General features: G+C 71.9%; 54 protein-coding genes and 1 riboswitch (1 of these 55 cut by a window edge). Of the genes, 40 read left to right on the forward strand and 14 right to left on the reverse strand.

What is annotated here, in order from left to right; translation table 11 throughout:
- Positions 1-589: 589 nt before the first annotated feature.
- The 6 genes from rpe (at position 590) to ABZ915_RS20835 (ending at position 6,501) form a co-directional block, all read left to right on the forward strand.
- Positions 590-1,276, forward strand: a complete 687-nt coding sequence (gene rpe / locus ABZ915_RS20810) for a ribulose-phosphate 3-epimerase (protein ID WP_361804845.1) — start codon at positions 590-592, stop codon at positions 1,274-1,276.
- Positions 1,277-1,365: 89 nt separating this feature from the next.
- The gene (locus ABZ915_RS20815; RefSeq protein WP_361804848.1) at positions 1,366-2,409 is read left to right on the forward strand and encodes a sugar-binding domain-containing protein; all 1,044 of its coding nucleotides are present in this window, start codon (positions 1,366-1,368) and stop codon (positions 2,407-2,409) included.
- Positions 2,410-2,442: 33 nt separating this feature from the next.
- Positions 2,443-2,757, forward strand: a complete 315-nt coding sequence (locus ABZ915_RS20820; protein ID WP_361804851.1) for a barstar family protein — start codon at positions 2,443-2,445, stop codon at positions 2,755-2,757.
- A 132-nt stretch (positions 2,758-2,889) separates the two neighbouring features.
- Positions 2,890-4,332, forward strand: a complete 1,443-nt coding sequence (locus tag ABZ915_RS20825) for a GuaB1 family IMP dehydrogenase-related protein (RefSeq protein ID WP_361804854.1) — start codon at positions 2,890-2,892, stop codon at positions 4,330-4,332.
- A 230-nt stretch (positions 4,333-4,562) separates the two neighbouring features.
- Positions 4,563-6,038: an amino acid permease gene (locus ABZ915_RS20830; RefSeq protein ID WP_361804857.1), complete on the forward strand. Its 1,476-nt coding sequence runs from the start codon at positions 4,563-4,565 to the stop codon at positions 6,036-6,038.
- A gap of 10 nt (positions 6,039-6,048) precedes the next feature.
- Entirely contained in the window at positions 6,049-6,501 is a 453-nt protein-coding gene (locus ABZ915_RS20835; RefSeq protein ID WP_132853566.1) for an Lrp/AsnC family transcriptional regulator, read from the forward strand.
- 425 nt (positions 6,502-6,926) lie between these two features.
- Here the strand turns inward: ABZ915_RS20835 and ABZ915_RS20840 are convergent, their stop codons facing one another.
- Positions 6,927-7,142: a hypothetical protein gene (locus ABZ915_RS20840; protein ID WP_361804860.1), complete on the reverse strand. Its 216-nt coding sequence runs from the start codon at positions 7,140-7,142 to the stop codon at positions 6,927-6,929.
- 11 nt (positions 7,143-7,153) lie between these two features.
- Entirely contained in the window at positions 7,154-7,894 is a 741-nt protein-coding gene (locus tag ABZ915_RS20845) for a GntR family transcriptional regulator (protein ID WP_361804863.1), read from the reverse strand.
- Positions 7,895-8,105: 211 nt separating this feature from the next.
- Here ABZ915_RS20845 and ABZ915_RS20850 point away from each other — a divergent pair, with 211 nt between their 5' ends.
- The 10 genes from ABZ915_RS20850 to ABZ915_RS20895 all read left to right on the forward strand — a co-directional run bounded on the left by ABZ915_RS20850 (position 8,106) and on the right by ABZ915_RS20895 (position 19,424).
- Positions 8,106-9,257, forward strand: a complete 1,152-nt coding sequence (locus ABZ915_RS20850) for an extracellular solute-binding protein (protein WP_361804866.1) — start codon at positions 8,106-8,108, stop codon at positions 9,255-9,257.
- Entirely contained in the window at positions 9,254-10,153 is a 900-nt protein-coding gene (locus tag ABZ915_RS20855; RefSeq protein WP_361804869.1) for an ABC transporter permease subunit, read from the forward strand. Before ABZ915_RS20850 ends, ABZ915_RS20855 begins: the two co-directional genes overlap by 4 nt.
- Positions 10,138-10,956: an ABC transporter permease subunit gene (locus ABZ915_RS20860; RefSeq protein ID WP_361804872.1), complete on the forward strand. Its 819-nt coding sequence runs from the start codon at positions 10,138-10,140 to the stop codon at positions 10,954-10,956. Before ABZ915_RS20855 ends, ABZ915_RS20860 begins: the two co-directional genes overlap by 16 nt.
- A gap of 4 nt (positions 10,957-10,960) precedes the next feature.
- Complete coding sequence (locus tag ABZ915_RS20865) at positions 10,961-12,037, forward strand: ABC transporter ATP-binding protein (protein ID WP_361804875.1); 1,077 nt, start codon at positions 10,961-10,963, stop codon at positions 12,035-12,037.
- Between the two features lie 39 nt (positions 12,038-12,076).
- A complete protein-coding gene (locus tag ABZ915_RS20870) occupies positions 12,077-13,540 on the forward strand; it encodes an HAD-IA family hydrolase (protein ID WP_361804878.1) in 1,464 nt (487 codons plus the stop codon).
- Positions 13,541-13,633: 93 nt separating this feature from the next.
- Positions 13,634-15,868, forward strand: a complete 2,235-nt coding sequence (locus ABZ915_RS20875) for a nitrate- and nitrite sensing domain-containing protein (RefSeq protein WP_361804881.1) — start codon at positions 13,634-13,636, stop codon at positions 15,866-15,868.
- Positions 15,849-16,310, forward strand: a complete 462-nt coding sequence (locus ABZ915_RS20880; protein ID WP_361804884.1) for a roadblock/LC7 domain-containing protein — start codon at positions 15,849-15,851, stop codon at positions 16,308-16,310. Before ABZ915_RS20875 ends, ABZ915_RS20880 begins: the two co-directional genes overlap by 20 nt.
- 6 nt (positions 16,311-16,316) lie before the next feature.
- Positions 16,317-16,697: a DUF742 domain-containing protein gene (locus tag ABZ915_RS20885; RefSeq protein ID WP_361804887.1), complete on the forward strand. Its 381-nt coding sequence runs from the start codon at positions 16,317-16,319 to the stop codon at positions 16,695-16,697.
- Positions 16,698-16,861: 164 nt separating this feature from the next.
- A complete protein-coding gene (locus tag ABZ915_RS20890; RefSeq protein WP_361804890.1) occupies positions 16,862-17,650 on the forward strand; it encodes a carbon-nitrogen hydrolase family protein in 789 nt (262 codons plus the stop codon).
- Positions 17,651-17,711: 61 nt separating this feature from the next.
- Entirely contained in the window at positions 17,712-19,424 is a 1,713-nt protein-coding gene (locus ABZ915_RS20895; protein WP_361804893.1) for an NAD(P)/FAD-dependent oxidoreductase, read from the forward strand.
- Between the two features lie 7 nt (positions 19,425-19,431).
- On the opposite strand, the gene ABZ915_RS20900 is transcribed toward ABZ915_RS20895, so the two are convergent.
- From ABZ915_RS20900 to ABZ915_RS20910, 3 genes are all read right to left on the reverse strand, one after another.
- Entirely contained in the window at positions 19,432-20,361 is a 930-nt protein-coding gene (locus tag ABZ915_RS20900; protein WP_361804896.1) for an LLM class F420-dependent oxidoreductase, read from the reverse strand.
- Between the two features lie 26 nt (positions 20,362-20,387).
- Positions 20,388-21,074 (reverse strand): DUF5995 family protein, encoded by a 687-nt coding sequence (locus ABZ915_RS20905; RefSeq protein WP_361804899.1) that lies wholly within the window; start codon positions 21,072-21,074, stop codon positions 20,388-20,390.
- A 142-nt stretch (positions 21,075-21,216) separates the two neighbouring features.
- Positions 21,217-22,617, reverse strand: coding sequence for a solute carrier family 23 protein (locus ABZ915_RS20910; RefSeq protein WP_361804902.1), 1,401 nt, complete (start codon positions 22,615-22,617; stop codon positions 21,217-21,219).
- A gap of 123 nt (positions 22,618-22,740) precedes the next feature.
- Between ABZ915_RS20910 and ABZ915_RS20915 the strand changes: the two genes are divergently transcribed.
- Positions 22,741-24,006 (forward strand): alginate lyase family protein, encoded by a 1,266-nt coding sequence (locus ABZ915_RS20915; RefSeq protein WP_361804905.1) that lies wholly within the window; start codon positions 22,741-22,743, stop codon positions 24,004-24,006.
- A gap of 75 nt (positions 24,007-24,081) precedes the next feature.
- Positions 24,082-24,540 (forward strand): acyl-CoA thioesterase, encoded by a 459-nt coding sequence (locus ABZ915_RS20920; protein ID WP_361804908.1) that lies wholly within the window; start codon positions 24,082-24,084, stop codon positions 24,538-24,540.
- On the opposite strand, the gene ABZ915_RS20925 is transcribed toward ABZ915_RS20920, so the two are convergent.
- Positions 24,500-25,729 (reverse strand): MFS transporter, encoded by a 1,230-nt coding sequence (locus ABZ915_RS20925; protein ID WP_361804911.1) that lies wholly within the window; start codon positions 25,727-25,729, stop codon positions 24,500-24,502. The genes ABZ915_RS20920 and ABZ915_RS20925 overlap by 41 nt on opposite strands.
- Positions 25,730-25,855: 126 nt before the next feature.
- On the opposite strand from ABZ915_RS20925, the gene ABZ915_RS20930 reads away from it, so the two are divergent.
- Positions 25,856-27,064, forward strand: coding sequence for an ROK family transcriptional regulator (locus ABZ915_RS20930; RefSeq protein WP_361804914.1), 1,209 nt, complete (start codon positions 25,856-25,858; stop codon positions 27,062-27,064).
- Between the two features lie 64 nt (positions 27,065-27,128).
- Here the strand turns inward: ABZ915_RS20930 and ABZ915_RS20935 are convergent, their stop codons facing one another.
- Both ABZ915_RS20935 and ABZ915_RS20940 read right to left on the reverse strand, forming a co-directional pair.
- Complete coding sequence (locus ABZ915_RS20935) at positions 27,129-27,884, reverse strand: NAD(P)H-binding protein (protein WP_361804917.1); 756 nt, start codon at positions 27,882-27,884, stop codon at positions 27,129-27,131.
- Between the two features lie 105 nt (positions 27,885-27,989).
- Positions 27,990-28,877, reverse strand: a complete 888-nt coding sequence (locus tag ABZ915_RS20940) for an RNA polymerase sigma-70 factor (RefSeq protein ID WP_361804920.1) — start codon at positions 28,875-28,877, stop codon at positions 27,990-27,992.
- Between the two features lie 201 nt (positions 28,878-29,078).
- Positions 29,079-29,209: riboswitch (FMN riboswitch) on the forward strand.
- A 155-nt stretch (positions 29,210-29,364) separates the two neighbouring features.
- Here ABZ915_RS20940 and ABZ915_RS20945 point away from each other — a divergent pair.
- The 9 genes from ABZ915_RS20945 (at position 29,365) to ABZ915_RS20985 (ending at position 36,827) form a co-directional block, all read left to right on the forward strand.
- Positions 29,365-29,970 carry a riboflavin synthase gene (locus tag ABZ915_RS20945; protein ID WP_361804923.1) on the forward strand — a complete coding sequence of 202 codons (606 nt, stop codon included), beginning with the start codon at positions 29,365-29,367 and terminating at the stop codon, positions 29,968-29,970.
- Entirely contained in the window at positions 29,967-30,617 is a 651-nt protein-coding gene (gene pnuC, locus ABZ915_RS20950; protein ID WP_361804926.1) for a nicotinamide riboside transporter PnuC, read from the forward strand. Before ABZ915_RS20945 ends, pnuC begins: the two co-directional genes overlap by 4 nt.
- Entirely contained in the window at positions 30,614-31,993 is a 1,380-nt protein-coding gene (locus tag ABZ915_RS20955) for a bifunctional 3,4-dihydroxy-2-butanone-4-phosphate synthase/GTP cyclohydrolase II (RefSeq protein WP_361804929.1), read from the forward strand. Before pnuC ends, ABZ915_RS20955 begins: the two co-directional genes overlap by 4 nt.
- 21 nt (positions 31,994-32,014) lie before the next feature.
- Positions 32,015-32,500 carry a 6,7-dimethyl-8-ribityllumazine synthase gene (gene ribH / locus ABZ915_RS20960; protein WP_361804932.1) on the forward strand — a complete coding sequence of 162 codons (486 nt, stop codon included), beginning with the start codon at positions 32,015-32,017 and terminating at the stop codon, positions 32,498-32,500.
- Between the two features lie 34 nt (positions 32,501-32,534).
- Positions 32,535-32,807, forward strand: coding sequence for a phosphoribosyl-ATP diphosphatase (locus ABZ915_RS20965; protein WP_007491392.1), 273 nt, complete (start codon positions 32,535-32,537; stop codon positions 32,805-32,807).
- A gap of 61 nt (positions 32,808-32,868) precedes the next feature.
- Positions 32,869-33,717 carry an ATP phosphoribosyltransferase gene (gene hisG, locus ABZ915_RS20970; protein ID WP_361804935.1) on the forward strand — a complete coding sequence of 283 codons (849 nt, stop codon included), beginning with the start codon at positions 32,869-32,871 and terminating at the stop codon, positions 33,715-33,717.
- Positions 33,718-33,750: 33 nt separating this feature from the next.
- Complete coding sequence (locus ABZ915_RS20975; protein ID WP_361804938.1) at positions 33,751-34,206, forward strand: PH domain-containing protein; 456 nt, start codon at positions 33,751-33,753, stop codon at positions 34,204-34,206.
- 204 nt (positions 34,207-34,410) lie between these two features.
- Entirely contained in the window at positions 34,411-35,745 is a 1,335-nt protein-coding gene (locus tag ABZ915_RS20980) for a hemolysin family protein (protein ID WP_361804941.1), read from the forward strand.
- A complete protein-coding gene (locus ABZ915_RS20985; RefSeq protein WP_361804944.1) occupies positions 35,742-36,827 on the forward strand; it encodes a hemolysin family protein in 1,086 nt (361 codons plus the stop codon). Before ABZ915_RS20980 ends, ABZ915_RS20985 begins: the two co-directional genes overlap by 4 nt.
- 41 nt (positions 36,828-36,868) lie before the next feature.
- Here ABZ915_RS20985 and ABZ915_RS20990 read toward each other — a convergent pair whose 3' ends face one another.
- Together ABZ915_RS20990 and ABZ915_RS20995 are read right to left on the reverse strand one after the other, a co-directional pair.
- The gene (locus ABZ915_RS20990) at positions 36,869-38,734 is read right to left on the reverse strand and encodes an AAA family ATPase (protein ID WP_361804947.1); all 1,866 of its coding nucleotides are present in this window, start codon (positions 38,732-38,734) and stop codon (positions 36,869-36,871) included.
- A 431-nt stretch (positions 38,735-39,165) separates the two neighbouring features.
- On the reverse strand, positions 39,166-39,786 hold the full coding sequence (locus ABZ915_RS20995) for a hypothetical protein (RefSeq protein ID WP_361805129.1): 621 nt from the start codon (positions 39,784-39,786) through the stop codon (positions 39,166-39,168).
- 250 nt (positions 39,787-40,036) lie between these two features.
- Here ABZ915_RS20995 and ABZ915_RS21000 point away from each other — a divergent pair, with 250 nt between their 5' ends.
- The 8 genes from ABZ915_RS21000 to ABZ915_RS21035 all read left to right on the forward strand — a co-directional run bounded on the left by ABZ915_RS21000 (position 40,037) and on the right by ABZ915_RS21035 (position 49,301).
- Positions 40,037-40,993, forward strand: a complete 957-nt coding sequence (locus ABZ915_RS21000) for a hypothetical protein (RefSeq protein ID WP_361804949.1) — start codon at positions 40,037-40,039, stop codon at positions 40,991-40,993.
- A gap of 45 nt (positions 40,994-41,038) precedes the next feature.
- Positions 41,039-42,580, forward strand: a complete 1,542-nt coding sequence (locus ABZ915_RS21005) for an amino acid permease (protein WP_361804952.1) — start codon at positions 41,039-41,041, stop codon at positions 42,578-42,580.
- A 203-nt stretch (positions 42,581-42,783) separates the two neighbouring features.
- Entirely contained in the window at positions 42,784-44,160 is a 1,377-nt protein-coding gene (locus ABZ915_RS21010; RefSeq protein WP_361804955.1) for a peptidase C39 family protein, read from the forward strand.
- A 107-nt stretch (positions 44,161-44,267) separates the two neighbouring features.
- A complete protein-coding gene (locus tag ABZ915_RS21015; protein WP_361804958.1) occupies positions 44,268-44,414 on the forward strand; it encodes an SCO1431 family membrane protein in 147 nt (48 codons plus the stop codon).
- 123 nt (positions 44,415-44,537) lie between these two features.
- Complete coding sequence (locus ABZ915_RS21020) at positions 44,538-45,197, forward strand: helix-turn-helix domain-containing protein (RefSeq protein ID WP_361804961.1); 660 nt, start codon at positions 44,538-44,540, stop codon at positions 45,195-45,197.
- Between the two features lie 274 nt (positions 45,198-45,471).
- On the forward strand, positions 45,472-46,644 hold the full coding sequence (locus ABZ915_RS21025; RefSeq protein ID WP_361804964.1) for an acyl-CoA dehydrogenase family protein: 1,173 nt from the start codon (positions 45,472-45,474) through the stop codon (positions 46,642-46,644).
- A gap of 342 nt (positions 46,645-46,986) precedes the next feature.
- A complete protein-coding gene (locus ABZ915_RS21030) occupies positions 46,987-48,093 on the forward strand; it encodes a hypothetical protein (RefSeq protein ID WP_361804967.1) in 1,107 nt (368 codons plus the stop codon).
- 101 nt (positions 48,094-48,194) lie between these two features.
- The gene (locus ABZ915_RS21035; RefSeq protein WP_361804970.1) at positions 48,195-49,301 is read left to right on the forward strand and encodes a phosphotransferase family protein; all 1,107 of its coding nucleotides are present in this window, start codon (positions 48,195-48,197) and stop codon (positions 49,299-49,301) included.
- A 5-nt stretch (positions 49,302-49,306) separates the two neighbouring features.
- Here the strand turns inward: ABZ915_RS21035 and ABZ915_RS21040 are convergent, their stop codons facing one another.
- A complete protein-coding gene (locus tag ABZ915_RS21040) occupies positions 49,307-49,759 on the reverse strand; it encodes a hypothetical protein (protein WP_361804973.1) in 453 nt (150 codons plus the stop codon).
- 268 nt (positions 49,760-50,027) lie between these two features.
- On the opposite strand from ABZ915_RS21040, the gene ABZ915_RS21045 reads away from it, so the two are divergent.
- The 4 genes from ABZ915_RS21045 (at position 50,028) to fxsA (ending at position 54,109) form a co-directional block, all read left to right on the forward strand.
- A complete protein-coding gene (locus ABZ915_RS21045) occupies positions 50,028-50,468 on the forward strand; it encodes an Lrp/AsnC family transcriptional regulator (RefSeq protein WP_361804976.1) in 441 nt (146 codons plus the stop codon).
- 63 nt (positions 50,469-50,531) lie between these two features.
- The gene (locus tag ABZ915_RS21050) at positions 50,532-52,148 is read left to right on the forward strand and encodes an amidohydrolase (RefSeq protein ID WP_361804979.1); all 1,617 of its coding nucleotides are present in this window, start codon (positions 50,532-50,534) and stop codon (positions 52,146-52,148) included.
- A gap of 537 nt (positions 52,149-52,685) precedes the next feature.
- Positions 52,686-53,483, forward strand: coding sequence for a polyprenol monophosphomannose synthase (locus tag ABZ915_RS21055; RefSeq protein ID WP_361804982.1), 798 nt, complete (start codon positions 52,686-52,688; stop codon positions 53,481-53,483).
- Positions 53,484-53,551: 68 nt separating this feature from the next.
- A complete protein-coding gene (gene fxsA, locus ABZ915_RS21060) occupies positions 53,552-54,109 on the forward strand; it encodes an FxsA family membrane protein (protein WP_361804985.1) in 558 nt (185 codons plus the stop codon).
- Positions 54,110-54,237: 128 nt separating this feature from the next.
- On the opposite strand, the gene ABZ915_RS21065 is transcribed toward fxsA, so the two are convergent.
- The 3 genes from ABZ915_RS21065 to ABZ915_RS21075 all read right to left on the reverse strand — a co-directional run.
- Positions 54,238-54,612: an RNA polymerase-binding protein RbpA gene (locus ABZ915_RS21065; RefSeq protein ID WP_009187548.1), complete on the reverse strand. Its 375-nt coding sequence runs from the start codon at positions 54,610-54,612 to the stop codon at positions 54,238-54,240.
- A gap of 267 nt (positions 54,613-54,879) precedes the next feature.
- On the reverse strand, positions 54,880-56,229 hold the full coding sequence (locus ABZ915_RS21070) for an MFS transporter (protein WP_361804988.1): 1,350 nt from the start codon (positions 56,227-56,229) through the stop codon (positions 54,880-54,882).
- 78 nt (positions 56,230-56,307) lie between these two features.
- Positions 56,308-56,609, reverse strand: the final stretch of a protein-coding gene (locus ABZ915_RS21075; RefSeq protein ID WP_361804991.1) for a glycerophosphodiester phosphodiesterase. Its footprint extends 466 nt past the window's final position; only the last 302 of its 768 coding nucleotides appear in the window; its start codon lies beyond the right edge, outside the window — the gene reads right to left on this strand; it ends in the stop codon at positions 56,308-56,310.

Raw genomic sequence — 56,609 nt, forward strand, 5'->3', positions numbered from 1 at the left:
GCGGCCGTGGGACTGCCGGGCGGGCCGGTGCGGGGGTGTGCGAGCCGGTCGGCGTGCTGGGCCGCTGGATCGGCCGGTGCGGTCTTCCGCCGGCCCGGCTGCCTTTCGTCCGCCGGCCCGGCTGACGCGCTGCTTCGCCGGACCGGCAGACCTCCGCGGCCGTGGGACCGCCGGGCGGGCCGGTGCGGGGGTGTGCGGGGCCGGTCGGTGTGGTGGTCCGCTGGATCGGCCGGTGCGGGGTGTGCGAGCCGGTCGGTGTGCTGGGCCGCTGGATCGGCCGGTGCGGTCTTCCGCCGGCCCGGTTGCCCTTCGTCCGCCGGATCGGCTGACGCGCTGCTCCGTCGGGCCGGCAGGCTCGCGCGGCGGCGACGGGCGTCGCGATCCGCTCGTGCCGGACCCGGGTCGGAGCCCCCGTGCCGCGGCGACCGTCGGTGCGACCGGCCTCAAGGCCGTGACCAGGCGCTTCGAGCGCCGGCCGTGGTGGGCCGGGAGTCCTGTGGGGCGCCTGGGGGCCGGGCCGGGCGTCCGGTGCGTGTTCCAGGTCCGTACCGGCGCGAACAACCGTGCAAGAACATGGCAGGCTTGGGGCATGGCCGCGCAGATCAACCCCAGCATCCTGTCCGCCGACTTCGCCCGCCTCGCGGACGAGGCGAAGGCGGTCCAGGGAGCCGACTGGCTCCACGTCGACGTCATGGACAACCATTTCGTCCCGAACCTCACGCTCGGCGTGCCGGTCGTGGAGTCCCTGGCCCGTGCGACGGACACGCCGCTGGACTGCCATCTGATGATCGCGGACGCGGATCGCTGGGCGCCGCAGTACGTGGAAGCCGGCGCCTCGTCCGTCACCTTCCACGTAGAGGCGGCCGCCGCGCCCGTCCGGCTCGCCCGTGAGATCCGGGCCAAGGGCGCCCGCGCCGCCATGGCGCTCAAGCCCGCGACCCCCATCGAGCCGTACGAGGACCTGCTGCCCGAGCTCGACATGCTGCTGATCATGACGGTTGAGCCGGGCTTCGGCGGGCAGGCGTTCCTGGACATCATGCTTCCCAAGATCCGCCGCACCCGCGAGCTGATCGACAAGCACGGCCTCGAGCTGTGGTTGCAGGTCGACGGGGGCGTCTCGGCCACGACGATCGAGCGGTGCGCGGACGCCGGAGCGGATGTCTTCGTCGCCGGGTCGGCCGTCTACGGGGCGAAGGACCCGGCAGAAGCAGTACGTGCACTACGCACCCAGGCGGAGGCGGCCACCGCCAAGGCGTCCTGGGCCTGCGGCCACTAGACGGCCCTTGGGCCACAGCTACGTGAACGGCGCCCATCAGGGCAGATCAAGCGCGCCGAATCTGCAAGGATGAACGGCGAATCCAGAATGTGAACAGCAGTGAGGAGATCGCCGTGTCGGGTATGTCGGCGGGCCGGTCAGCCATGCGGATGGGACCCGCTGAGCTGGTGCAGGCGGCGGCCATGGCCCGCCGCTTCTACCTCGAAGGCAAGTCCAAGATCCAGATCGCGGAGGAGTTCGGCGTCAGCCGCTTCAAAGTGGCCCGGGTACTTGAGACTGCCCTCGAGAGGGACCTCGTACGCATCGAGATCCGAGTCCCGGCCGAACTGGACGCCGAGCGCTCCGACGCGCTCCGCGCCCGCTACGGCCTCAGGCACGCCGTAGTGGTCGAGTCCCCGGCCGAGGCCGAGGAGACACCCGACCCCGAGAACCTGGGGGAGGTCGCCGCCGACCTGCTCGGCGAGCTCGTCAACGAGGGGGATGTGCTGGGACTGGCCTGGGGCCGTTCCACCATCCACATGGCGGCGGCGCTCGACCGGCTGCCACCCTGCACGGTGGTGCAGCTGACGGGCGTGTACGACGCCGGGACCGCCGAGCGCGGCTCGGTCGAGGCGGTCCGCCGCGCCGCCCAGGTGTCCGGCGGCGACGCGCACCCCATCTACGCGCCGATGCTGCTGCCGGACGCGGCCACGGCGGGGGCGCTGCGCCATCAGACGGGGATCGCCCGCGCCTTCGAGTACTTCGACAAGGTCACGGTCGCCTGCGTCTCCATCGGTTCCTGGGAGCCGGGCATCTCGACGGTCCACGACATGCTCAGCGACGAGGAGCGGGCGCACTACGCCTCGCTCGGTGTCGCCGCCGAGATGTCCGCGCACCTCTTCGACTCCGATGGCCGCCGGGTCGGCCGGGACCTGGGGGAGCGGTGCATCACGGTCAAGGCCGACCAGCTCCGCCGCATCCCCGAGGTCGTGGCGATCGCGGGCGGGCAGCGCAAGGCGGCGGCGATCGACGCGGTGCTGCGCTCGGGGCTCGTCACCAGCCTGGTGACGGACACCTCCGCGGCGGACTACCTGATGACCGCGGGCCCGACGCCGAAGTCCGCCCTCAACCGGTCGGACCCCGACGGTGCCTGACGGCTGCGGTCACCACGACTGGGGGGTGCCGGAATGACGGAACGCGTGGTCACACTCGACCTCGCCGGGGTCACGGACAAGGCGGGCCTGATGGACCGCTGCGTCCGTGCCCTGGCCCTGCCCGACTGGTTCGGCCGCAACTGGGACGCGCTCGCCGACAGCCTCTCCGACCACATGGTCTGGCCCGAGGGAGCCGTCGAGCGCGGCCTGCTGATCGTCGTACGCCACTGGCAGGGGTACGCGCGGACCCGCCCCGAGGAGTGGAAGACCGCACGCGAGGTGTTCACTGAGGCGGCGGACCGGACCCCGGCGCTCTCCGTGGCGCTGACCCTTGGAGGTTCCTCCTAGAACCCCTCTGACCAGCCTGGATGTTCTGTCGGGGGATGTCACGGCGGACCTCGTGGGAGAATGAAGTACGTGCTCTTTCCCCCTGGCTGACCTGTCCGGGGGCCGCCTCTGATCGACTGGGATGTGCAGCACGTGCGTTTCCTCAATGACATCCGGCCCGCTTACGATCTGACGTACGACGACGTGTTCATGGTGCCTAGCCGCTCCGCGGTGGGCTCGCGTCAGGCCGTGGACCTCAGCGCCCCGGACGGCACGGGCACCACGATCCCGCTCGTCGTCGCCAACATGACGGCCATCGCCGGCCGTCGCATGGCCGAGACGGTGGCCCGGCGCGGCGGACTGGTGGTCGTCCCGCAGGACATCCCCATCGACGTCGTCACCGACGTCATCTCCTGGGTGAAGAGCCGCCACCTGGTCCTCGACACCCCGATCGTGCTGGCCCCGCACCAGACCGTCGCCGACGCGCTGTCCCTGCTGCCCAAGCGGGCGCACAACGCGGGTGTAGTCGTCGACGACGAGCACCGGCCCATCGGTGTCGTCACCGACCGGGACCTGACCGGCGTCGACCGCTTCACCCAGCTCGAAGTGGTCATGTCCAAGGACCTGCTGCTGCTCGACGCCGACATCGACCCCACCGAGGCCTTCAACCGGCTCGACGGGGCCAACCGCCGCTATGCCCCGGCCGTCGACAAGGACGGCAGGCTGGCCGGCATCCTCACCCGCAAGGGCGCCCTGCGCGCGACCCTGTACACCCCCGCGACCGACGCGCGGGGCAAGCTGCGCGTCGCCGCCGCCGTGGGCATCAACGGCGACGTGGCGGGCAAGGCCAAGCAGTTGCTGGACGCGGGCGTGGACACGCTCGTCATCGACACCGCGCACGGCCACCAGGAGTCGATGATCAGCGCGATCAAGCTGGTCCGCGGCCTCGACCCGCGGGTGCCGATCGTGGCCGGCAACATCGTGGCCGCCGAGGGTGTGCGTGACCTCGTCGAGGCGGGCGCCGACATCGTCAAGGTCGGCGTCGGTCCCGGCGCCATGTGCACCACCCGCATGATGACCGGTGTGGGCCGGCCGCAGTTCTCCGCCGTCCTGGAGTGCGCGGCGGAGGCGAAGAAGTACGGCAAGCACGTCTGGGCCGACGGCGGTGTCCGGCACCCGCGCGACGTGGCGATGGCCCTCGCGGCCGGTGCGTCGAACGTGATGGTCGGCTCGTGGTTCGCGGGCACCTACGAGTCGCCGGGCGACCTCCAGCACGACGCGAACGGCCGCCCGTACAAGGAGTCGTTCGGCATGGCCTCCGCGCGCGCGGTGCGCAACCGCACCTCCGAGGAGTCGGCGTACGACCGCGCCCGCAAGGCGCTGTTCGAGGAGGGCATCTCGACCTCCCGCATGTTCCTCGACCCGGCCCGCCCGGGCGTCGAGGACCTGATCGACTCGATCATCGCGGGCGTCCGCTCCTCCTGCACCTACGCCGGCGCCGCCTCCCTGGAGGAGTTCGCCGAGAAGGCCGTCGTGGGCCTCCAGAGCGCCGCGGGCTACGCCGAGGGCAAGCCGCTGCACAACAGCTGGAGCTGACCGGGCGCAATGGCCGGCAGCCGGTGCGCAACGAATGGGCACCGCGTCGCGATGAACGCAATGATCTTGCGGGGATGCGCAAGGTCGCTGCATTACGCCCGCGAAGGGTCGGCTCATAAGGTGCTCACCTGTACGTGGTGTGGCGGGGACCCCGCTCGTCGGATCCCCGCCCTCGCAGGGATGCCGCCGGTCCCCGCCGCCCTGACCGGCAGCGATGAAGGAGCCCACGCGTGCTCGACCAAGGCGCACCCCCGCACGACAGCAGAGCCACCGCCCCCGCGTCCCCGGGCCTCGCCGCGCGCCTGATGCGTCGCAAGCCCGTGGAACGCCTGGTCGCGGAGGGTGGACAGGGCGAGGGAGGCACCCTCAGGCGCTCCCTGGGACTGTGGCAGCTGACCATGATCAGCATCGGTGCCACACTCGGCACCGGCATCTTCGTCGTCCTCGGCGAGGCCGTCCCCAAGGCCGGTCCGGCCGTCACGCTGTCCTTCGTGATCGCCGGTCTCACGGCACTCTTCTCGGCCCTGTCCTATGCCGAGCTGGCCGGCACCATCCCGGTCTCCGGCTCCTCGTACTCGTACGCATACGCAACGATGGGCGAGCTGATCGCCTGGGTCTGCGGCTGGTGCCTGGTCCTGGAGTACGGCGTGTCGGTCGCCGCCGTGGCCGTCGGCTGGGGCGAGTACCTCAACGAGCTGCTCGACGGCACCATCGGCGTCACCATCCCGGACGCCCTGTCGGCCCCGCCCGGCGACGGCGGCGTCTTCAACCTGCCCGCGCTGATCGTCGTACTCCTCGCCATGGCGTTCCTGCTCGGCGGCGCCAAGGAGTCCGCACGGGCCAACACCGTCATGGTGTGCGTGAAGATCGCCGCGCTGGTGCTGTTCTGCGCCATCGGCGTCCAGGGCTTCCGCTCGGGCAACTACGAGAACTTCATGCCGCTGGGCATGACCGGCGTCAGCGCGGCCGGAGCGACGCTGTTCTTCTCGTACATCGGCTTCGACGCCGCCTCCACCGCCGGTGAGGAGGCGAAGGACGCGCAGCGCGACCTGCCGCGCGCCATCATGCTGTCGCTGGTCATCGTCACCGCGCTGTACGTCCTCGTGGCGGCCGTCGCCGTCGGCGCCAAGCCCTGGCGGCGGTTCAACGACTCCGAGGCCGCGCTCGCCCAGATCATGCGCGAGGTGACCGGACAGACCTTCTGGGGCACCCTGCTCGCCGCCTGCGCGGTCATCGCCATCGCGAGCGTCGTGCTGACCGTGCTGTACGGCCAGACCCGCATCCTCTTCGCGATGTCCCGGGACGGCCTCGTGCCCAAGGTGTTCGCCAGGGTCCACCCGAAGACCGGCGCGCCCCGCGCCAACACGGTGATCGTCTCCCTGTTCTGCGGTGTCCTGGCCGCCGCCATCCCGCTGGGCCAGCTCGCCGACGCCACCAGCATCGGGACGCTGTTCGCCTTCGCGCTGGTCAACATCGCCGTCGTGGTGCTGCGCCGGACGCGTCCGCAGATGCCCCGCACCTTCCGGGTGCCGCTGTCGCCGGTGCTGCCGGCGGTGGGTCTCGCCCTCTGCGTGTGGATGATGGGCAGCCTGTCCGCCGTCACCTGGGTGGTCTTCGGTGTCTGGATGGCGGTGGGCCTCGTGTTCTACTTCGGGTACGGCTATCGCCGGTCCCGACTCGCCACACCCGCATCATCCGAGAAGTGATCGACCCACTGTGCTGAATCAGCTCGACGAACGCATCGTGCACGCCCTCGCCGAGGACGCCCGCCGCTCCTACGCGGACATCGGGCAACTGGTCGGCCTGTCCGCGCCCGCCGTGAAGCGGCGCGTGGACCGGCTGCGCGCCACCGGAGCCATCACCGGGTTCACCGTACGGGTGGACCCGGCGGCGCTCGGCTGGGAGACCGAGGGGTTCATCGAGATCTACTGCCGGCGCAACACCTCGCCGGAGACGATCCAGCGGGGCCTCGAGCGCTACCAGGAGGTCGTGGCCGCGTCCACCGTCACCGGGGACGCGGACGCGGTCGTCCAGGTCTTCGCCTCCGACATGCGCCACTTCGAGCGGGTGCTGGAGCGGATCGCGGGCGAGCCGTTCGTGGAGCGGACCAAGTCGGTGCTGGTGCTCTCGCCGCTGCTCAGACGCTTCTCGTCGGGGTCACCGACCTGACCGGGCCGGGCGCTTCACACCGCCCGCCGCTCGATCGCCGCCGGCAGGCGCCGCATGCCGACCGCGTGGCCGCCCGTGCCGATCACCAGCCGCCGGTAGAGCGCGCCTAGGGCTGGTCGTCACATTCCCGTCGTCGCCCGAAGGGCGGCCCCGCGGCGTCTGGTGCGTTCTCTCGCCGTGCCGGGCGGAAGTCCTCGTACTGGACGTACTTGGGCTTTCGCCCGGTGCGGCGAGAGGGCGTGCCAGGCGTCGCGGGGCAGACGGGAATGTGACGACCGGCCCTAGGGGGCCGGGGAAGCGCGCCCTGGTCTCCGCGCGCAGCCGGGAGCGCCCTGGGCCTGCCGGGGTGAGGCGGAGGATCAGGGCGTACGTCGAGAAGTGGTGCCGGCCGACGAGCACCAGCCGCCGCCCGGGATCCGCGGAGGTCACCCGGAAGCCGGGGAAGACGGACCCCACGGCCGGGGGCCGGACGCCGTGCGTTCGGCGCATCCGACCAGGCGGGCGTAGCGGGCCGGGCCGGCGCGGCCGAAGGAGCGGTCCAGGGTCTCACCGATGCCGCGCCAGAGGGCCTCGGGCTCCGCGTCGACGAGTGCCGTGTGCTCGTCGGCGTACGGCAGGCCGGCGATCCGGGCGTCGTCCACCGAGTACCTCCTCAGTCGGCCGTCTTGCGCGCCAGGGCGTTGTTGCCGATCGAGTTGTGCACGCTGAAGCTCACGGCGTCCGAGCGGTAGCGGTCGTCCGACCACTCCACCGGGCGGCCCTCGCGGGTCGTGGTCACCCGGCGGACCCGCAGCAGCGGGCTGGTGCGGCGGATGCCCAGCAGCTCGGCGTCCTGCGCACCCGCCGCGACCGCGTCGATGACGTGCTCCCCGTAGGCGAAGACCAGTCCCGTGTCGTCGTACAGGCGCTGGGTGACCGAGGGGCAGTCGGGCTCGATCGCCTCGACCGCCGGGGCGATCCAGTCCGCGTACACCGTCCGTTCCAGGAGCACCGGCTCGCCGTCCAGGCCGCGCACCCGCAGTACGTGCAACACCGGCGCCCCGCCGGGCACTTGGAGGCGGACGGCGTCCTCCTTCGTCGCGGGGCGGTGCTCCTGTGCCACGACGTGTCCCGTGGCCTCCCGGCCCATCGCCCGCGCCCACTGCGCGAAGCTGCGCAGTTCCTCGAAGCTCTGGCTGCGGCGGCTGGCGAGGACCGTCCTGCGGGCCCCCTGGCGGGAGCCGATGAGTCCCTCGGTGGTGAGGGCCGCGACGGCCTGCCGGACGGTGCCGCGCGACACGCCGTAGTGCGCGGCGAGCTCGGTCTCCGAGGGGAGCCGGCTGCCGACTGTGTACTCCTCGCGGTCGATCGCCTGCCGCAGTTCATCGGCGATCTCCTCGTGTCGCGCCGTCATGCTTCCCCTCTGAGTGGGCCGGTGTGCACAGCGTGACCAGCCTAATCGAGACCTGAGCGTGATCTGAAGCAGTCTGGATTGTGCAGCCAGGAGGGGGTCAAAGTTTCCTCACGGTTTACGGACAGGACACTGGCGCCGGGCGTACTGTGACCCAACTTGTTCAGACAAGTTCTTCGCGCCACCCACCCTCGTGCGTACTCCTGGAGAGACCGTGATCGTGTCCCTGCCGAGAACTGCTGTCCTTGGCGGCTCCCTCGCCGCCGTGCTCGCCCTCAGTGCCTGCGGCGCCGCCCCCGACGACGCGTCGACCACCGCCGACGGCAAGAACGCCGCGACCACCACCTCCGCCGCCGACTTCGGCGGCATGGACGCGCTGGTCAAGGCGGCCAAGAAGGAGGGCAAGCTGCACATCATCGCGGTGCCCCGCGACTGGGCGAACTACGGCGCCCTCATCGACGGCTTCCAGAAGAAGTACGGCATCAAGATCGAGGATGAGAGCCCCGACGGCTCCAGCCAGGACGAGATCAACGCCGTGACCTCCCGCAAGGGCCAGGACCGGGCCCCCGACGTGCTCGACCTCGGCAGCTCCTTCGCGCTCAGCGCCGCCCAGCAGGGCCTGCTCGCGCCGTACAAGGTGGCCGCGTACGGCGACATCCCGGCCGCGCAGAAGGACGCGCAGGCCCGCTGGTACAACGACTACGGCGGCTACATCTCCATCGGCTGCGACGCCAAGCGCGTCAAGACCTGCCCGACCACCTTCAAGGACCTGCTCAAGCCGCAGTACAAGGGCCAGGTCGCGCTCAACGGCAACCCCACCAAGTCCGGTTCGGCCTTCGGCGGCGTGTACGCGGCCGCCCTCGCGAGCGGCGGCTCCTTCAACGACATCCAGCCCGGCCTCGACTTCTTCGCCAAGCTGAAGAAGAACGGCAACTACACCCCCGTCGAGTCGACCCCGGCCACCGTCGAGAAGGGCGAGACGCCGATCAGCATCGACTGGGACTACCTGAACGCCGGTTACGCCGACGAGTTCAAGTCCAAGGGCGTCGACTGGAAGGTCGCGGTCCCGGCCGACGGCCAGTTCTCCCAGTACTACTCCCAGGCCGTCAACAAGGACGCCCCGCACCCGGCGGCCGCCCGCCTGTGGCAGGAGTACCTCTACAGCGCCGAGGGCCAGAACCTGTGGCTCAAGGGGTACGCCCGTCCGGCCCTGATGACCGCCATGGAGAAGGCCGGCACGCTCGACAAGACGGCCGCCGCCAAGCTCCCGAAGGTGTCCGGCACGCCCTCCTTCCCCACCGAGGCCCAGCAGAGCAAGGCCAAGACGGTCATCGCCCAGGGCTGGTCGAAGGCCGTCTCCGGATGACCACCGCTCTCACCAGGCCGGCCACGGCGCCCGTCGCTTCCCCGAAGCGACGGCGCCGTGCCCCCGGCTGGCTCGCCGTCGTCCCGCTGCTGGTGTTCACCGCGATCGCCTTCGGGATCCCCGCCCTCGCCATGCTGAACGGTGCCTTCACCGTCAAGGACCAGGCCACGGGCGCCACTTCGTACACCGCCGAGAACCTGACCACCTCCCTTCAGGGCCCCTACCTCACCGCCCTGACCGGCAGCGTCGAACTGTCCGCCGTCTCCGCCGCCCTCGGGACCCTGCTCGGGCTGCCGCTCGCGCAGGCCGTCGTGTCCTCGCGCTCCCGGGCGCTGCGCGAGGCCGTGCTCACCGCCTCCGGGGTGCTCGCCAACTTCGGCGGCGTGCCGCTGGCCTTCGCCTTCGTCGCCACACTCGGCAACGCCGGTGTGCTGACCGTGCACCTGGGCCTGACGGACAAGGGCTGGGACCTCTACAGCTTCTGGGGCCTGGTGCTGGTCTACCTGTACTTCCTGATCCCGCTGATGGTCCTCACCATCAGCCCGGCGCTGGACGGCCTGCGCTCCCAGTGGCGCGAAGCGGCCCGGAACAACGGCGCCACCGCCGTGCAGTACTGGCGGCACGTGGCCCTGCCGGTGCTCGCGCCCTCGCTGCTCGGCGGCCTCGTGCTGCTCTTCGGCAGCGCCTTCGCCGCGTACGCCACCGCCGCCGCGATGGTGGGCAGCGCGGTCCCGCTGGTCACCCTTCAGATCGCCGACGCCATCTCCGGCAACGTGCTGGTCGGCCAGGAGAACGTGGCACTCGCCCTCAGCCTCGACATGGTCCTGGTCGCGGGCCTGGTCATGGCCGTGTACCTGCCCCTGCAACGACGGAGCGCCCGATGGCTCGACGCCTGACCCCCTGGCGCTGGGCCGTGCTCGGCCTGGCCGCGCTGTACTTCCTCGTACCGCTGGGCGCCTCCGTGATCTTCACGGTCGACGTGCCCGGTCAGGGCGTCACCTTCGACGCCTACACCCAGATCGTCTCCGCCGACGGCTTCGTCTCCAGCCTGCTGCTCTCGCTGGAGCTGGCCGCGGCCACCATCGTCGTCGTCCTGCTGCTGATGGTGCCCGCCGTGGTCGCGCTGCGGCTCGGCGCGCCCCGGCTGCGGCCCCTCGTCGAGGTCGTGTGCTCGCTGCCGCTGGTCGTGCCGCCCATCGCCTTCGTCGCCGGGATCGCGACCGTCCTGAAGTGGGGGCCGGACCACCTGTCCCGCACCCCGCTGTTCCAGACGTTCGTGGCGGTCCAGAACCCGGACTTCCCGATCGTGCTCGTCCTCGCGTACGTCGTGATGGCGCTGCCGTTCGTGTACCGGGCGCTGGACACCGGGCTGCGCGCCATCGACGTCGGCACCCTCGTCGAGGCCGCCCGCAGCTGCGGCGCCTCCTGGCCGCAGGCCCTGGTGCGGGCCGTGCTGCCGAATCTGCGCGGGGCGCTGCTGAACGCGTCGTTCCTCACGCTGGCGCTGGTGCTCGGCGAGTTCACCGTGGCCCGGCTGCTCGGCTTCCAGCCCTTCGCCGTGTGGATCTACAACGTCGGCGGCTCGCAGGCCCAGATGTCCGTCGCCGTGTCCGTGCTGAGCCTGCTCGTCACCTGGGCCCTGCTCCTCGCGCTCGCCGGTGCCGGCGGGCGTACCCGAACCGCTGCGTCCCGAGGATGAACCGATGACCGCCACCACCCTTGAGAAGGCCACCACGGACCAGGCCGCCACCGTCGAATTCCGGGGTCTGCGCCGGGAGTTCGGGGCGACCGTCGCCCTCGACGGACTCGACCTCGCGGTGCGGCCGGGCGAGTTCCTGGCGCTGCTCGGCCCGTCCGGCTGCGGCAAGACCACGGCGCTGCGCATGCTCGCGGGATTCGAGCACCCGGACTCCGGCGCCGTGCTGGTGGACGGCGAGGACGTCACACACGTCCCGGCCCACCGTCGCGACGCCGGGATGGTCTTCCAGTCGTACAGCCTCTTCCCCCACCTGAGCGCCCTCGACAACGTCGCCTTCGGGCTGCGCATGCGCAAGGTGCGCACGGCCGAACGGCGGTCCCGGGCCGCGGAGTTGCTGGAGCTGGTCGGACTGGGCGACAAGGGGACGCGGTTCCCGCACCAGCTCTCCGGCGGCCAGCAGCAGCGCGTCGCGCTGGCCCGCGCCCTCGCCCTGCGCCCGCGCGTGCTGCTGCTCGACGAGCCGCTGTCGGCGCTGGACGCGAAGGTGCGCCTGGCCCTGCGCGAGGAGATCCGCAGGCTCCAGCAGGAACTCGGCATCACCACCCTGTTCGTCACCCACGACCAGGAGGAAGCGCTGTCCGTCGCCGACCGGGTCGCCGTCATGCGGGCCGGCCGGCTCGAACAGTGCGCCGCTCCCGCCGAGTTGTACGGCCGTCCGGCCACCGCCTTCGTCGCCGAGTTCGTCGGCACGATGAGCCGGATCCCGGGGCGGCTCGGGCAGGGGCAGGTCGAGGTGCTCGGGCAGCGGCTGCCGGTCGACGGCGAGGCACCGGCCGGATCCGACGTCGATGTGCTGGTGCGGCCCGAGGCCGTCGAGGTGCGGGCCGACGAGGAGGGCGACGCCCGGGTGCTCGCCACGGCCTTCCTGGGCGCGGTCGTGCGGGTCACCGTACGGCTCTCCGACGGCACCGAGGCGAAGGCCGACCTGCCCGCGCACGAGGCCGCCGGGCTCGGCGCCGGAGCCGCCGTGCGGGTGTCGCTGCCGCGGCGGCCCGTGCTGGTGGCCGAACGCACTCGCTGAATCCCACCGCCACCCCCGCCTTCCATGGAAGAGAGAAACGTGACCCCCCACCCCCGGCTCCCCCTCCAGGCCGTCCTGTTCGACATGGACGGCACGCTCGTCGACACCGAGCGGCTGTGGTGGGAGGCGGTGGAACACGTCGCCGCCCGGCCCCTGACCGAGGCGGACCAGCCGGACGTGCTCGGCCGCCCGGTCGAGCACACCGCCGCCTGGCTGGCCGTGGCCACCGGTACCCCGGTGGCCGATCTGGCCGCCGTGCTGCACGAGGAGTTCACGCACCGCGTCCGCACCGGCGTGGTGCCCCGCCCCGGTGCCCTCGACCTGCTGGACGCCCTGGCCCGTGCGGGGGTGCCGACCGCCCTGGTCACCGCGTCCCCGCGGGCCGTCGCCGACACTGTGCTCGACTCCCTGGGCGCCGGCCGCTTCGCGGTCTCCGTCACCGCCGACGACACCGGCCGCACCAAGCCCGCCCCCGACCCCTACCTCGCCGCCTGCCGTGCCCTCGGCGTCGACCCGGCGGCCTGCGTGGCCGTCGAGGACACCGAGACCGGAGTCGCCTCGGCCGAGGCCGCCGGGTGCGCCGTACTGGCCGTGCCCTCGCTCGCGCCGATCGGCGCGGCCCCGGGACGGACCGTGCGGGACAGCCTCGTCGGCGTCACACCCGAGGAGCTGGGACGCATGATCGTGTCCGAACTGCGGGTCATGAGCTGGAACCTGTGGCTCGACGGCGGCCGGATCGACGACCACCGGGCCAAGCAGCTCAAGGCCGTCCTGGAGTCGGGTGCGGACGTCGTCGGGCTCCAGGAGACGGGCGGCAGGGCCGCTCAGGAGCTGGCCGAGGCCCTCGGCTGGCACCACCACCGCGCGGGGGAGAACCTCGGAGTCATCAGCCGGTACCCCGTCACCGCCCGCCTCGGCGACCCGGACGTCGGTTTCTACGGAGCCGCCGGGGTCCGGATCGAGGTCGCGCCGGGCCGCGAGGTCGACGTGTGGACCGCACACCTGTACTACACGCCGTACGGGCCCTACGAGGCGGTCTTCGACCGGCTCCCGGCGTCCGAGCTGGTCGCCCACGAGGAGGTGCGGCTCGGCCAGATGCGGGACACGCTGAGAAGGATCGCCGAGACGAGCCTGCCGGCCGTGCCCGTGGTCCTCGTCGGCGACTTCAACTGCCCCTCGCACCTGGACCGGCCCGATGTCGAGTGGCCGGTGACGAAGGCCGCCGAGGAGGCGGGGCTGAGGGACTCCTTCCGGGAGGCCCACCCCGACCCGGCCGCCGAGCCCGGTCACACCTGGTCGCCGATCCATCCGGTCCACGAGGACGGCAGCGGGCGGCCCGAGCCGCAGGACCGGATCGACTATGTGCTGCACCGCGGCCTGACCGTGCTGGATTCGCGGACCCTCGTCACCGGTGCCCCGCGGCCCTGGCCCGACGTCGCCGGGAACGACTGGCCCTCCGATCACGCGGCGGTGGTCACCACCTTCGCCGTACCCGGCCACTGACCCGGGGTTACCGCAGGTCACCCTTGCGGGCGCCAGGGAGATCCCCTAGGTTGTGCCGGACTTTCTACCGACTGGTAACACCGGCAGGTAACCATGCGCTGGCCCCTGGGCCGTCCCTCCACCGTCCGCGCCCGGATCGTGTCGCTCGCGCTCGCGCCGGTCCTCGCGTTGATGACCCTGTGGAGCTTCGCCATGGTGTCGGTCACCGGCGACCTGCGCGCCCTGATCCGGCTCCAGGGGGTGTACGAGGATTTCGGCACCCCCGTGGACACGGCCGTCGGCCAGATCCAGATCGAGCGGCGGCTGTCGGCCGCGTACCTGGGCGGGGGCGGCGACACGGCCGCCGCCGCGGATCTGCTGGCCCAGCAGCGCCGCACCGACCGCGCGGTGGACGCCATGCGCGAGGCGATCCGCGGCGGTGACCGGGACCGGCTCACCGACCGGCAGCGGCAGGTCCTCGACGCGATGGCGCACGCCACCGACGGGCTGGAGAAGCTGCGCGAGCGGGTGCTGTCCCGCTCGGTCTCCTGGGACCGGGCGGTCGCCGGGTACGACGCCCTCGTGGAACCCGGCTTCGACGTCCAGTCCACGCTCACCGCGCTCCAGGCCGGCCGGCCGGCCCGGGAGGCGCAGGTCGTCATCGAGCTGGTGCGGGTGCGGGAGTTCGTCTCGCGCGAGGACGCCCTGGTCGCCGGGGCCCGCGCGGCCGGAACCCTGACCGACCGGCAGTACGACACGCTCACGGCGACCATCGAGGACCGGCGCGTCTTCGAGCGGACGTACGTGCCGGACCTGCCGTCCGACTCCCGGGCGCTGTTCGAGGAGTTCCAGCGCGGCGATCTGTACCGGGAGCTGGTGCACGGCGAGGACGCGCTGCTGCGGGCGGACGCCGCGCACGCCGGAAAGGCGGTCGCCGCCGGCACCTGGCGCACCACCACCGACCGGGCGGTCAAGCGGTACATGCTCCTGTGCACCCGCTCGGCCGAGAACTCCGCCGCGCGCGGGCGGGCCTTCGCCTACCGGGAGCTGGCCAGGGCGGCGGTGGTCGGACTGGCCGGCCTGGCCGCAGTGGGACTGTCGCTGTGGTTCGCGGTGCGCGGGGCCCGGCGCGTCTCACGCCGGCTGGAGACACTGCGTGACGCCGCCGATCTGCTGACCACCCGGCAACTGCCCGACGTCATACGGCGGTTGAGTGCGGGCGAGGAGGTCGACGCGGTGACGGAAGCGCCGCCGCTGGCCGCCGGCGAGATACGCGGCGACGAGATCGGCCAGGTCGGCCGGTCGTTCAACACCGCGCGCCTGGCGGCCGTCGAGGCCGCCGTCGAGCAGGCCGCCCTGCGGCGCGGGCTGTCCGCGGTGCTGCTCAACATCGCGCGCCGCAGCCAGGCGCTCGTGCACCGGCAGCTGAAGCTCGTCGACACGCTGGAGCGGCGCACCGAGGACCCCGACATCCTGCGCGAGCTGTTCCGCATCGACCACCTCACCACCCGTATGCGCCGGCACGCGGAGAGCCTGATCATCCTCTCCGGAGCGGCACCCGGCCGCCGCTGGCGGCGGCCCGTGCCCGTCGCGGACGTCGTGTCGTCGGCGGTGGGCGAGATCGAGGACTACGCCCGGGTCGTGGTCCCGCCGATGCCCGGGACCGGCGTGGCGGCGGACGCCGTGGCCGACGTCGTCCATCTGCTGGCCGAGCTGCTGGAGAACGCCACGGTGTTCTCCCCGCCGCACACCCTGGTGACGATGCGCACCGGCCGGGCGCGGGGCGGCTTCGTCCTGGAGATCGACGACCGGGGCCTCGGCCTCGACCCGGACCGGCGTGACGCGGCCCACCGCACCCTCACCGACCCCGACGCCTTCGACCCGACCCGGCACGACCGGCTCGGCCTGTACGTCGTGGGACGCCTCGCGGCCCGGCACGGCATCGAGGTCACGCTGCGGGACTCGCCGTACGGCGGGACGACGGCCGTGGTCCGGTTGCCGCCGGGGGTGCTGGCCGAGGCGGAACCGGGAACGGAACCGGAGGCCGAGGCGGGGGCGGAGGCGCGGAGGCCGGCCGCGAGCCCGGACGGACCGGACCCCGGCGGCGCCACCCCGCACACTCCCACCCCGCACACTCCCGCCCTCCCCACCCGCGTCCGCCAGGCTTCCCTGGCCGCCCCCCTGCGCGAGGCCGCCCCGCCCCGGGACGCTCCCCCGCCGCGGGAGGCCGACGCCGAAGAGATGCGGGCCGTCTTCGGCGCCTTCCAGCGAGGCCTGGACCGAGGCCGCAGGGGACTGCCCGCGGCCACCGACCCCGATGAAGGGACGCATGCCGACGATGCACGGTGACCAGCACAGTGACCAGCACAACCCCGAGCCTCCCGGCCCGGTCCCCGGCGAAGCGCCCGGCACGGACCTCGGCTGGCTGCTCGACGACCTCGTGGCCCGGACCGAGCACGTACGGCAGGCCGTGCTGCTCACCGCCGACGGGCTGCCGCTGAGCTGCTCGGAGGGGATGCGCAGACGGGACATCGAACACCTGGCCGCCGTCTGCTCCGGCTTCCACGGCCTGGCCCGTTCGGCGGGGGAGCGGTTCGCTGCGGGTGAGGTGCGGCAGACCATGGTGATGCTCGACGACGCCTACCTCTTCATCACCCCGGCAGGGCACGGCAGCCGCCTCGCCGTGCTCAGCGAGGCACAGAGCGACGTCGGACAGCTCGCCCACGAGATGGCGCTGCTGGTCCGCCGCCTCGGCCGCCACCTGGACGCGGCAGCACGGCCGGCCCCCTGATCCACGGTGGCCGACGAGCACTGGTACGAGGACGAGACCGGGCCGATGGTGCGCCCCTACACCGTGACCCGGGGCCGCACCCGCCCCTCGGACCGGCATGCCATCGACCTGATGTCCCAGGTCACCGCCGTGCCCGCGGACGTCGCGCAGCCAGGCGTCGACCACGCCCGCACCGCCCTGCTCGACCTGGTGCGCCGCGGCCCGCGCCCGGTCGTCGAACTGGCCGCGGACGCCGACCTGCCCCTGACCGTCGTCCGGGTGCTCCTCGGCGACCTGGCCGAGGCGGGACTGGTGCGCATCGACGAGCCGCGCCGCCTCTCCGCGACGGGCCCGGCCGCCGACCCCGGACTGCTCCGGGAGATCGTCGAGCGGCTGCGCGAGCTGTAGCCGCCCCGGGGACCGTCGCCGCGCGCAACGAATCGCCGCCCGGCCCGTGCTGCGCGCAACGAACCGCTCACCGGCGCGCAACGGCTTCTTCTTGTCCGGCCGAGTCCGGCGACCGTACCGTCTAAGTGACCCCAGGACCCCCTCCGCCCCGGTGAGGACCACGCATGCGCACCGCCCTGCTCCAGAGCTCCGGCCGCCCCGGCTTCCCCGCCGAGAACCTCGAGGTCCTCGACGCGGCCGCGGGCCGTGCCGCCGCCGCGGGTGCCGAGCTGCTGGTCGCGCCGGAGATGTTCCTCACCGGGTACGCGATCGGCGACGCCATCGGCGGCCTCGCCGAGCCCGCCGACGGCGCGGCGGCGGACGCGATCGCGGGGCTGGCCACCCGGCACGGCCTGGCGATCACCTACGGCTACCCCGAGCGGGACGGCGACACGGTCTACAACTCCGCGCAGTTGATCTCCGCCGACGGCACCCGCCTCGCGAACTACCGCAAGACGCACCTCTTCGGCTGCTCCGAGCGCGACCACTTCACCCCGGGCGAGCAGTCGCTCGTCCAGGCCCGGCTGGGCGGCCTGACCGTCGGCATCATGATCTGCTACGACGTCGAGTTCCCGGAGAACGCGCGCGCCCACGCCCTGGCCGGCACCGACCTGCTCGTGGTGCCGACGGCGAACATGCACCCGTTCCAGTTCGTCGCCGAGGCCATGGTGCCGGTGCGTGCCTGGGAGAACCAGATGTACGTGGCGTACGTCAACCGGGTCGGCGCGGAGGGCGAGTTCGAGTTCTTCGGCCTCTCCGCCCTCGCGGGCCCCGACGGCATCGCCCGCACCCGTGCCGGCCGCGGCGAGGAGCTGGTGGTCGCCGATGTCGACCCCGCCTTCCTGGCCGCCTCCCGTGAGGCGAACCCGTATCTGAAGGACCGGCGCCCCGGTCTGTACGGGTCCCTCGTCTGAGCCGCCGAAAAGCCCTGAGCCCTCCCCCTGTTTCACCTCTCGCGCAAGGAGTCCGTACCCCATGACGTCCACGGTGCCCAACGCCGTCGAGCACACAGACGCGCAGCAGCCGCCGATCACCATGTTCGGTCCGGACTTCCCCTACGCCTATGACGACTTCCTCGCCCACCCGGCGGGCCTCGGCCAGATCCCGGCGACCGAGCACGGCGCCGAGGTGGCGGTCATCGGCGGCGGGCTGTCCGGCATCGTGGCCGCCTACGAGCTGATGAAGATGGGCCTCAAGCCGGTCGTCTACGAGGCCGACCAGCTCGGCGGCCGGCTGCGGACGGTGGGCTTCGAGGGCTGTGACCCTTCGCTGACCGCCGAGATGGGCGCGATGCGCTTCCCGCCGTCCTCCACCGCCCTCCAGCACTACATCGACCTGGTGGGCCTGGAGACCCGGCCCTTCCCCAACCCCCTCGCCGAGACGACGCCTTCGACCGTCGTCGACCTCAAGGGCGAGTCGCACTACGCCGAGACGATCGACGACCTGCCGCAGGTCTACCGCGATGTCGCCGCCGCCTGGAGCAAGTGCCTCGAAGAGGGCGCCGACTTCTCCGACATGAACCGCGCCCTGCGCGAGCGGGACGTCCCGCGCATCCGCGAGATCTGGGCGAAGCTCGTCGAGAAGCTCGACAACCAGACCTTCTACGGCTTCCTCTGCGACTCCGAGGCCTTCAAGTCCTTCCGCCACCGCGAGATCTTCGGCCAGGTGGGCTTCGGCACCGGCGGCTGGGACACCGACTTCCCCAACTCCATCCTGGAGATCCTGCGGGTCGTCTACACCGAGGCGGACGACCACCACCGCGGCATCGTCGGCGGCTCCCAGCAGCTGCCGCTGCGGCTGTGGCGGCGCGAGCCGGAGAAGATCGTCCACTGGCCGTACGGCACCTCGCTGGCGTCCCTGCACGTGGACGGCGAGCCCCGCCCGGCCGTGACCCGGCTGCACCGCACCGCGGGCAACCAGATCACCGTGACGGACGCGAACGGTGACATCCGCACGTACAGGGCGGCGGTCTTCACCGCGCAGTCCTGGATGCTGCTGTCGAAGATCGCCTGCGACGACTCGCTGTTCCCGATCGACCACTGGACCGCGATCGAGCGCACCCACTACATGGAGTCCTCGAAGCTGTTCGTGCCGGTGGACCGGCCGTTCTGGCTGGACAAGGCCGTCGACGACAGGGGAAATCCGACCGGCCGGGACGTCATGTCGATGACGCTCACCGACCGCATGACCCGCGGCACCTACCTCCTCGACGACGGCCCGGACAAGCCCGCCGTCATCTGTCTCTCCTACACCTGGTGCGACGACAGCCTGAAGTGGCTGCCGCTGTCCGCGAACGAGCGGATGGAGGTCATGCTGAAGTCGCTCGGCGAGATCTACCCGAAGGTCGACATCCGGAAGCACATCATCGGCAACCCGGTGACCGTCTCCTGGGAGAACGAGCCCTACTTCATGGGCGCGTTCAAGGCCAACCTGCCCGGCCACTACCGTTACCAGCGCCGTCTGTTCACCCACTTCATGCAGGACGAGCTGCCCGAGGACAAGCGGGGCGTCTTCCTCGCCGGCGACGACATCTCCTGGACGGCCGGCTGGGCCGAGGGCGCCATCCAGACCGCGCTGAACGCGGTGTGGGGCGTCATGCACCACCTCGGCGGTGCCACCGACCCCGGCAACCCCGGTCCCGGCGACGTCTACGACGAGATCGCCCCGGTCGAACTCCCCGAGGACTGACCGGCGTTCACACCCCGGCCGCGCGCGCCTTCGCGTAGACCTCCGCGGCGACGTCCTTGAGCTCCTGGGCGTCCCGCGGGGTGATCTGGAGGTCGATCAGGATCTCGTCCAGTCCGATCGCGGCGTGCGCGCGGAGATCCTCGACGATCTGGTCGGTGCTGCCCCGGAAGGGGCGGCGGTCGTCACCGTCGTACGGCTCGGGCGTGTACACCGCGTTGACCCTGAGGACCGTCTGGATCGGCTCCTTCCGGCCGCGCTCGGCCGCCAGATCCCGCAGTTCGTCCCACTGCGCGGCGGTACGCCGGACGCCCGTCCCCACCGGCATCCAGCCGTCGGCGCGGTCGACCAGGCGGCGTCGTGCCTTCCGGCTGCTCGCGGGCAGCAGGATCGGGATCGGCCGGGCGGGCTTGGGGCCGATCACGGCCGAGGCGATCTTCGTGATGTCGCCCTCGTAGTGGACCGGGTCCGGGCCCCAGACCGCCCGGCACACGTCGATCACCTCGTCCAGGACCCGGCCGCGCTGCTCGAAGGGCCGGACGGCACAGGCCGCGTACTCGTCCAGGGACCAGCCGGTGCCGAGGCCCGCGACGACCCTGCCGCCGCTGGCCGCGTCCAGGGAGGCGAGGGTCCTGGCCAGCTGGAAGGGCATGCGCAGCGGCGCGACCAGCACGCTGGTGCCCAGCCGGACCCGTTCGGTGGCCGCCGCCGCGAGGGTGAGGGTGACCAGTGGTTCGGCCACGCCCCGGTAGTCGTCGGGCCAGGCGAGGCCGGGGATGTCGTACAGGCCCTGGGTGGCGGGTTCCGCGAACAGCGCCCGTTCGTACACCCACAGGCTGTCGTACCCGATGCGCTCGGCGGTGCGTGCCACATCGGGCACGTCCCTGCCGAGGTCGTACTGCCGGTTCTGCGGAAGGCCGAGGCCGAGCCGGGTCGCCATGTGCCGTGTGTTCCTTCCGGCCGGTGTCAGTCCGCGAGCGGCGTGAGCAGCATGCGGCCGGCGAAGCCGACGGCCGCGTCCAGGCGGTCGGTGAACTCCTCGGCCAGGTCCTCGAACCGGCGTAGCGCCCACAGTGCCCGCGCGGTCGACCAGGTGGCCTCCCGGGCGCGCTCCAGGCTCCAGGCGCCCAGCAGATGGGTGAGCGGGTCGGCGATCTGGAGCAGGTCGGGGCCCGGCATCAGATCCTCGCGGATGCGCTCCTCCAGCGCCACGAGGAGGTCTCCGACGCGGTCGAACTCGTCCTCCAGGTCGGCCGGTTCGCAGCCGAGGGCACGGCAGGTGTCCACGACGGCCAGCGCCAGGTCGTGCCCGATGTGCGCGTTGATGCCCGCGAGGGCGAACTGAAGCGGTCGTACGCCGGGGTGGCGGCGGAGCTGGAACAGTGGCCGCCAGCAGGCCGGCGGACGGTGGTCGTCCGCCACCGCGTCGACCGCGGCCAGATACCGCTCGGCGAACCGCACGTCCAGCGCGGTCGCCGCCCGCGCGTCCGCGAACGCCCCGGCGTGCAGGCGTCGTTCGACCTCCTCGGTGACGGCCAGATAGACGCGGTTGAACACCGCGATCCCGTCGCCCGCGGGCAGGGTGCCGTCCAGAGCGCGCATACGGGAGACGACGGCCTCGACGGAGGGGGTGAGGTGTTTCGACTGCGCCATGGGGGAAGCGTCCCAGCCCCCGGCCGGCGGCGGAGCCGACGGGCCCGGTGCTTCCCCGGAACGGGGGAACCCGGGCCCGTCCGGGGGAGACGGGAGGGATCCCCCTGTCAGGCTTGCGCGCCCGGCGTCCGGCCAGGGCTCCTCAGGACTCCGGCTCGGTGCGGGCCGCCGTTTCCTCGTCGTAGGACGACGTGCCCTCGTCCAGCAGCGGCTCCTGCGGCTTGAGGTGGGCGGGGGCGAAGACGCGCAGGGCGTGGTAGCCGGTGATGGTGACCAGCGTGCCGAGGGCGATGCCGCTGAGCGAGAAGGTGTCGGTGAACTTCATGGTCACGTTGCCGACGCCGATGATGATGCCCGCGGCGGCCGGGACGAGGTTGAGCGGATTGCGCAGGTCGACCCCGGCATTGGTCCAGATCTGGGCACCGAGCAGGCCGATCATGCCGTACAGGATGACGGTGATGCCGCCGAGCACACCGCCCGGGATCGCGGCCACGACCGCGCCGAACTTCGGGCAGACACCGAAGAGCACCGCGAAGCCCGCGGCGGCCCAGTACGCGGCCGTCGAGTAGACCCGGGTCGCGGCCATCACGCCGATGTTCTCGGAGTACGTGGTGTTCGGCGGGCCGCCCACGGCGGTGGACAGCATCGACGCGACGCCGTCGGCCGAGATCGCCGTGCCCAGCTTGTCGTCCAGCCGATGGCCGGTCATCTCGCCGACCGCCTTGACGTGCCCGGCGTTCTCCGCGACCAGGGCGATGACGACCGGCAGGGCGACGAGGATCGCCGACCACTGGAAGGACGGGCCGTGGAACGACGGCAGCCCGACCCAGTCGGCCCTGCCGACCCCGGAGAGGTCGAGGCGCCAGTGGTCGGTGACCTTGCCGCTCGCGTCCACCGAGTGGATCTTGCCGAAGAGCCGGTCGCAGGCCCAGGAGAAGCCGTAGCCGAAGACCAGGCCCAGGAAGATCGCGACTCGGGACCAGAAGCCGCGCAGACCGACGACGGCCAGACCGGTGAAGAGCATCACCAGCAGGGCGGTCCACTGGTCCTGCGGCCAGTAGGTGGAGGCGGTCACCGGGGCGAGGTTGAAGCCGATCAGCATGACGACCGCGCCGGTGACGATCGGCGGCATCGTGACGTGGATGATCCGCGCCCCGAAGCGCTGCACCGCAAGCCCCGCCAGGAACAGCACCACGCCGACGACGAAGACCGCGCCGGTCACGGTCGCGCTCGTGCCCCCCTGGGCCCGGATCACCGCGGCCACGCCCACGAAGGACAGCGAGCAGCCGAGATAGCTCGGCACCCGGCCGCGCGTGGCGAGCAGGAAGATCACGGTAGCGACGCCGGACATCATGATCGCCAGGTTGGGGTCGAGGCCCATCAGCACGGGGGCGACGAAGGACGCCCCGAACATCGCGACCACGTGCTGGGCGCCGAGGCCCACCGTGCGCGGCCAGGACAGCCGCTCGTCGGGGCGTACGACCGCTCCGGGTACGGGTGTGCGCCCGTCTCCGTGCAGCTTCCAGCGGACGCCGAGGTCCATGGTGAGGCTTCGCTTTCCTAGTACGTGAAGTCGGTCCGGACCATTGTCACGGGTAGCTGGCGGTTCTACGCTCGCACGGTCCTACTCATGAACTGCGTTCATATTTCTGATCGGAGTGCCTTGATGAGTGGAAGATCCGGATCCCGTGCGGCCGTGCTGCTGGCGGCCGCGGCGACCTTCACCGCCGTGCTCGTACCCGTCGCCCACGCGGCACCCGGGACACCCCGAACGGCGGTCCTCGACGGCGCGCGCCTCCAGCAGACCCGCGCCCGCCTGGACCATGGCGATCCACGACTCGGGCGGGCGCTCAAGGCCCTGACCGCCCGCGCCGACGCCTGGCTCGGCCAGGGGCCGTGGACGGTCGTCGACAAGCCGAAGCCGGCGCCCGGCGGCGACGTCCACGACTATCTGAGCCAGGCCCCGTACTGGTGGCCCACCACGGCCCCCACCGCCGACAACCCCTGGGGCTGCCCCTACGTCCAGCGCGACGGACAGCGGAACCCGGAGGTCGACAGCGGCACGGACCGGCAGGACGTCGAGAAGGTCTTCGACTCCACGTACGACCTCTCCCTCGCCTGGTACTACACCGGCAGGCGGAGCTACGCCGAGAAGGCCGGGCAGATCCTGCGCACCTGGTTCCTCGACCCGGCCACCCGGATGAACCCGAACCTGAACCACGCCCAGTTCATCCCGTGCAAGTACGACGGCCGGGCCATCGGCATCATCGACTTCTCGCAGTCCTACACCAGCGTCCTCGACGCGCAGGCGATCCTCGCCACGGGCGCCCCCGGCTGGAGTGCGAAGGACCGGACCGCCATGGGGAAGTGGAACGTCGACTTCCGTGACTGGCTGAAGAACAGCGACTTCGGCGCGCAGGAGGGGGCCGCCGCCAACAACCACGGCACCTTCTACGACATGCAGCTCGCCGCCCTCGCGTACGCGACCGGCGACAAGGCCCTGGCGCGCCGGACCGTCCTCGACGCGCGCGCCAAGCGGATCGACCCGCAGATCGCCGCCGACGGCAGCCAGCCGCAGGAGCTCGCGCGCACCCGGAGCTGGCACTACTCGACCTTCGACCTGGTCGCCTACACCCGGCTCGCCGCCATCGGACGCCACGTCGGCGTGAATCTGTGGACCTACCGGGGACCCGAGGGGCAGGGCCTGGTCAAGGCGGTCGACTACCTCCTCCCCGCCGCCACCGGGGCCGCCGCCTGGACACACCCCGAACTGGAGTTTTACCGGTACGCGGCGAGCGACGTCGTGCACGCAGCCGCCGACGCCGGGGACAAGGCGGCCCAGAAGGCCGTGCCCGAGCTCCAGGCACCGCCCGGCGGCGACCTCTGGGCGCTGCGGCCCGCCGCCGAGCAGCTGGACTCGATAGCGGGCTGACCGCCCCGGACGGGGCTGCTGAGCGCTCGCTTAGGATGGGGTCACCCCGTCCAGCCACACTCAGGAGCCCCACCCGTGACCGCCGAAGCCCCACCCGTCCCCGCCCTGTCGTACGGCCGGCTGATCCCCGTCACCGTCCACCTCGACGACCTGGACGCGCTCGGGCTGCTGCACAACGCCCGGTACCCGCTGCTGGCCGAGCGCGCCTGGACCGAGCTGTGGCAGGCCCACGGCGTCCGCTTCGACGGGGACTGGGCGGCCGCCGGGGACGCCTGCAACGCCGTCAAGGAGCTGCGGATCACCTACGAGGCGCCGGTGACCAGCCCGGGCACCTACGCCGTCCACCTCTGGCTGGAGCGGCTCGGCACCACCGGACTGACCTACGGCTTCCGCTTCTGCTCGGCCGACGGGACGGTCACCTACGCGCACGGCACCCGTGTCCTGGTCCGGCTGGACGCGGCCACGCTGCGCCCCACCGCGTGGAGCGAGGGTTTCAGGGCTGTCGGTCGGGAACTGCTGCGACCCGCGCACTGACCTCCAGCGGGGTGCGCCGGCCGCCGCCCAGCACCCCCGCGAAGACGGTGAGGCCGCAGGCCAGCGCCGTCACCAGGCAGAACGACACCACCAGGCTGGTCGCCTGCGCCACCCCGCCGATCAGGCTGGGCGCGATCAGGCCCGATGTGTACGTGATGGTCGCCACGCCCGCGATCGCCTGGCTGGGGTTCGGGCCGCTGTGGCCGGCCGCGGCGAAGCACAGCGGGACGACGACCGCTATCCCGAGCCCCATCAGCGCGAACCCGGTCATCGCCACCGCCGGATGCCCCGCGACGACGATCAGCAGGCCGCCGAGGACGGCGAGGACGCCACCGGCGCGGACCGTGCGGACCGCCCCGAAGCGGTTCACCACCGCGTCCCCGGCGATCCGGGCCACCGCCATGGTCAGCATGAACCCGGTCGTCGAGGCCGCCGCCAGACCGGCCGAGCTGTCCAGCCGGTCGCGCAGGAAGACCGCCGACCAGTCGAGGCTCGCGCCCTCCGCGAACACCGCGCAGAAGCCCACCGCGCCGATCAGCAGTGCCGACCTGGGCGGCAGCGCGAACCTCGGCGGGGGCTCCTCGTCCTCGGCGGGCTGTACGTCCAGCACCCAGCCGCACGACAGCACGCCGAGCAGGGTGAGCGTGGCCGCCGCGAGCGCGAAGTGCAGACGGGCGTCCGAGCCGAGGTGTGCGGCGAGCGTGCCGGCGGCCGAACCGATCAGGGCGCCCGCACTCCACATGCCGTGCAGCCCGGACATGATCGACCTGCCCAGCAGGCGCTCCACCTCGACGCCGAGGGCGTTCATCGCGACGTCGGCCATGCCGGCGGTCGCGCCGTAGACGAACATCGCCAGGCACAGCGTGTACAGGTTCGGCGCGAGGGACGGCAGGACCAGGGCCAGCGTCCACAGCGCGATCAGGCCGCGCAGGGCCGTACGGCTGCCGAAGCGGTGGCTGATCCGGCCGGCCAGCGGCATCGAGCAGGAGGCACCGAACGCCGTGAAGGCGAGTGCGAACCCGAGCTGTCCCGTGCCCAGCGAGGTGTGGTCCTGGATCCATGGCACGCGGGTCGCGAAGGTGCCGGTGACGGCGCCGTGCACGGCGAAGACGGCCGCCACGGCGTACCGGGCGCGCCTGACCGTTCGCCGGTCCTCCTGCTCGGTGACAGCGCTGGTCACGTCACTCATGTTCCGGTCCCTCCCCGGTCGGGCGCACACCCCTCCATTGCACCGCCGTAAACTATCAGGGTCCCTGCCTGATAGATAGCGGCCTTCCACGCCGTCCGGTCCCGCGGATCTGGGAGGATTCCGGTCATGCCCGCATCACCGAGCACCGCACGGGCCATCAACGACCGGCTCGCCCTGCGGCTGCTTCAGCAGGAAGGCCCGCTGACGGCGGGGCAGTTGAAGCAGCTGACCGGACTGTCCCGGCCGACGGTCGCCGACCTCGTCGAACGCCTCACGGCCTCCGGCCTGATCACGGTGGTCGGGGAGTCGGGTGAACAGCGCCGGGGCCCGAACGCCCGGCTGTACGGCATCGTCGCCGACCGGGCCCACCTGGCGGCGCTCGACGTCCGCACCGAGAGCGTCTCCGTGCTGGTGTCCGACCTGCTCGGCCGGGTGCTCGCCGAGGCCTCCGTGCCGATCGGCGGGGACGCCCAGGCCGGACCCGCGGACGAGCAGGCCGTGGAGCAGGCGGTGGGGCTGGTGGAGCGGGCGGTGAAGGAGGCTGGGGCCGACCGGCTGCACACCGTCGGCATCGGCGCGCCCGGTCTGATCGACCCCGGTACGGGTGAACTGCGGGACTCGGCGGGCCTGCCCGGCTGGCACCGCAGCCTGGTCGCCGCGCTCCAGGAGCGCTTCCCGGACGCCCGCGTCAGCGTCGAGAACGAGACCAATCTCGCCGCGCTGGCCGAGCAGCGGGAGGGCGCCGCCCGGGACCGGGACACCTTCGTCCTGCTCTGGCTCGGCCACAGCCCCGGCGCGGCCGTCGTCCTCGACGGCACCCTCCGCCGGGGCGCCTCCGGCGGCACGGGCGAGATCGGCTTCCTGCCGGTCCCGGGCACGGCCGTGCTGCCCTCGGCGACCGACTGCTCGGGCGGCTTCCACTCCCTGGTCGGGGCGGCGGCCGTCGCCGAACTGGCGGGGGAGCACGGGCTGCCGGGGGCCGGCAAGGAGGTGGCGGGCGCGGCTCTCGCGGTACGGGAGGCGGCGGAGGCCGTGGGCCGGGACGGGCCTTCGGCGGCGGGCCCGTTCCTCGACGCCCTTGCCGGCCGCATCGCCCTCGGCGTCGCCTCCGTCGTGGCCGTCCTGGACCCGGGGTGCGTGGTCCTCGGCGGCGAGGTCGGCCAGGCCGGCGGCGAGGCGCTGGCCGCACGCGTGGCGGAACACATCGGCCGGATGTCCCCCATGCCCACCGAGGTACGGGCGAGCGGCCTGGGCGGCACGGCGGTGCTCCGCGGCGCCCTGCTGACGGCCCGTGAACGCGCCCAGGACGAACTGTTCGCACCGCCGGGCCGGTAGCCCGGCGGGCGCCGCCCGGCGGGCAGGGCCGAGCCCGCCCGGGCGCGGCCGCGGGAGGCCGGCCCTAGCCCGCCGAGCCGCCCCCGAACCGCCGCCCCAGGTACTCCTCGAACGTGCCCTTGCCCACCGCCCGCTGCGGTGTGAGGTGGCCGCCCTCGCGGAAGGCGTGGAAGGTCTTGCCGGGGAGCGGGAGGTGCACGGTGGGGCGTCGCCGGCCCGTCGCCCTCAGGTAGGCGCGGGCCAGCGAATGGAACGAGCGCACTTCGGGGCCACCCATGTCGGACACCCGCCCCGCCGGTGCCCCGGCCGCCAACTCGGCCAGGCGCGCGGCGACTTCCGCCACCTCGATCGGCTGGTCGGACACCCCGGAGGGGAGGAGCAGGACGGGCGACTTGGCCAGCGCCCCGAACACTTGCAGGAGCAGGTCGTGGAACTGCGTCGTCCGCAGCACGGTCCAGCCCAGACCCGACTCCTCGACCAGCCGCTCGACGGCGAGCTTCGCCTTGTAGTAGCCGAGCGGCACCCGGTCGACACCCACGATGGAGATGTAGACCAGATGGCCCACCCCCGCCCGCCGGGCCGCCGCGATCAGGTTCTCCGCCGCCCGCTCGTCACCCCCGCGCGGCGTGCTCGCGCAGTGCACGACGGTGTCGACGCCCGCCACGGCCGCGTCCAGTCCCGGGCCGCCCGCACGCAGATCGACGGCGTACGGCTGGGCGCGGCGGCTGAGTACCCGCACCTCGTGCCCGTCCGCCCGCAGCCGCTCCGTGAGGAGCCGGCCAAGGGTTCCGGTACCGCCGGTCACCAGGATCGTGGTCATGCTGTCTTCCGTCCCTCCGGACACCGGACGCCCCCGGACGGGGCGCCCCTCACCAGCTGAGACCACGCGACCCCCGTGCGATGTGACAGCCCGCGGCGGCTCTCTTCACGAGCGCGTCAGCTGACGCCCCACGAAGTCCAGCTTGTCCGGGTTCACCACGGCCCGCACCTGAGTGATCAGCCCGTCGCGGAACTCGAAGGAGACGGTGCCGATCAGCAGGCCACCCGCCCACGCGGCCAGCGCGCTGTCGCCGTTGACCTCGGCCACCGTGAAGTCCGTGCCCGCCGGGAACCGCCGGCTGATGCCGGCCAGGAAGCGGAGGACCTTCTCCCGCCCCTCGATCGGCCGCAGGGCGGCCGTGACCTTGCCGCCCCCGTCGCTCCACCAGGTCACATCGGTCGCCAGCAGCTTCTCCAGCCCGGCCAGATCGCCGTCGCGGGCCGCGGCGACGAACGAGGTGACCAGTTCGTCCCGCCGCTCGGGCGAGGGCTGGAAGCGGCCCTCCGGCACCGCCACCCGGTGCGCCGCCCGCCGGTAGAGCTGGCGGCAGTTGGCCTCGGTCAGATCCAGCACGCCGGCGATCTCCCGGTGCCCGTACCCGAACGCCTCCCGCAGCACGTACACCGCCCGCTCGGTCGGTGTCAGCCGTTCCAGCAGGACCATCAGCGCCATCGACAGATCGTCCCGCCGCTCCGCGGACTCCATCGGTCCCAGCGTGCCGTCGGAGGTGGCCACCGGCTCCGGCAGCCAGGGGCCGACGTACTGCTCGCGACGGGCCCGGGCCGAGGTGAGCCTGGTGAGGCAGAGATTGGTGACGACCTTGGCCAGCCAGGCCGCCGGATGCCCGATGTCCGCGCGGTCGGCACGGCTGTAGCGCAGATAGGCGTCCTGGACCGTGTCCTCGGCCTCCTCGGCCGAGCCGAGCATCCGGTAGGCCAGGCCGAACAGTCGCGGGCGGTGGGCTTCGAACACGTCGGTGAACGATGCGGTCATACGGTCACCCTGCCAGAGCGCGACCCGGCGGCGGGCAAGGGCCGTCGTCACCACCGCCGGGCCCGACCGCACCCTAAAAGGACTAGACCAGAGCGTCAATAGTATGGACCAATCAGGCGATCCGAGGGCCTGTGAGCCACTCCACATCGATCACCCGCATGGGTGACGGTCGGGCGTGGCACACTGGCCCTGTACCAGAAGCAGCGCACTCCGGGGTCGGTGAAAGTCCGAACCGGCGGTTACAGTCCGCGACCCGGTCGCTTCCAGCGGCCGGTTGACCAGGTGAAATTCCTGGACCGACGGTTAAAGTCCGGATGGGAGGCAGTGCGCGGCGGGCGGGCATGCACGTGTGCGCGCCGCCGTCTGGGCTCGTCCGTCACGGGCGGGTCCCGTCCGGCGTAGGCGTTCCCGGTGTGCTCGACCGTTCATTCTGTCGTCATCGACAGCCCCGGAGTCCGTGCCCGAATGAGGCAGGAGGACCCGGGAAGTGTTCACCGGAATCGTCGAAGAGCTGGGTGAGGTCACCGCCGTCGAGAACCTCGGCGACGCCTCCCGTTTCCGGCTGCGCGGCCCCGTCGTCACCGAGGGTGCGAAGCACGGCGACTCCATCGCCGTCAACGGAGTCTGTCTCACCGTCGTCGACCACGAGGGCGACGAGTTCACCGCCGACGTGATGGCCGAGACCCTCGACCGGTCCAGCCTGGGCGCCCTCTCCGCCGGCTCCCGGGTGAACCTCGAACGCCCCACCGCGGTGGGTGCCCGCCTCGGCGGCCACATCGTGCAGGGGCACGTCGACGGCACCGGGCAGGTCCTGGAGCGCAAGCCCTCCGACAACTGGGAGATCATCAAGATCTCGCTCCCCGCGGACCTTTCGCGCTACGTCGTGGAGAAGGGCTCCATCACCGTCGACGGCATCAGCCTCACCGTCGTGGACGCCGGCCCGGACTACTTCACCGTCAGCCTCATCCCCACCACACTCGCCCTGACCACGCTCGGCCTCAAGCAGCCCGGCGACCCGGTCAACCTCGAGGTCGACATCGTCGCCAAGTACGTAGAGCGGCTGCTGGCGGCGGGTCAGGGGGCCGGACGGTGAACGGGCTGAACTCCGAGGCGTTCACCCTCCTCGACCAGCACATCCTCTGGTCGGACATGATCGGCAACATCCTCGGCCTGATCACCCTGGCACTCGGCTGGCGACGCTCGCTGTGGACCTGGCCGGTCCAGTTCCTGTCCGGTCTCGTCCTCTTCGGAGCCTTCTACGGCCACCTGACCGGCAGCGCCGGCAAGCAGGCCGTGGTCATGGCGGTCGCCCTGTACGGCTGGTGGCAGTGGAACCGCAACAAGGGCCGGGCCGAGGACGGCGGCGACGGCCACATCGTCCCGCGCTTCGCCACCTGGCCCGAGCGCGCCACCATGCTCGGCGCCGCCGCCGTCGGCACGGTCGCCGTCGCCCTGCTCTTCAAGGCCTACCCGTCCCTGTCCTGGGACCCCTGGCCGGACGCCTACATCTTCGTCGGCACCATCGTCGCCATGTACGCCCAGGCGCGCGGCATGGTCGAGTTCTGGTTCGCCTGGCTCCTCGTGGACCTCGTCGGCGTCCCCCTGAACTTCGCCAACGGCTACGCCTTCTCCGGCTTCGTCTACGTCATCTACGGCGCGCTCGTCCTGTGGGGCATGCGCGACTGGTGGCTGCGCTCCCGCCAGGGCTCGCGGCCCGCTCTGGAAGGAGCACCCGCATGACCGCCCACCCGTCGCCCGCCACCACCCTGACCGAGGCGCTTCGCGCCGCCCCTTCGATCCCACCGATCCTGTACAGCACGGACGGCTTCGAGGACTTCGCGCTCGACCCCGTCGAACAGGCCATCGCCGACATCGCGGCCGGGCGTCCGGTCGTGGTCGTCGACGACGAGGACCGGGAGAACGAGGGCGACCTCGTCATCGCCGCCGAGAAGGCGACGCCCGAGATCGTCGCCTTCATGATGAGCGAGTGCCGCGGACTGATCTGCGCCCCCATGGAGGGCGAGGAGCTGGACCGGCTGAAGCTCCCCCAGATGGTCGAGGACAACACCGAGTCGATGAAGACGGCGTTCACCGTCTCCGTGGACGCCTCCGCCGCGCACGGCGTGACCACCGGCATCTCCGCCTCCGACCGGGCGACCACGCTCCAGCTGCTGGCGAGCGGCGACGCCGGACCCACCGACTTCGTCCGCCCCGGCCACGTCTTCCCGCTGCGCGCCAGGCCCGGCGGCGTCCTGGTCCGCGACGGCCACACCGAGGCCGCCGTCGACCTCGCCCGGCTCGCGGGGCTCCGCCCGGCCGGCGCCATCGTCGAGATCGCCGGCGAGGACGGCCGTATGCTCCGGCTGCCCGAGCTGATCCCGTTCGCCCGCAAGCACGGCCTGACGATCATCTCCATCGAGGACCTGATCACCTACCGCCGTGCCTCCGAGCCCACCGTCCGGCGCGAGGCCGAGACCCGGCTGCCCACCGCCCACGGCACCTTCACCGCGTACGGCTACCGCTCCGCCGTCGACGGCGTCGAGCACGTCGCCCTGGTCCACGGCGACATCGGCGACGGCGAGGACGTCCTGGTCCGGATCCACTCCGAATGCCTCACCGGCGACGTGTTCGGCTCCCTGCGCTGCGACTGCGGTCCCCAGCTGGACGCCTCGCTCGAGCGGATCCAGGCCGAGGGCCGCGGAGTCGTGGTCTACCTGCGCGGACACGAGGGCCGCGGTATCGGTCTGCTGTCCAAGCTGCGCGCGTACGAGCTCCAGGAGCAGGGGCACGACACCCTCGACGCCAACCTCGAACTCGGCCTGCCCGCCGACGCCCGCGACTACGGCGCCGGCGCGCAGATCCTGACGGACCTCGGCGTCCGCAGCCTGCGCCTGATGACCAACAACCCCGAGAAGACCGAGGCGCTGCTGCGCCACGGCCTCAAGGTCACCGGCCGCGAGCCGATGCCCGTACAGGCGGGCGAACACAACCTCCGGTACCTGCGCACCAAGCGGGACCGGATGGGACACGACCTGCCCTGGCTGGACACGCCCGCCGTGCCGGCCTCCGCGGCAGCGACAGCATCCGTGGCCGCGGCCACCTGCGGCAACCAGTAAGAGAAAGCACTTAGGAGAGACGTGAGCGGCAAGGGTGCACCGGAACTGTCCGTACGCAACGCGAGCGACCTCAGGGTCGCGGTCATCGCGGCGCAGTGGCACGACAAGGTGATGGACGGTCTGGTCGACGGCGCCCTGCGCGCCCTCGGTGAGCTGGGGATCGACGAGCCCACGCTGATCCGGGTCCCCGGCAGCTTCGAGCTCCCGGTGGCCGCGAAGGTCCTGGCCGGACGCGGCTACGACGCGGTCGTCGCCCTCGGTGTCGTCATCCGCGGCGGCACCCCCCACTTCGACTATGTGTGCCAGGGCGTCACCCAGGGCCTCACCCAGGTCTCCATCGAGACCGGCGTCCCCGTCGGCTTCGGCGTGCTGACCTGCGACACCGAGGAGCAGGCGCTGGACCGGGCCGGACTCGCGGGCTCGAACGAGGACAAGGGGCACGAGGCCGTGACCGCCGCGGTGGCGACCGCGGTCACGCTTCGCTCAGTATCTGAACCGTGGCACTAGGTCGTGCGGCACACCGCGTAGAGTGGGCGCCACCATGTCCAAGAAGACGTTCGAGGAGCTCTTCACCGAGCTCCAGCACAAGGCCGCCCACGGCGACCCCGCCACCTCCCGCACCGCAGAGCTGGTCGGCAAGGGGGTCCATGCCATCGGCAAGAAGGTCGTCGAGGAGGCCGCCGAGGTCTGGATGGCCGCCGAGTACGAGGGCAAGGAGGCGGCCGCCGAGGAGATCTCGCAGCTGCTCTACCACGTCCAGGTGATGATGGTCGCCCGCGGGATCTCCCTGGACGACGTCTACGCCCACCTCTGAGCCGTACCGCACGCCCGTCCGAACATCTGCCCGAGCAGAACGAGCAAAGGAAGCCGACCTCATGCTGCGCATCGCCGTCCCCAACAAGGGTTCACTGTCCGGCCCTGCGGCGGAGATGCTGCATGAGGCCGGCTACCAGCAGCGCCGCGAGTCCAAGGAGCTGCGGATCGTCGACCCGGAGAACGAGGTCGAGTTCTTCTACCTCCGCCCCCGCGACATCGCGATCTACGTCTCCTCCGGCCGCCTCGACATCGGCATCACCGGCCGCGACCTGCTGATCGACTCCGGCGCCAACGCCGAGGAGATCCTCCCGCTCGGCTTCGCCCGCTCCACCTTCCGCTTCGCCGCCAAGCCGGGCACCGCGAACGGCATCGAGGACCTGACGGGCAGGACGGTCGCCACCTCCTACGAGGGCATCGTCGCCAAGCACCTCGCCGACAGCGGCGTCGACGCCTCCGTCGTCCACCTCGACGGTGCCGTGGAGACCGCGATCGAGCTGGGCGTGGCCGAGGTCATCGCGGACGTCGTCGAGACGGGCACCAGCCTGCGCAACGCGGGCCTCGGGGTCTTCGGCGAGCCGATCATGAAGTCCGAGGCGATCGTCATCCGCCGGGCCGGCGCCGACACCGAAGAGCCCAAGGTGCAGCAGTTCCTGCGCCGCCTCCAGGGCGTCCTGGTGGCGCGGACGTACGTGATGATGGACTACGACTGCCGCGTCGAGCAGCTCGAGAAGGCCGTCGCGCTCACGCCGGGCCTGGAGTCCCCGACCGTCTCCCCGCTGCACAACGAGGGCTGGGTCGCCGTCCGCGCCATGGTCCCGGCCAAGGAGGCCCAGCGGATCATGGACGACCTGTACGAGATCGGTGCCCGGGCCATCCTGACCACCGCGATCCACGCCTGCCGCCTCTGAACGGCAGGAGAGGCAAGCAGGGGTAGAGCAGAGATGTCCGACCTTCCCGATCTTCCCGTCACCTTCCGGCCGGGGCACACCCGCGTGATCCTGCTCACCGCGGGACTGGCGATCTTCGTGGTGATCTCGGGGATCGCGATGCTGCTGGAGCACCTCGGTCCGGGGGAGCGGCTCAGCTTCGTCCTCACCGGCGCGCTCATCTTCGGCGCGCTGGCCCAGCTCGCCCGGGTGAAGGTCGTCGCCGACGACACCGGCGTCACCGTGGTCAACATCGCCAGTAAACGGCGCCTGGACTGGGCGGAAATCCTCCAGGTGAACCTCCGTCCGGGCGATCCCTGGGTGTTCCTCGACCTCAGCGACGGCACCAGCCTGCCCGCCCTCGGCATCCAGCCGGGCATCGCCAAGCAGCGCGCCATCGCCGACGCGCGCACCCTCCGGGCACTCGCCGAGGCCCGCTCGACGGCCCGCGCCACGGAAGATCAGGGCTGACTGGGGGAGCTCGACCCTGCCGTATCGGCCCGTGTCTTGATTAATCTGGTGACGGAGGCGTTTTTCGCTGCGCCTCCACCCCTGCGTGCCGCCTGGTGCACAGGGGTTCCTGCTACCCGAGGAGTGACTCCCTCCGGCGATGGACGGATCGTCCTGTAGTACCTGCGCCGCCCCCTCCCGACATACCGGGGAGGCGGCGGCATCATGACCACCCCCCTGCTGCTCCTCGGAGCGGCGTTCCTGCTGATTCTCGCGAACGGGTTCTTCGTCGCGGCCGAGTTCGGTCTGGTGACGGTCGAACGCCCCGACGCGGAGAAGGCCGCCGCCGACGGCGACAGACGCGCCCGTACGGTCGTGGAGTCGCTCAAGGAGCTGTCCTTCCAGCTCTCCGGCACCCAGCTCGGCATCACCATCACCTCCCTCGTCGTCGGCATGCTCGCCGAACCGGCCCTGGCGTCGCTGCTGCACGGCCCGTTCGCGGCGGTCGGCATCCCCGGGGGCGCCGTCTCCGGTGTCGCCGTGGTCGTCGGCATGCTGCTCGCCTCGGCGATCCAGATGGTGATCGGCGAACTGGTGCCCAAGAACTGGGCGGTGTCCAAGCCGTTGCAGGTCGCGCGGTTCGTGGCGGGCCCGCAGCACCGCTTCGCCCGCCTGTTCCGCCCGGTGATCGCCGCGCTCAACACGGTCGCCAACCGGCTGGTACGGGCCCTGGGCGTCGAGCCCGCCGCGGAGCTGGCCTCCGCCCGCACCCCCGGCGAACTCGTCTCCCTCGCCCGCCACTCCGCCCAGGCCGGCGCCCTGGAGCAGGACACCGCCGATCTGTTCGTGCGCACGCTGTCGCTGGGCGAGCTGACCGCGCAGCACGTCATGACCCCGCGCGTGAAGGTCAGCTCCCTGCAGTCCTCGGCCACCGCCGAGGACGTGGTCAACCTCACCCGCGCCACCGGCCTGTCCCGCTTCCCCGTCTACCGGGAGAAGATCGACGAGATCGTCGGCATGGCCCACCTCAAGGACGCGCTGGCCGTCCCCGTGCACGACCGGCTGCGCACGCCCGTCGGCAGCATCGCCCGCCCGGCGCTGCTCGTCCCCGAGACGCTGCCCGTCCAGCCCCTGCTGGCCCGGCTGCGCAGCGAACAGCCCATCGCGGTCGTCGTCGACGAGTACGGCGGCACCGCGGGCGTGGTGACGCTGGAGGACATCGTCGAGGAACTCGTCGGTGAGGTCCGCGACGAGCACGACGGCCAGCTGGTGCCGCAGCTCGCCGCCGCCCCGCCCGAGGACGGCAAACCCGCCTGGGACGTCGACGGCAGCTGTCGCGTGGACATCCTCCAGCGCATAGGCCTCGACGTGCCCGAGGGCCCGTACGAGACCGTCGCCGGCCTGGTCGCCGACCTGCTCGGCCGCATTCCGGCCCCCGGCGACAAGGCGGAACTGCCCGGCTGGCGGCTCTCCGTGCGCCGGGTCGGCCACTACCGTGCCGAGCGGGTCCGCCTGGTGCGCACGGCCCCCGCGGTGAACGTCATGGAGGCCGTCCGATGAGCGTCCTGCAACTGGTCTTCGCCGGGCTGCTCGTGCTCGCCAACGGCTTCTTCGTCGGCGCCGAGTTCGCCCTGGTCTCCGTCCGCCGCAGCCAGATCGAGCCGCTCGGCACCGCCCGGGCCCGGCAGGTGCTGTACGGCCTGGAGCGGCTGCCGCAGATGATGGCCGCCGCCCAGTTCGGCATCACCGTCTGCTCGCTGACCCTGGGCGCGGTCGCCGAACCGACGGTGGCACACCTGCTCGAGCCGGTGTTCGAGTGGATCCAGCTGCCGGAGGGGATGATCCACCCGCTCGGGTACGTCATCGCCCTCGCCGCCGTGGTCTTCTTCCACCTCGTCATCGGCGAGATGGTCCCGAAGAACCTCGCGATGGCCGCCCCGGAGAAGGTCGCGCTGTGGCTCAGCCCCGGTCTGGTCGCCTTCGCCCGTCTGTGCCGGCCCATCACGGTGGCCCTCGGCGCCTGCGCCCAGGGCATCCTGCGGCTCTTCCGGGTCGAGCCCAAGGACGAGGTCGAGGCCGTCGTCACCAGCGAGCAGCTCAACCGGCTGCTGGAGGACTCCGGCCAGGCGGGCCTTCTCGACCCCGAGGAGCGGGAGCGCCTGGAGGACGCGCTGGAACTGGGCTCGCGCCCGGTCACCGATGTGCTGCTGGGGCGCGAGTCGCTGGTGACGGTGAATCCTTCGGTCACTCCTGGACAGATCGTCGAGCTGACCGCGCGCACCGGGTACTCCCGTTTCCCGGTCGCGGCGGAGACCGGCGCCTTCATGGGCTACCTGCACGTGAAGGACGTACTCGACCTGGAGGAGTCGGACCGGGCCGTGCCGCAGCACATCTGGCACCCGATGACGACCCTGCGGGCCGAGCTGCCGCTCGACGACGCGCTCACGGTGATGCGGCGCGCGGCCACCCACCTGGCCCAGGTGGCGGACGCCTCCGGCAAGGTGCTCGGCCTGGTCACGCTGGAGGACGTGCTGGAGCTGCTGGTCGGTGAGGTACGCGACCCGGCCCACCGGGAAGCCCCGCATCCCCGGGTGAGCGAGCCACGGGCGAGCGACGAGCCGGAAGAGGCTCTGGCGAGCTGACGGTGCCCGGTGCTGGCGCGGGCGGGTGGTCCGCCGGTCGGTCACATGGCCGACGGATCCTGCGGCCCCCGCCCCGACAGCACCTCGCCGTACGCCTGCATCAAGTCGGGAAGCCGCAGGGTGGCCAGGTCGTCCCGGGTCAGCATCCCCGGATACGTGGACAACCGCAGATCCCGGTACGCGCAGCTCTTCTCGTACAGCGTGCGCAGGAACCGCCCGTTCCCCAGCTCGTCGATCCACCCCTGCTCGACGACATGCCCGGCGATCGACCGCAGCTCGTCCAGCGCCTCCTCGTCCCAGACGTCGCCGTTCTCCGTGGCGAGCACCTCGCCGATCGAGGTGAGTTCGAGGGGACGGTAGGAGGGGAAGTCGACGCGGGTGGTGAAGCGGGAGGACAGCCCCGGGTTGGCGGCCAGCAGCCGGTCCATGCCCTCCGGATAACCGGCGAGGATCACCACCAGGTGGTCGCGGTTGTCCTCGGCCCGCTTGAGCAGCACCTGGAGGGCCTCGTCGCCGTACGCGTCGCCCTTGCCGTATCCCGAGTTGGACAGCGAGTACGCCTCGTCGACGAACAGCACCCCGCCGATCGCGGAGTCGATCAGCTCGTTGGCCTTCACAGCCGTCTGGCCCAGGTACTCCCCGACCAGGTCGGCCCGCTGCGCCTCCACGAGGTGGTCGCCGCCGAGCAGGCCGAGGGCGTAGAAGACGCGGCCGAGGATGCGGGCGACGGTGGTCTTGCCGGTGCCCGAGGGGCCGGAGAAGACGAAGTGCCGTTTCGGCGGCTGGACCGGCAGCCCCTGCCCGGCCCGCAGCCGGGCCATGTTCAACTGCGCGGACAACGCCTTGACTTGGCGCTTCACGGGCTCCAGTCCCACCATGCGCTCCAGTTCGGTGAGCGCCTCCTCCAGCAACGCGGGGTCGGTGGGCCCGGCGGGCAGCGGCGAGGACGGCATGACCGTCTTGGCGCGCACCGCCGGATCGGTCACCGAGGGCATCGCACCGGCCGGCGGCAGGTCGGCGTCCGTCAGCCGCAGGTCGCGGCCCTCGGTCCCGAAGAGCGGGTCGAGCACGTCGGGGCCGTCGACGGTGTCCTGGCCGATTCCGGTGAGTGTGATCGCCGCGAGGTCGACCGCGTCCTCGTATCCGTCGCCCTCGGCGATGGCGGCGAGCCGGGCGGCGGTGTCCATGAAGGCCGGATCCACGCGGTGCACCGCCCGGTACAGGGGGAGTGCGGCGGCGCTGCGGCCGGTGCCCTCGTGCGCCCGGGCCAGCCAGTACCTGAGCTCCTTGCGCTGCGGCTGCTCGCTGCGGCAGCGCATGAGGGCCGCCGACAGCAGCGGCTCGGCCTGTCCGTACATCTCCAGGCGGACCCGGGCCATGCCGCCGAACAGGCCCGCCTCGATGCCGAGCAGGGGGTCGTCGAGCAGCGGGTCGGTGTGCCGGACCAGCTGTTCCCAGTCCTTGACCAGGTAGGCGCGGCAGGCGTGCAGGAAGCGGACCTGTGGGTCGGTGTCCACCGGCGGCAGCCCGGCGAGGGCCCGGTCCAGCTCCGGGACGTGGCGGCCGTCCAGCCAGTGCGAGGCGTGCGCGAGCAGCAGGTCGCGGGGGCTTTCGAGCACCGGCTGCACCCACCAGCCCAGCCAGTACCAGGAGTTGAGGGTCCGGCGGTGGCGGGTGCGCTGCTCCCCGAAGCGGTCCCGGTGCCGGAACATCCTGAGCAGGGCGGTCGTCGTGTCGACGCGCAGCGCGTGCAGCCCGAGCCAGCCGTCGGCCATCCCGGGATCCATCCGCACCGCGGCGCGGAACTCCTCCTCCGCCGACGGGTAGGCACCCATCGTGTAGGCGTCCACACCTCGCAGCCAGGCGAGGTCGGCCGGGGCCTCGGGGCCCCGCGTGCCGAAGTCCATCACGTCCCCCACAAACCGTGCCCCCGTAGGTTCACCGACCGGACCCTCGCCCGATGGCAGCCTTGGTCGAACCGCTGTACCGCGGACCGGAGTTGCAGGTGCGCGAAGCAGCAGTTCGATGGTCGCACCGAAGGCATCGTACCCGCGTGGCATCCCCCCGCCGAAGGGTGCGGCACGAGCCGTTCGGCGAGGTGGGAGCAGACGGGGCGCACACGCAATGGTGACCCTGGGTGAGCGAATGGCGGCGCATGGCACCCGAAAATCGGGCCGCGGGCAGAACGAAGCCCCCGATCACGGGGGAACAACCGGGGGCTTCGCGTAGGCGGGCGGCTTCGAAAGGCCGCACATTGAGAACGTAAGACCTGTACGGCCCCCCGGTCAAGCCGAGTTGAGGCACTCGAACAAGTTCTCAGACAGGGGCCTTCACAACTTCAGCACACCGCGGACGGTCCATCACCCTGGGTGACATCTTGGTCCGGTCCAGGAGACACACCAGGCCCCGGCAGCACCTCGTACCCCTCCTGTGACTGTCGTACCAGCAGATCGGCGTACGGCCGCGAGGGGTCGGCGGCGAAGTGCGCGTGTTCCGCTCGGACCCATCCGGCCCAGAAGTCCCGCTGCTCCGCCCCGTCCCGCAGCCGCCCCCTCGTCCAGGAGTCCTCGCGGGGCAGTTCCATCCACAGCAGCCGCGCGAGGTGCGGGCGCAGGGCGCGGCGGCCGGCGCCGACCCCTTCGACGAGGAGCACGGGCGCGGGCGGCAGCGCGCGGGACGGACCGAAGCGCCGGGCGCGCCAGTCGTACGGCGTGTAGCGCGCGGTCTCGCCGCGGCCGAGCGGCTCGATCACCTGGGCGAGCAGGCGCCCGGTCCAGTCGAAGAGTTCCTCGTGGGTGGCGATGTCGTCGAGGTGCAGCACGGGCGCCCCGCCCAGCGCGGTGGCCAGCCGTCCGGCGAACGTGGACTTGCCGGAACCGGCGTGCCCGTCGACGCCGACGATGCGGACCGGCCCGCAGGAGGGGGGCAGCGCGCGCAGCCGGGAGGCGAGGTCGTGAATGGCGATTCCTGAGGTGTGGTGCGGTGTGGGGGGTTTTCCGGAAACATTCTAGTAGCGGCCCATAGCGGCCGTACCGGTGGGTCCGAAAACGTCACACCTTGAACCACCGGCTGGCAGCCAGTCAAACTCGCCGATTAATACCCGAATCTGCTGACCGATATGTCGAATTCGGCGTTCCCGCTGTGCCCGCCGCTGAGTAAGGTGCCTCCTGCGCAACTGCGACGCGTCGTACGGGGACGGACAGGGGTAGATGGCCGCGGAGTTATTCGAGGGGCAGTATGTGTGGCATCCGGCGGCCGACGACCGTGTGCTGGCGAGCGTATGCGTCGACGTGCGCGCCGGACGTTATCGAAGCGCCCACGAAGCCCTGACCGAGACGGGCACGGACTTCGGTCTGCGGGCCCACCGCTCCCTCGTCCTGGCCTCCGAGGCCGCCGGCACCGACCTGGTGGAGCGCTGGCTGGCCGAGGAGCCGACGCCCGAAGCCGCGCTGATGTGGGCGCGGGTGGCCGTGCAGCGGGCACTGAGGGCCGCCGACGCCCGGGACGAGCGGGCCGAGGCGCTGGAGCGGATCGCGCTGGCCGCCTGCGACCGGGCCGCCGCCCTGGCTCCGGCCGACCCCACACCCTGGGTCGCCAAGCTGGCCATGACCCGGCTGCACCGGCTGCGCGACCCCGCGCCGCACGGCCTGCTCACCGCCCCGCCCGGCCCCTGGCGGCTGTTCGCGCACGTGCTGTCCCTCGACCCGTGGCACCGCGAGGCCCACCACCGCTTCCTGTCCTTCTTCTTCACGCGCCACGGCGGCTCGGTCAACGCCGCCTGGGACGTGGCCGCCTTCCTCAGCCAGCGGGCGCCCGCCGACTCCCCACTGCGGCTGCTGCCCCTGGTCGCCCTGGTGGAGAGCTACAACCCGACCCAACTGCTCGCCGACCGCGTGTGGGAGCAGCCCCAGTGGCGCTCCACGGCACTCGCGATCTACCACAACTGGCTGCCCACGGTGGCCGGCTACCGCCACACCCCGGTGCTCGACCTGGCCTACCTCGCACACGCGCTGGTCATGGCCCAGCGCGAGTTCGAGGCCCGGGCGGTCCTGACGGCGATGGGCCCCTATGCGTCCCGCATGCCCTGGAGCGCCTTCGGCGACCCCGCGGAGCAGCTCTCCCGTGCCCGGCGCGCCTGCGGCCTGCCGGTGCCGGGGCCCGCATGACCGCCCGACTTCTGCTCGTCTCCCTACCCAGAGAAAGGTCGATCTGTGTCAGAACGGATATCGACTCCACGGGCGAGAGCCCGCGGGGGAGAGGACCCGGCCGCGCTCGACGACGACGCGACCCTGCACGCGATGGGTTATCCGCGGAAACTCACCCGCCGTTTCCAGGCGTTCGACAATTTCGCGATCTCCTTCACCATCATCAATATCATCTCGGGAATTTTCTCGTCCTTCGGCTACGGAATGAATGCGGGTGGCCCCCGCATTCTGGTGTTCGGCTGGATCGGCGTCTCGATCATGGTGCTCTTCATCGGCGCGGCCATGGCCGAGGTGGCCTCGGCCTATCCGACGAGCGGGGCGCTGTATTTCTCCGCCGGTAAACTCGCCAAACGCCACAAGGGCGCCTGGTCCTGGTTCACGGGCTGGCTGAACTTCGTGGGCCAGATCGGCGGCACCGCCGCCACGGGCTACGCGGCGGCTACCTTCATCCAGGCCTTCGTCGCCCTTCAGTGGGACTCCTACGAGCCCACCGTCCACCAGACGGTCCTGATCACGGCCGTGATCATCGTGCTTCAGGGGCTGGCCAACACCTACACCGTCCAACTGGTCGCCGTCCTCAACCGGATTTCCGTGTGGTGGCTGCTGGTCGGACTCGTGGTGATCGTGACCACACTGATCGTGATGCCGGACCACCACCAGTCGGCGTCCTTCGTGACCCATTTCGTGAACAACACCGGCTTCACCAACGGACTTTACGGCGGGATGCTCGGGCTGCTGGTGACCAGTTGGACCTTCACCGGCTTCGACGGCAGCTTCCACATGTCCGAGGAAACCGTCCAGGCGACGGTGAACGCACCCAAGGGGATCACCCGTTCGATCGGGTATTCGGCGATCACCGGGCTGATCCTGATGCTGGCATTGGTCTACAGCATCGGTGACTACGCCAAGGTGGCGGGTTCGTCCGCGCCGCCCGTCCAGATCCTCATCGACGGTCTCGGCATGGGATGGGCCAAGGCTCTGCTGCTGATCGTGATCGGCTCGATGCTGTTCTGCGGCCTGGCCAACCTCACCAGCAACACCCGGCAGATCTTCGCCTTCTCCCGGGACGGTGCCATGCCGGGCTCCCGCTGGTGGCACTCGGTCTCGCCGCGCACCCGTACCCCGGTCAAGGCGGTGTGGCTGGCGGTGGGCTGCTCGCTCGTGCTGGTGCTGCCGGGCTGGTGGTCGCACACGGCGTTCACGGCGATCGTCAGCGTCAACGTCGTCGGGCTGTTCCTCGCCTACGCCGTGCCCATCTTCCTGCGGCTGCGGCTCGGCGACGAGTTCCAGCCCGGGCCCTGGCACCTGGGCCGCTGGGGCCGCCCGATCGGCTGGCTGGCCGTGGTCTGGATCCTGCTCAGCAGCGTGCTGTTCATGCTGCCGCAGGCCTCCCCGATCACCGTCGACTCCTTCAACTACGCGCCGATCGCACTGGCCGTCGTCCTGCTGGTGGCCACGGTGTGGTGGTTCGCCACCGCCCGCCGCCGCTTCCAGGGCCCGGTCAGCTACGGCCGCCCCGACGAGGTCGCGGCGATGGACCTCGTCTGACCCTCGCACCACGGCCCCGGCGCGCGCACCTCACAGGCGCACGCCGGGGCCGTGCCGTGCCGCGGGACCGCCAGTGGCGGAGACCAATATTCATGGGCGTGGCGCGGGCCGAAGTGCTGGCAGGGGCATGCCGCCTGCTTCATAGTTGCCGCACAGCCGTGCATCGGACCGCCCGAAACCAGACACCTGGGGGTCTTCCGCCCATGAGCACAGCCGAACAGCCATCCCGCAGAACCGTCCTGGCCGCGGCCGTCGCCGCCGCGGTGATCTCCGGAGCCGGCCCCGCGGCCGCCGCGGCCGGGGATGACGCCGAGGACTCCGGCCACACCCCGGGCGGCCACACCCCGGACCGCCCCGTCGACTACCACGCCTGGACCTCGTACTCCGACTGGCGCGGCGGTACGGCGAACGGCACCCGTGCCGTACCGGGCCCTCGCCCGGGGCTCGTGATCGGTACCCCGGCCGGCAGCACCGACTACACGGACCCGCACACCGGCACGACGGCCGCCTGGGAGTACGCCACCTGGACCTCGCCAGTGCACCGGCTCTCCGTCCCCGCCACCGAGACGATCGCCTCCTGGAACGCCCACACCCCGGCGGGCACCTGGCTCCAGGTCGAGCTCCAGGGCACGTACTCCGACGGCACCGACACCCCCTGGTACGTGATGGGCCGCTGGGCGGCCGGCGACCAGGACATCAAGCGGACCTCGGTGGACGACCAGACCGACGGCAAGAGCACGATCTGGACCGACACCTTCGCCATCGACGACGCCACCACCGGTCTGCGCCTGGTGTCCTACCGGCTGCGGCTGACCCTCTACCGCAAGCCCGGCACCGAGCTCACCCCCGTCGTCCGGCGCATCGGTGCCATGGGCTCCGACATCCCCGACCGCTTCACCGTCCCGGCCTCCACGCCCGGCCTGGCCCGGGAACTGATCGTCCCGCGCTACTCGCAGGAGATCCACACGGGCCAGTACCCCGAGTACGACAACGGCGGCGAGGCCTGGTGCAGCCCCACCTCCTCGCAGATGATCATCGAGTACTGGGGCGGCCGGCTCACCCCCGAGCAACTGTCCTGGGTGGACCCGTCCTACGCCGATCCGCAGGTGTGTCACGCGGCCCGTTCCACCTACGACTACCAGTACGCCGGCTGCGGCAACTGGCCGTTCAACGCCGCCTACGCGGCCACCTTCCGGGGCCTCCAAGGTGTGGTCACCCGGCTCGGTTCGCTCACCGACCTCGAGACGCTGATCGCGGCCGGCATCCCGGCCATAACGTCCCAGTCCTTCCTCAAGACCGAGCTGACCGGCGCGGGTTACGGCACCTCGGGCCACCTGATGACCGTGATCGGCTTCACCGCCGAGGGGGATGTGATCGCCAACGACCCGGCCTCGCCCGGCGACGCGGCGGTACGGCGCGTGTACCTGCGGCGGGAGTTCGAGAACATCTGGCTCAGGACCAAGCGGTACAACGCGAGCGGCAAGGTCGTCTCCGGCACGGGCGGCGTCTGCTACCTGTACTTCCCGGACCGTCCGACCCCCCGCCGGCGCAGGGCGCTCGCGCGGGTGGGGGTGTGCTGACCGGCTGCCTGTGACCAACGTCTCCGTCGCGAAAGCCACCATCGGTGGCAAGGTGGACAGAACGGTGGGGGGAGTCCACCCGGCACGACAGACCTCAGCGAGACGCCATGACCGCACATTCAGCCACCGCCGCCCGTCCCCGGACCCGCACGGGCGGCCCGCAGGACGACGGGCCCAAGATCCTCGAGCACGTCATGGGCTGGGTCCTGGTCGCGGTGATCGCCATGCTCGTGACCCGGCTCGGCCTGCTCTGACCTGAGGGCCCGGTGACCACCGTGGCCTGAAGGCCCGGTCGGACAAGGGTTGTTCAGCGGGCGCGAGATGTTGTTCTGACATACTGCCGATGTCCCGCAGCCCGCCCGAGACCAGGGTCCGAATTGAATATGAGGCAACAGGGTGCCGCCGTCCGTCCCCGGGCGCGCGGTACCGAGCGTTCCGCGGCTCGTCGTGCCGAACTCATCGCCATCGGGCGGAAGTTGTTCGCCGACACGTCCTACGACGCGCTGTCCATGGATGACATCGCCCGGCAGGCGCATGTCGCCAAGGGCCTGATCTACTACTACTTCCGGTCCAAGCGCGGCTACTACCTGGCGATCATCCATGACTCCGTCGCCGGCCTGGTCACCCACGCCGCGAGCGGTCTCGACATCCCGGCCGTGGACCGCGTCCACCGCACCATCGACAGCTATCTGCGCTACGCCGAGCACCACCAGGCCGCCTACCGCACCATCGTCAGCGGCGGAGTCGGCTTCGACACCGAGGTGCACGCCATCCGGGACGGCGTGCGCGAGGCGATCGTGACCACCATCGCCGAGGGGGCGTACGGCCGCAGCGAGGTCGCGCCGCTGGCCCGCATGGGCCTGCTCGCCTGGGTGTGCAGCGTCGAGGGCGCCACCCTGGACTGGATCGACCACCCCGACCTGTCCCGCGAGACCATGCGCACGCTCCTGGTGAAGACCCTGGGCGGCGCCCTGCGCGCCATCGAGGAACTGGACCCCGCCTACCCGGCCCCCGCACCGGCCCGCCGGGACGCCTGACGCCCGTGAGGGCGGACCACGGGGACTAGACCACCGCCCCCTGGTTTGAGCCAATTTTCCGGGGTCGGGAATTCTGGGGTGGCTTCTTGAAGTGAGCGGTCGTTAACTGGTGACGAGAGGTCGCTGATCGGGCATACTCACAGCGCACAGCCGCTGGTCAGCGGCTTCCGAGATCCGGGAGCGCGCGCATCGGCCGGACCAGACACACCAGGCGGCGCCGCCCCACCCAAGGCGCACGTCCGCCGATGCGCCCGACAGGGAGGAGAGCGTCGCCATGCCCGACCGCGCCCCGCAGCCGGTGGACCGGCAACTGCCCACGGACGAGGCCCGGGATCTGATCTCGCTCGTCCGCGACATCGCGCAGCGCGAGATCGCGCCCAAGGCGGCCGAGGAGGAGGACGCCGGACGCTTCCCGCGCGAGGCATTCACCCTGTTGTCGCAATCGGGCCTGCTGGGTCTGCCGTACGACTCCGAGTACGGCGGTGGCGACCAGCCGTACGAGGTCTACCTCCAGGTCCTGGAGGAGCTCGCGGCGGTCCGCCTCACCGTCGGCCTCGGCATCAGCGTGCACACCCTGGCCTCCTACGCCCTCGCCGCCCACGGCACCAAGCAGCAGCAGGTCGAGCATCTGCCCGCGATGCTCGGCGGTGGGCTGCTCGGCGCGTACTGCCTCTCCGAGCCGTCCTCGGGCTCGGACGCCGCCTCGCTGCGGACGAAGGCGGTCCGGGACGGCGACGACTGGGTGATCACCGGCACCAAGGCGTGGATCACGCACGGCGGCATCGCCGACTTCTACACGGTCATGGCCCGCACCGGCGAGGAGGGCCCGCGAGGGATCACCGCGTTCCTGGTGCCCGGTGACGCGGAGGGCCTGAGCGCCGCGGCGCCGGAGAAGAAGATGGGCATGAAGGGCTCGCCCACCGCCCAGGTCCACTTCGACGGCGTACGCGTCCTGGACGAGCGCCGCATCGGCGAGGAGGGCCAGGGCTTCGCCATCGCCCTGTCCGCGCTCGACTCCGGCCGGCTGGGCATCGCGGCCTGCGCGATCGGTCTGGCGCAGGCGGCGCTGGACGAGGCGGTCGCCTACGCCACCGACCGCCGGCAGTTCGGCCGCCCGATCGCCGACTTCCAGGGCCTGCGCTTCATGCTCGCCGACATGGCCACCCAGGTCGAGGCGGGCCGCGCCCTGTATCTGGCGGCGGCGCGGCTGCGGGACGCCGGCCGGCCGTTCGCCAAGCAGGCGGCCATGGCCAAGCTGCACTGCACCGACACCGCCATGCGCGTGACCACCGACGCCGTGCAGATCCTCGGCGGATACGGCTACACCGCGGACTTCCCGACGGAGCGCTACATGCGCGAGGCCAAGGTCCTGCAGATAGTCGAGGGCACCAACCAGATCCAGCGGATGGTCATCGCCCGTCACGTCGCGGGGCCGGAAGGCCGCTGAACTGCCCGAGGGCGACCGGCGGGGCCGCCAGCCTGACCCACTCCGGGTCGTGGCGGCCCGGCAGGGTGCGGCCCCGGTCCGCCCAGGCGCGCATCAGATCGCGGTAGATGGGCGGGTCCTGCGGCGGGGGCGGCGGGACCGATCCCGTGGGCGGGGGGACGAACACGCGGTACTGACGCCCGGTCGCCGATTGTGTGGGGGTCATACCAGGGCAACGCCCGCACCGGCGGGCAGGTCACCGCCCGGCGGAATCGGGAGTGCGTTCGCGGCCGTCCCACTCCGGGTCTGGTCTCCGGCGACCGTCTGACGTACCGTCAGCCCAGCCGCCGCCAGGGAGGTGCCGTGCCCGACGACCGTCCCGTACCGCTCGACGAGTACCCCGTGCACCAGGTGCCCCTGTCGATGAAGCACGTCGCGACGGGGGACCGCAACGCCTACGACCGCTGCATCTTCCACGTCCTCGACCACGAGGGACGCGCACTGCTGATCGCGGGCCTCGGGGTGTACCCGAACCTGGGCGTGATCGACGCCTACGCCACCCTGCGCAGGGGCGACACCCTGCACGCCGTCCGGGCCTCGGACGCGCTCGGCGAGGACCGGACGCGCCTCGCCGTCGGCCCGCTCCGGATCGAGGTCGAGGAGCCGCTGCGACGGCTGCGCCTGGTCTGCGACGACGACACGCTCTCGTACGACCTGACCTGGACCGCCGAGTTCCCGGCCCTGTGGGAGCCCCACCACCTCCAGCGGCGCGGCGACCGGCTCACCCTCGAGGGCCGCCGCTTCGTCCAGGCGGGCGGTGCGGCCGGGGTGATCCGCGCCGGGGGCGAGGAGTTCCGGGTCTCCGCCACCGAGTGGACCGGCACCCGCGACCGCAGCTGGGGGGTGCGCCCCGTCCCGGGGGAGGAGGGCGGCCGGCTCGCCGAGGACCACCCGACCGAGGGCTTCCACTGGATCTGGTGCCCGGTCCGCTTCGCCGGCCGCTTCCTGATGGTCGTCACCCAGGAGGACGCCGACGGCTACCGCACCCTGAACGACGCCACCCTCGTCCACCCCGGCCGGCGCGATCGCCAACTCGGCTGGCCCCAGGCCGAGATCACCTACCGCCCCGGCACGCGCGACCCCGAACGGGCCCTGATCCTCCTCGGCGACGCGCGGAAGCCCCGGGAGCTGGAAGTGGAGATCCTTACCTCCTCCCCGCTCGCCGTCGGCGCCGGCTACCCACCCGCCGACGACTGGCAGCACGGCACCTGGCGCGGACGCGGCTGGACCGACCGGTGTACGTACGACCTCTCGGCCCCCTCGGCCCACCCCCTGGCCGCCTACGGAGTCACCGACCACGCGGCCCGCTTCCGGCTCGACGGGCAGACCGGCCACGGGATCTTCGAGCACGGCTCGTTCGGCCGGCACGACCCGAGCGGCTTCACCGGCTTCGACTCGGTCGCACCCTGAAGTCGCCAGTTGAAGTCGCCAGTTGAAGTCGGCCGTTGAAGTCGGCCGTTGAGGTCGGCCGTTGAAGTGGCCCCCTGAAGTCGCCCGCCGAAGGAGGGAAGATGGCCACGGCACCCCGCCCGCGCACCACCACCCGCGACCCCGAGGACCTCGCCCGCCGCCTCACCGCCTGGCTCGGCACCCGCCTGCCCGGCGCCAAGGCGGTCGGGATCGCCGTCCCGGCGTCCAACGGCATGTCCAGCGAGACCCTGCTCTTCGACATCGAGCATCCCGAACCGCCCGTGCGCGCCTGCGCGTTGCGGCTCGCCGCGGACCCGGCGGCGTACACGGTCTTCCCCGAGTACGACATGGTCCGCCAGTACCGCACCCTGCGCCTGGTCGCCGAGCGCACGGACGTCCCGGTACCGCGCGTGCTGTGGCTCGAGGAGGACCCGGAGCCGCTCGGCGCGCCCTTCTTCGTCATGACGCGGGTCGAGGGACGGGTGCCGCCCGACGTCATGCCGTACACCTACGCGGGGAACTGGCTGCACGCGGCGAGCGACGAGGAGCGTGCGCGCCTGGAGGCGGCCACCGTGCGGCTCCTGGCCCGGCTGCACGACCAAGTACCGCCCCAGGAAGCGGAGTTCCTGGTGCTCCCGGGTGCGGGGGACCCGCTGCGGCGGCACGTCGACGCCCAGCGCGCGTACTACGAGTGGGTCGTCGACGGCGTCGCCCGCTCGCCGCTGATCGAGGACGCCTTCGACCGGCTCGCGCAGCTCTGGCCGCGCGATCCCGGCACACCCGTGCTCAGCTGGGGCGACGCACGCATCGGGAACATCCTGTACGACGACGGTTTCACGCCCGTGGCCGTCCTCGACTGGGAGATGGCGGCCCTGGCCCCGCGCGAGACCGACCTCGGCTGGATGATCTATCTGCACCGCTTCTTCCAGGACCTCACGGCCGCCTCCGGACAGCGCGGGCTGCCCGGCTTCCTGCGCCGCGACCGGGTCGAGGCCCGCTACGCCGAACTCACCGGCCACACCCCCCGGGACATGGAGTTCCACATCCTGTACGCGGCCCTGCGGCACGCGATCGTGATGCTGCGCGTCGCCCGCCGACAGGTGTACTTCGGCGAGGTGCCCCTGCCCGCGGACCCGGACACACTGATCCTGCACCACGGCAGCCTGCGGGCCATGGTGCAGGGCAGCTACGGGGATGCGGCGGGGTGACCGGCTCAGGCGGCCCGGCGCATCGCCGGCACACGCATCGGGCGTGAGCCCGGGCCGCCGACGTGCGAGAAGGGCTGCGTCCGCCAGTTCAGGCCCTGCGGCAGGGTCAGCAGGAGCGCGGTGTCCTGCTCCTGGGGACGGAAGGACTCGTCCGCGGGGCGGGCGTCGGCCGCGAGGCGGCCCGTACCGGCACACACCGTGAGGCCGAACGGGTTCCACGGCGAGGCGCACAGCGCGTGCTCCGGCAGGATCTCCTCGTCCGCCAGCAGGGCGATGGGCTGCGCGCAGTCCGGGCAGATCACCCGGTACATCTCGAAGGTGTCATAGGCGTCGAGTTCCTCGACGTCCGCATCGAGCGTGTCGTCGAAGACGTCGGGTTCGACGCCCTCCGGCGCGGGCTCGACGGCCGGCTGCTGCCGCTTGGGCATGCTGCGACCAGGGCGCTTAAGACTCTGCATGGGATTCTCCCCCTAAGGCTGGGCCGTGAAGGCACTGCGGCCTCGACCACAGCAAGCACTTCCCGTCCGCTCTCGGCGGTAATCACGAGAGCATCACGGAGCCCGTCCACCGGCTGTGGCGTTCGTCACATGCCGCCCGCAGGTGCCCGGTGCGGTGTGTTTGTCCCTCAGCCGGCTCACAGCGGGCTCTCGGGGACATCACGAACCGGGCATGACCTGGGCTGCTCAGGTATCCGAGGAGATCGGGCGCACTGTAGGTTTTGGCGCCATGGAGGAGCTGGACCGTCAGATCGTGCAGCTGCTCGTCAAAGACGGGCGGATGAGCTACACAGACCTGGGCAAGGCCACGGGCCTGTCCACGTCGGCCGTGCACCAGCGGGTGCGCCGGCTGGAACAGCGTGGCGTCATCCGCGGCTACGCCGCGGTCGTCGACCCCGAGGCCGTCGGGCTGCCCATGACCGCCTTCATCTCGGTCAAACCGTTCGACCCCAGCGCTCCCGACGACATCGCGGACCGGCTCGCCGACGTCCCGGAGATCGAGGCCTGCCACAGCGTCGCGGGCGACGAGAACTACATCCTCAAGGTCCGCGTGGCCACCCCGCACGAGCTGGAGGAACTGCTCGCCCGGCTGCGGTCCCTGGCCGGGGTGTCCACCCGTACGACGGTGGTGCTGTCGACACCGTACGAGGCCCGGCCGCCGAAGATCTGAGGCGGCGGGGGTGCGGCGGCCCCGCCTGCGACGTACCGGGTGCCGCGCGAGAGACTGTCGGGCATGAGTGAACGACCCGCCGCCGACCCCAAGACCGTCCTCCTGCGCCGCGGAGAGGTGCACAGCCCCGCCGACCCCTTCGCCACCGCGATGGTCGTGGAACGCGGCCAGGTCGCCTGGGTCGGCTCGGAGGGTGCCGCCGACGCCTTCGCGGACGGGGTCGACGAAGTGATCGACCTCGACGGCGCGCTGGTCACCCCGGCGTTCACCGACGCGCATGTGCACACCACCGCCACCGGGCTCGCGCTGACCGGCCTGGACCTGTCCGACGTGCCCTCGCTGGAGGCCGCCCTCGCCCGGGTGCGGGACTTCGCCGCCGCCCGCCCGGACGACCGCGTGCTGCTCGGCCACGGCTGGGACGCCGCCCGCTGGCCCGGCGGCCGCCCCCCGGCACGCGCGGAGCTCGACGCGGCCACCGGCGGCCGCCCGCTGTACCTCTCCCGTATCGACGTCCACTCGGCGGTCGTCACCAGTGCACTGCTCGACCTGGTTCCGGGCGAGGTGTCCCGCGCCGACGCCCCGCTCACCCGCGACGACCACCACGCCGTCCGCTCCGCCGCGTTCGCCGCCGTCACCCCCGCGCAGCGCGTCGAGGCGCAGCGGGCCGCCCTCGCGCACGCCGCCTCCCTCGGCATCGGGTCCGTGCACGAGTGCGGCGGGCCGCAGATCTCCTCCGAGGACGACTTCTCCGGCCTGCTGAGGCTCGCCGCCGAGCAGCCGGGCCCGCGGGTCACCGGCTACTGGGCGGAGCGCGACGCGGAGGGCGTCACCAGGGCGCGGGAGCTGGGCGCGCTCGGCGCCGCGGGCGACCTGTTCGTCGACGGCGCGCTCGGCTCGCACACCGCCTGCCTGCACCAGCCGTACACCGACGCGGACCACACCGGCACCGCCTACTTCGACGCGGTCGCCGTCGCCGAGCACGTCGCCGCCTGCACGGACGCCGGCCTCCAGGCGGGCTTCCACGCCATCGGGGACGCCGCCGTCAGCACCGTGGTCGAGGGTGTCCGGGCCGCCGCCGAGAAGCTCGGCCTCGCCCGGGTCCGGGCCGCCCGGCACCGTGTCGAGCACGCCGAGATGCTCACCCCGGAGACCATCGCGGCCTTCGCCGAACTGGGCCTGACCGCGTCCGTCCAGCCCGCCTTCGACGCGCTGTGGGGCGGCGAGGACGGCATGTACGCCCGGCGCCTGGGAGCGGAGCGGGCCCGGACCCTGAATCCGTTCGCCGCCCTGCTCCGTGCGGGCGTTCCCCTCGCGTTCGGTTCCGACAGCCCGGTCACCCCCCTCGACCCCTGGGGCACCGTCCGCGCGGCCGCCTTCCACCGCACGCCCGAACACCGGATCTCCGTGCGAGCCGCGTTCACCGCGCACACGCGCGGCGGCTGGCGGGCCGTCGGCCGGGACGACGCCGGGATCCTGGTGCCCGGGGCGCCCGCCGACTACGCCGTCTGGCGTACCGACGCGCTCGTCGTCCAGGCCCCCGACGACCGGGTGGCGCGCTGGTCGACCGACCCCCGCTCCGGCACCCCGGGGCTGCCCGACCTGACCCCCGGCCACGACCTGCCCGTCTGTCTTCGGACCGTCGTGGGCGGACGGACGGTGTTCGTACGGCCGGGCGAGTGATCTACCGGGGTGGCGAGGCGGCGATCGGCCGCCGCGGCCCCGTCGCGCGACCTGCGCATCCTCGCCTCTGACCAGGCGATTGATCCTGTTCCCGCAGGTCAGGAGAGTGTTGACAGTCAGCGGCGGCGGGCCGGTAGGTTCGGCCGAGTCCACCACCGGACGCCCGACCGGGAAGCATTTCGCGTACGCGTCGCAGCGCCGCTGGGTCAGGGACGGTGTGCCGCACCGGGGCACCGTCGCTGGGAGCCAGGCTCAGCGCCCGCGCCGACGCGGGAACGCTTCCGACCGGGTCGGGAAGGTGTGACCCGGGTGGGGCCCGGTCGCTCAGTAGACAACGGCTTTCGGTCGATCCGCAGCCAGCGGGTCCCAGGTCGGCCCGAAGGGCGCCGGGCCCCCATCCGCAGCCGGAGGCGGAACGAAAAGCACATTCTTACCCCGTTCTTGGGGAATCGACACCGCCTTCCGCACGAGCCGTCGCTTCGGCGCAGGCAGCGGCCACTATGGTGGACCCTGCGTACGACATGTGAAGGGGCAGCAGTGAACGACGGCGACGGGACCCTCGCGGCACAGGACCGGGCGAGGCAGTTCGGCCCGCTCGGCACGGCCTTGGTGATCATCCCGACCTACAACGAGGCGGAGAACGTCAAGTCCATCGTCGGCCGGGTGCGCAAGGCCGTCCCCGAGGCGCATGTGCTGGTGGCGGACGACAACAGCCCCGACGGCACGGGCAAGCTCGCCGATGAGCTCGCCGTCGAGGACGACCACGTCCAGGTGCTGCACCGCAAGGGCAAGGAGGGCCTCGGCGCCGCCTACCTCGCCGGCTTCCGCTGGGGCATGGACAACGGCTACGGCGTACTGATCGAGATGGACGCCGACGGCTCCCACCAGCCCGAGGAACTGCCCCGTCTGCTGACCGCCCTCAAGGGCGCCGACCTCGTGCTCGGCTCCCGCTGGGTGCCCGGCGGCCGGGTGGTGAACTGGCCGAAGTCCCGCGAGTTCCTCTCCCGTGGCGGCTCCACCTACTCACGGCTCATGCTCGACGTGCCGATCCGCGACGTGACCGGCGGTTTCCGTGCCTTCCGCCGCGAGACCCTGGAGGGCCTCGGACTCGAAGAGGTGGCCTCGCAGGGCTACTGCTTCCAGGTCGACCTGGCCCGGCGCGCGGTCAAGGCCGGCTACCACGTGGTCGAGGTGCCCATCACGTTCGTGGAGCGGGAGCTCGGCGACTCCAAGATGAGCCGCGACATCGTGGTGGAGGCGCTGTGGCGGGTCACGGCGTGGGGCGTGGGGGACAGGCTGGGCAAGATCACGGGCAAGGGCGGGCAGGCTCGCTGATCACGCGGTTCACCAGGGTTCACCGACCCCTTATCCCGCACTGAGCCGGGTCCGGGCACACTGGTGGCATGACGACTGGCGTTCCGACCTCTCAGCAGCCCAGCACGCGGCCCCGGCGTTCCCGGCTGCGCACCTTCCTGCCGCTGGGGATCGCCGCCTGGGTGGTGCTGGAGATCTGGCTGCTGACGGTGGTCGCGGGCGCGGCCGGCGGCCTCACGGTGTTCCTGTTGCTGGTGGCGGGCCTCGTCGCCGGTTCCGTGGTCATCAAGCGGGCCGGCCGCCGCGCCTTCCGGAACCTCAACGAGGCCTTGCAACGGGGCGGCTCGCCCTCGAAGGGCTCCGGCAACGGCCTGATGATGCTCGGCGGCCTGCTGCTGATCATCCCCGGCCTGATCTCGGACGCGGTGGGCCTGCTGCTGCTGATCCCGCCGGTCCAGAAGGCCCTGAGCAGCTACGCCGAGCGCACGTTCGACCGTAAACTCCGCGCGGCCGTGCCCGGCAGCCTGGGCGACGCCTTCCAGCAGGCGCGGATCCACCGGTCCGACGGGAAGGTGGTGCAGGGCGAGGTGATCAGGGACGAGCCCGCGGACACCTCCCGTGAGCAGCGACCTCCGCTGACCCGCTGAACGTGACTCGCCGGCCCCTCCCCGGGAGGGGTGCAGCACGAAAACCGCGGGCGCCGTACGCACACTTCTCGTACGGCGCCCGCGGTTGACTCACGTGCGCTGAAAATCCGTCGCGTCCCTGTTCGGGACTACGCCGACTTGCGGCTGTCCCGGGGGTGAACCGCGATGTTCATCGCCCCGGAGCGCAGTACCGCCAGACGCTCCTCGAGGACCTCTTCGAGTTCCTCGCGGGTGCGTCGCTCCATCAGCATGTCCCAGTGCGTACGCGCGGGCTTGGCCTTCTTCTCCTCAGGGCCGTCGCCGTCCACCAGGAGCGCAGGGGCTCCGCAGACCTTGCACTCCCACTCCGGCGGGATCTCCGCCTCCACCGAGAAGGGCATCTCGAACCGGTGCCCCTTCTCGCATGCGTACTCCACGGCCTGGCGGGGCGCCAGGTCGATGCCGCGGTCCGTCTCGTAGCTGGTCACCACGAGGCGCGTACCGCGAAGAGCTCGCTCACTCATGAATCGTGCCTCCCGGGCTTGTCGCCCACAGGACAGGTGTCGCTGTCGTCGTCATCCGGTCAACGTCCGGTCGGCGGTAAAGATTCCCGTTCGGTGTCCCGTTCCGGGTCATGCATCGCCGTCGTAGCCGCCCCTTGTTGTACCCACCAGCGCCCGGTTTGTCACATCTGAAAGCAGATGTCACCTAGCGTTTCGGCTTCTTTGACGCGCAGTAACGGTACGCCTGGCAGGCCAAACGCGTACACTACCTCCCTTTCGTGTTGAGCGCTAAATCTTCTCCGGAACAGGATTGCCCGCCTCTCCGATCGCCTGCCGTACCGGGACCCGTGCGAGCAGCGCGAACCCGATGACGAAGAAGGCCACGAGCGAGATGATCGCCGAGCGGTAGCTGCCGGTCAGCTGGTAGGTGACACCGAACAGCAGCGGCCCGAGCCAGCTCATCCCGCGGTCGCTCATCTCGTACGCCGCGAAGTACTCGGCCTCCTTGCCGGGCGGGACCAGATGTGAGAACAGTGACCGGGAGAGCGCCTGGCTGCCGCCGAGGACCAGCCCGATGCCCGCCGCGAGCACGAAGAACCACACCGGCGCCCCGGCGGGCAGGAAGTATCCGGCGCCCAGCGTGAACGTCCAGGCGACGAGTGATCCGAGGATCGTCCGCTTCGCCCCGTACGTCCGGGCCAGCCGCCCCATCGCCAGGGCGCCGGCGACGGCCAGCACCTGCACCAGGAGCACGGCCCCGATGAGCGTCGACTGTCCGAGCCCCAGCTCCTCGGAGCCGTAGACCGAGGCCTGGGAGATCACCGTCTGGATGCCGTCGTTGTAGACGAGGAAGGCCAGCAGGAAGGCCAGCGTCAGCGGGTGGCGGCGCATGTCCCGGACGGTGGCCCTCAGCTGCCGCAGCCCGGGGGCGGTGGCCTCCCGCACCGCCCCGGCGCCGCGGTCGCGCAGCCGCCGCAGCGGTACGAGCGTGAAGGCGCCCCACCACAGACCGGCCGACGCCAGACAGACACGGACCGCCGCCGTCTCGGAGAGCCCGAAGGAGTCGTGCGCGGAGTACAGCACCAGGTCGCCGATCAGCACCAGGGAGCCGGCCGCGTAACCGAAGGCCCAGCCCCGGGAGGAGACCGCGTCGCGTTCCTCGGGCGGGGCGATCTGCGGGAGGTAGGAGTTGTAGAGCATCATCGCGACGGACTGCGCCGCGTTCGCGACGATCAGCAGGACGCCGCCCAGCAGATAACGGTCGCCGTCGAGGAAGAACATCCCGGTCGTCGCCGTCGCGCCCACGTACGCGGCGGCCCCCAGGAGCGGCTTCTTGCGGCCGGTGCGGTCGGCCGCGCTGCCCACGAGGGGCATCACCACGACCGCCACGATCACCGACAGGGACACCGAGTACGCGAAGAAGGACCCGGCCCGGACCGGCACGCCCAGCGGGTGGACGAAGCCGTCGGCGTCCGCCGCCGACTCGGCGACCGACGTCAGGTAGGGGCCCAGGAACACGGTCAGCACGCTCGTCGAGTAGACCGAGCACGCCCAGTCGTAGAAGTACCAGCCGCGCTGCTCGCGGCGCCGCCCGGCGGCCTCGTCGGCCGCCTGGGCCTGCACGGTGTCGGTGCCCACCCGTGCCCTCGCTTCCCCGCTGAAGTGCCGTGCGAAGGGCCCTGTTCCGGGGGTCCCGGCGCCGGGGGGCCGGACCGCTCAGACCCAGACGCCCCGGTCCTCCATGACCTTGCGCAACGTGTCGATGTGATCGGTCATGATGCCATCGACCCCGAGGTCGAGGAGCCGGTGCATCCGCTCCGGTTCGTTGATCGTCCACACGTGCACCTGGAGCCCGTGCGCGTGGGCGACGCGCACGAAGCGGTGGTCGACCACCGGGACACCCGACTGGGACTCCGGCACCTGTGCGGCGACCGCGGACCGGCGCACCGCCGCGGGCAGCCCCCACGAGCGCAGCCGGAGGTTGAGCACCCCGCGCGTACCGAACGACGTGGCCAGGC

The sequence above is a fragment of the Streptomyces sp. NPDC046915 genome (genome assembly GCF_040644935.1).
Lineage (GTDB): Bacteria > Actinomycetota > Actinomycetes > Streptomycetales > Streptomycetaceae > Streptomyces.

Excerpts from the sequence above, each read along its gene's own strand:
- ABZ915_RS21035 (WP_361804970.1), top strand. The coding sequence starts at position 48,195 with ATGGCCACGGCACCCCGCCCGCGCACCACCACCCGCGACCCCGAGGAC.
- ABZ915_RS20905 (WP_361804899.1), bottom strand. The coding sequence starts at position 21,074 with ATGGCGCAGTCGAAACACCTCACCCCCTCCGTCGAGGCCGTCGTCTCC.
- ABZ915_RS21050 (WP_361804979.1), top strand. The coding sequence starts at position 50,532 with ATGAGTGAACGACCCGCCGCCGACCCCAAGACCGTCCTCCTGCGCCGC.
- ABZ915_RS20855 (WP_361804869.1), top strand. The coding sequence starts at position 9,254 with ATGACCACCGCTCTCACCAGGCCGGCCACGGCGCCCGTCGCTTCCCCG.
- rpe (WP_361804845.1), top strand. The coding sequence starts at position 590 with ATGGCCGCGCAGATCAACCCCAGCATCCTGTCCGCCGACTTCGCCCGC.
- ABZ915_RS21015 (WP_361804958.1), top strand. The coding sequence starts at position 44,268 with ATGACCGCACATTCAGCCACCGCCGCCCGTCCCCGGACCCGCACGGGC.
- ABZ915_RS20860 (WP_361804872.1), top strand. The coding sequence starts at position 10,138 with ATGGCTCGACGCCTGACCCCCTGGCGCTGGGCCGTGCTCGGCCTGGCC.
- fxsA (WP_361804985.1), top strand. The coding sequence starts at position 53,552 with ATGACGACTGGCGTTCCGACCTCTCAGCAGCCCAGCACGCGGCCCCGG.
- ABZ915_RS20940 (WP_361804920.1), bottom strand. The coding sequence starts at position 28,877 with ATGACCGCATCGTTCACCGACGTGTTCGAAGCCCACCGCCCGCGACTG.
- ABZ915_RS20865 (WP_361804875.1), top strand. The coding sequence starts at position 10,961 with ATGACCGCCACCACCCTTGAGAAGGCCACCACGGACCAGGCCGCCACC.
- ABZ915_RS20930 (WP_361804914.1), top strand. The coding sequence starts at position 25,856 with ATGCCCGCATCACCGAGCACCGCACGGGCCATCAACGACCGGCTCGCC.
- ABZ915_RS20980 (WP_361804941.1), top strand. The coding sequence starts at position 34,411 with ATGACCACCCCCCTGCTGCTCCTCGGAGCGGCGTTCCTGCTGATTCTC.
- ABZ915_RS21025 (WP_361804964.1), top strand. The coding sequence starts at position 45,472 with ATGCCCGACCGCGCCCCGCAGCCGGTGGACCGGCAACTGCCCACGGAC.
- ABZ915_RS20910 (WP_361804902.1), bottom strand. The coding sequence starts at position 22,617 with ATGGACCTCGGCGTCCGCTGGAAGCTGCACGGAGACGGGCGCACACCC.
- ABZ915_RS21000 (WP_361804949.1), top strand. The coding sequence starts at position 40,037 with ATGGCCGCGGAGTTATTCGAGGGGCAGTATGTGTGGCATCCGGCGGCC.
- ABZ915_RS21040 (WP_361804973.1), bottom strand. The coding sequence starts at position 49,759 with ATGCAGAGTCTTAAGCGCCCTGGTCGCAGCATGCCCAAGCGGCAGCAG.
- ABZ915_RS20900 (WP_361804896.1), bottom strand. The coding sequence starts at position 20,361 with ATGGCGACCCGGCTCGGCCTCGGCCTTCCGCAGAACCGGCAGTACGAC.
- ABZ915_RS21010 (WP_361804955.1), top strand. The coding sequence starts at position 42,784 with ATGAGCACAGCCGAACAGCCATCCCGCAGAACCGTCCTGGCCGCGGCC.
- ABZ915_RS20895 (WP_361804893.1), top strand. The coding sequence starts at position 17,712 with ATGACGTCCACGGTGCCCAACGCCGTCGAGCACACAGACGCGCAGCAG.
- ABZ915_RS20975 (WP_361804938.1), top strand. The coding sequence starts at position 33,751 with ATGTCCGACCTTCCCGATCTTCCCGTCACCTTCCGGCCGGGGCACACC.
- ABZ915_RS20880 (WP_361804884.1), top strand. The coding sequence starts at position 15,849 with ATGCCGACGATGCACGGTGACCAGCACAGTGACCAGCACAACCCCGAG.
- ABZ915_RS21045 (WP_361804976.1), top strand. The coding sequence starts at position 50,028 with ATGGAGGAGCTGGACCGTCAGATCGTGCAGCTGCTCGTCAAAGACGGG.
- ABZ915_RS20925 (WP_361804911.1), bottom strand. The coding sequence starts at position 25,729 with ATGAGTGACGTGACCAGCGCTGTCACCGAGCAGGAGGACCGGCGAACG.
- ABZ915_RS20820 (WP_361804851.1), top strand. The coding sequence starts at position 2,443 with ATGACGGAACGCGTGGTCACACTCGACCTCGCCGGGGTCACGGACAAG.
- ABZ915_RS20875 (WP_361804881.1), top strand. The coding sequence starts at position 13,634 with ATGCGCTGGCCCCTGGGCCGTCCCTCCACCGTCCGCGCCCGGATCGTG.
- ABZ915_RS20935 (WP_361804917.1), bottom strand. The coding sequence starts at position 27,884 with ATGACCACGATCCTGGTGACCGGCGGTACCGGAACCCTTGGCCGGCTC.
- ABZ915_RS20990 (WP_361804947.1), bottom strand. The coding sequence starts at position 38,734 with ATGGACTTCGGCACGCGGGGCCCCGAGGCCCCGGCCGACCTCGCCTGG.
- ABZ915_RS20965 (WP_007491392.1), top strand. The coding sequence starts at position 32,535 with ATGTCCAAGAAGACGTTCGAGGAGCTCTTCACCGAGCTCCAGCACAAG.
- ABZ915_RS20890 (WP_361804890.1), top strand. The coding sequence starts at position 16,862 with ATGCGCACCGCCCTGCTCCAGAGCTCCGGCCGCCCCGGCTTCCCCGCC.
- ABZ915_RS20845 (WP_361804863.1), bottom strand. The coding sequence starts at position 7,894 with ATGACGGCGCGACACGAGGAGATCGCCGATGAACTGCGGCAGGCGATC.
- ABZ915_RS20955 (WP_361804929.1), top strand. The coding sequence starts at position 30,614 with ATGACCGCCCACCCGTCGCCCGCCACCACCCTGACCGAGGCGCTTCGC.
- ABZ915_RS20915 (WP_361804905.1), top strand. The coding sequence starts at position 22,741 with ATGAGTGGAAGATCCGGATCCCGTGCGGCCGTGCTGCTGGCGGCCGCG.
- ABZ915_RS20985 (WP_361804944.1), top strand. The coding sequence starts at position 35,742 with ATGAGCGTCCTGCAACTGGTCTTCGCCGGGCTGCTCGTGCTCGCCAAC.
- hisG (WP_361804935.1), top strand. The coding sequence starts at position 32,869 with ATGCTGCGCATCGCCGTCCCCAACAAGGGTTCACTGTCCGGCCCTGCG.
- ABZ915_RS21065 (WP_009187548.1), bottom strand. The coding sequence starts at position 54,612 with ATGAGTGAGCGAGCTCTTCGCGGTACGCGCCTCGTGGTGACCAGCTAC.